We start from the raw sequence: 56,937 nt of genomic DNA, 5'->3' as shown, positions 1-56,937 counted from the left end.
CGCGCGGTTGCGTGCGCCCGCCCCCGCCCCCGGGGGCCCCCCCCCGGGGGGGGCGCCCCGCCGACGGGGCCGTCGTGATCAGCTCTCCAGCAGGGTGCCCATCCACTCCTCGATCCCGTCGGCGGTCCGCGGCAGCGCCGACGACATGAGCCGGGCGCCGTCGTCCGTGATCACGAGGTCGTCCTCGATCCGCACCCCGATGCCGCGCAGCGCCCGGGGCAGCGTCTCGTCGTCGGGCTGCAGGTACAGCCCCGGCTCCACGGTCAGCACCTGACCGGCCTCCAGGCGCCCGTCCAGGTACGTGTGGGCACGCGCCTGCGCGCAGTCGTGCAGGTCCATGCCGAGCATGTGGCCGCTGCTGCAGAGCGTGTACCGGCGGTAGAGGCCGTTGTCCGGGTGCAGCGCCTCCTCGGCGGACACCGGCAGTACGCCCCACTCGTGCAGCCCCTCGGCGATGACCCGCATGGCCGCCAGGTGGAAGTCGCGGAAGCGGGCCCCCGGGCGCAGGGCGGCGATGCCCGCCTCCTGCGCGGCCAGCACCAGTTCGTACACGCTGCGCTGCACGGGGGAGAACCGGCCGGACAGCGGCAGGGTGCGGGTGATGTCGGCGGTGTAGAGGGTGTCGGTCTCCACGCCCGCGTCCAGCAGCAGCAGCCGGTCGCGCTCCAGCGGACCGTCGTTGCGGATCCAGTGCAGGACGCAGGCGTGCGCCCCGGCGGCGGCGATCGTGGAGTAGCCCGGCCCGTTCCCCTCCAGCCGGGCCCGCAGATCGAAGACGCCCTCGATCCAGCGTTCCCCGCGCGGATGCCGCAGCGCCTGCGGCAGGCTCCGCACCACGTCCTCGAACCCCGTCACCGTCGCGTCCACGGCGTGCTGCAACTGCTCGGTCTCCCAGGGGTCCTTGACGAGCCGCAGCTCGCTGAGCACCGCTTCGAGACCGGCGGGCAGCGGGCGCGTCGAGTGCAGGACGCGACGGGAGCGCAGCAGTTCGTCGACGGACGGGTCCACACCGCCCAGCACCCGCACCGGGGGCTGCGGGCCGGTGAGCAGCTTCTCCCAGGCGTCCAGGTCCGCGCAGCGGATGCCGGTGATCCGGGCCGCCTCCTCCAGGTCGGGCCTGCGGCCGACCCAGAACTCCCCGTACCTGCGGTCGCGGTAGAACTCGTGGCCGCTGCGCGGGGACCGGGGGCGCAGGTACAGCACCGCCTCGTGCCGCTCGTCGCCGTCGGGCTCCAGGACGAGGACGTGGCCGGCCTGGTCCTCGCCGGTGAGGCCGGTGAGCCAGGCGTAGCCGGTGTGGGGCCGGAAGCGGTGGTCGGTGTCGTTGGAGCGGACCGCGAGCGCGCCCGCCGGGATGATCAGGCGCTCGCCGGGGAAGCGGGCGGCCAGCCGGGCGCGGCGGGCGGGGGTGGCGTCGATGGAGGGGACGCGGAGGTCCGTCGGCAGCGGGGACTCGGCCCACCCGGTGCCCATGAAGGCGTCCAGGGCGGGGGACACCGGCAGATCGTGGCTGCCGGTGCGGGACGTGGCGGGGGAACGGGACACGGGCGTTGCTCCTCGGGGCTCTGAGGGACCGGGGGCGGAGCCGGGATTCCGGCTCTCCGGGAACGCGGTGGTGCGGTCACGCGATGGTCAAAACCAGTGATGGCGGCCGGTTTTTTCGGGCCGCGTGCCACGCCCCGCGCCGCGACGAGAAGTTGTCGCGCAAATGAATGTGTGCGGGAGGGGTTCCAAAGAACATGTGACATGTGCCATTGTACAGCCCGCAAGGGAACGGAAGCCGTGCTCATGTCACACATGAGTGCAGTTCAGACCCTGTCCGGCGCCGGTCCCTTGCATTCCCCCACAGCCGCGCCTCGGTGCGCGGTCATCACTCCACATGGAGGCGGCACGTGAGGAACCCGAGGGTTCGTTCAAAAATAACCGTATTGCCCACCGCGGTCCTGGCAGCTTGCCTGGGCGTGGGCCTGTTCACGGCACCGAGCCAGGCCGTCGAGCAGCGTTCCGCCGTATCGACCGTGAGTTCCACCTTCTCCTCGGCCATCGCCCAGAAGAAGGCGGAAGCCCCGACCGAGGACTCCGGTGGCCCCACCGCCGAGTCGCTCACGGCCCCCGCCGCCGATGCCGGTCACGTCCAGCGCCAGAAGCTCGAGGCCGGCGACCAGCCTCCGCTGTCCGCGTCCAAGGACGCGCTCAAGCGGGACTACGACGACCAGAAGGCCGCGGCCCCGAGCCACAAGGCGCCTTCCATGAAGGCCCAGAAGCGCGGAGCCAAGAAGCTCGGCACTGCCGCTGCCGAGTGCAACGTCACCGATTTCACCAACAACACCGGCAGTGCCCTGGTCGAGAAGGTCAAGGCGGCCACCACCGACTGCATCAACACGCTCTTCAAGCTCCAGGGCCAGGACGGCTACAACGCCTTCCGCGAGGACCAGATGGTCACCATCGCCAACGCGATGCGTGACGCTTCGGCCGCCTACCCGGGTGACGCCAGCACCGGCATGCCGCAGATGATCCTCTTCCTCCGGGCCGGCTACTACGTCCAGTACTACGACCCCGAAACCGTCGGGGAGTACGGGCCGCGTCTGGTGACGGCCATCCAGGGCGCGCTCGACGGCTTCTTCGGCTCCTCGCACGCCTTCGACGTCACCGACGAGAACGGCGAGAGCCTGTCCGAGGCGATCATCCTGATCGACAGCGCCGAGCAGAACGCCCGGTACCTGAACATCGTCAAGAAGATGCTGGCCGCCTACGACGAGTCGTACAACGACCTGTGGCACATGCGGAACGCCGTGAACAGCGTGTACACGGTGATGTTCCGCGGGCACCAGGTGCCGGAGTTCATCACCGCCATCGAGGCCGACCCGAGCGTCCTGACCTCGCTGCGCGACTTCGCCGCGAACCACATCGACCTGCTGGGCACCGAGAACTCCTTCCTGGCCGCCAACGCGGGTCTCGAGCTCGGCCGGTTCCTCAAGGAGGACTCGCTGCGCGACAAGGCGAGCCCGCTGGTGCTCGACCTGATGAAGAAGAGCTCCATCGACGGCCCCACCGCCGCGCTCTGGATCAACCTGGCGAAGATGGTCGACGCCTACGACAAGGAGAACTGCTCGAAGTACGACGCCTGCAACCTCGCGGAGCGTCTCGAGAAGGCCGTCCTGCCGGTGAAGCACACCTGCAGCGACAGCATCACCATCCGGGCGCAGGACATGAAGGCCGAGGAGCTCGAGGCCAGCTGTACCAGCCTGATCAACCAGGACGCCTACTTCCACGAGGTGGCCCGGGACAACGGCGCGGTCGCCGATGACAACAACAAGACCATCGAGGTCGTCGCCTTCGACTCCAGCGCCGACTACCAGACCTACGCCGGTGTGATCTTCGGTATCGACACCAACAACGGTGGCATGTACCTGGAGGGCGACCCCAAGGTCGAGGGCAACCAGCCCCGCTTCATCGCCTACGAGGCCGAGTGGGCCCGTCCGGACTTCCAGATCTGGAACCTCAACCACGAGTACACGCACTACCTCGACGGCCGCTACAACATGTACGGCGACTTCGCCGCCGGCATGACCACGCCGACCGTCTGGTGGGTCGAGGGCTTCGCGGAGTACGTCTCCTACTCCTACCGCAAGCTCAACTACGACGCCGCCATCGCCCAGGCCGCGAACCGCACCTACCCCCTGAGCACCCTGTTCGACACCACCTACGAGAACGCCGACCAGACCCGCGTCTACAACTGGGGCTACCTGGCCGTCCGTTACATGCTCGAGTCGCACCGCGGTGACGTCGACACCCTGCTCGGCCTCTACCGCAAGGGCGACTGGGACGCCGCCCGCACCCTGCTCAAGTCGACCATCGGCAGCCGCTACGACGCCGAATGGAACACCTGGCTGGAGGCCTGCGCGGCCGGTGCCTGCGGCGGCGGCTCCACCACCCCGCCCGGTGAGATCACCGAGTGCAAGGACGAGCACGTCCAGATGCTTGGCAAGAACTGCTCGCGCAGCAACCTGAAGGCCGTCAAGGACGACTACTCCTACCTGGCCGTCCTCATCCCGAACGGCACCGCCCAGCTGAAGATCACCTCGACCGGTGGCACGGGCGACGCCGACCTCTACTACAGCGACAAGGAGTGGGCGACCACCAAGGTCAACACCGACAAGTCGGTCGGGGCGGGCAACGAGCACACCCTGACCATCAACAACCCGGCCCCCGGCTACCACTACATCAGCCTCTTCGGCACCGAGGCGTTCGACGGAGTGAAGGTCACCACCGAGTTCTGATCCTCAAGACCCCCATGGTATCGGCCGGCCGAGTGGTGTTCCGCTCGGTCGGCCGGTGCCGTCCCCCGGGCCGTGTCCGCTGGACACGGCCCGGGGGTTCACGACAGCCGCAGCGTGCCGGGCGTCGCGTCGTCCGCCAGGATCTCCACGATCAGGTCGAAGAGCGTCGGCCCCCGTCCGGCCAGGGCCTCGTCGAGCCGCTCCCGCATCGCCGGCCGGTTGGTGGGATGCGCCCGCTCCAGGCTCCGTCGCAACTGACGGGCCGTCTCCTCGTGGCCCAGGGCCCGCGCGGAGAGCGCGTGGTCGCGCCACTCGAAGACGAAGTCGCCGTCGTCCGGAGTGCCCATCCCGCCGCCCAGACAGTCCGCGAGGGCGTCGAGGTTGCGGCCGAAGTACCCGCCGGGGCCGTTCACGGCCTCGCCGATCACTTCCCAGAAGCGTTCCAGGCCGGTGACCCGGGAGCCGTCGATCACATAGGTCACGGTCATGGGAGGGAGCGTACAAGCGTGGACCGGGCGGCGGACGCCGGCCGCGGTGCCGGGTCCTCGATCCGCGCCGCAGGTGGGGGACCACGGCGCGGACCGGTCCGAGGGGCCGGGTCTCAGCAGCCCGGGTCGATCAGGTCGAAGGTGGCGTAGTGGTCGCTGGTGTAGTAGTCCTCCTGCGCCCGTTCGCCCGTGACGATGCGTCGTGCACCACGGGTCGGGGAGCCGGGGGTGATGACCGTGTACTCGTGGTAGTAGCCGGTGCTGTGGCTGGGCAGGACGCCTTCACGGTTCTGGAAGACGGTGCCGTCCTGGGAGTAGGGGAACGGGCCGCCCGCATCGATCAGATCGAGGGTGTCGTGGGCCTGGGAGGGCAGATCCGAGTAGCAGATGCTGCCGACCGAGTCGGTGGCGGCGGACGCGGTCGCGGTGACCGGGCCGCCGATCAGGAGAGCGGACAGGACGGCGGCTGCGCCACCGAGCGTGGTGATCCGTGGGGGGATTCGCATGACCACCATGATGACGCGCGTAGATGCGGTCCCGTCAACGCCGACCGATGTGAATTTTTTGGAAGTTAACCCGATGGGCGTACAGGTGACTTCCGTATGTCCTGCGGGCCTCGGGCGTGTTTCCCACCGCTGTTCACTTATTGATGAATCGACAAGAGTGGCGGCCCGTCGGTGGGGCATGCATCCCGTGAACGTCTTCCGCGGGAGTTCGACGACCATCCGGAAACGGGGAAGCGGACGGACGGGACGAGGGACCGGAACGACGACCAGGGGGCGATCCACTGTGTGGGCGGGGGACATGATGAAACATCAGGGAGACACCGATTCCATGGAGGACGAGGCCTTGCGCGGGCCGGGGACGCAGGGGCCGCAGCCGGTCCGGCTGTGTCGCAGGGTGGCCCGCGCCGATCTGGCGGCCGTGGGCGAAGTGCGCGGCGCGTTACGGGAGTTCCTGCGCTACCGGTGGCCGGGCGAGTCGGCCGAGGTGGCGGAACTGCTGCTGAGCGAGCTGGTGACCAACGCACTGATCCACACCGGACACGGGGCGGTCGTCACGGCGAGCGTGGCCCCCGCGAAACTGCGGGTGGAGGTGCGGGACTTCGTGTCCGAACTGCCCCTGTCGTACGTGCCGGACGCCGACGACGACACGCACGGACGGGGACTGATCCTGGTACGGAGCCTGGCGGACTCCTGGGGGGTGAGCACGCGGGCACTGGGCAAGGTGGTCTGGTTCGAACTGGACGGCGAAAGGCCCTGACACACCGTCGGTGACGATGCGTCAGGGCCCGTGACGGCCGGTCCGCCGATCGAGGGGGAGTGCCGCCCGGCCGTCCGGGCGGCACCCCGGAAGAACCGCGGGGCATCAGCCGAACTGCTGCTCCAGGTCCTTCAGTTTTCGTTCCAGCGAGTCGAGCCGGGGCAGGGCCTGGGTGTCGTCCTCGGCGGTGAGGTCGACGGTGGCCGGATCAACCGGGTCCCGGTCCGGAGTACCGGGGCTCGGACCCGTCACGGCTTGCAGGGACGGCCGGGGGCGCAGGGGCAGTTGTCCCGGCTCGGATATGGCGGGCTCCACGACGGCCTGTGCGGTGCCCGTCGCGGGGGCGATGGCCTGGACGTCCACGGGAGCGGCCCGGCCCACCCGGTGCCAGGCCCGGTTCTGCCGGTTCAGCGCCTTGATGTGGGCCCGGTCCAGCTTCTCCTGGTCCTTCCGGCGGAGACGGTTCTGCTCCTTCTCCCGCCGGTCCTCGCGCACCTCGTCGACGGCCTCGTCCAGGGTCCGCACGCCTTCCAGGAGCATCAACGACCAGGCGCAGAAGGTCTCCCGGGGCGCGCGCAGCCACCGCACGATCCGGATCTGCGGCAACGGACGGGGCACCAGGCCCTGCTCGCGCAGCGCGGCCCGGCGGGTCTGCTTCAGCGCCCGGTCGAAGAGCACGGCCGCCGAGAGCGACATGCCGGCGAAGAAGTGCGGCGCGCCCGCGTGGTCGATCCCGCGGGGCGCGTGCACCCAGTTGAACCAGGCGGCGGCGCCGGCGAACGTCCACACGAGCAGGCGCGAGCCGAGAGCCGCGTCACCGTGGCTGGCCTCGCGCACCGCGAGTACGGAACAGAACATGGCGGCCCCGTCCAGTCCGAACGGGACGAGGTACTCCCAGCCCCCGGAGAGGCCGAGGTTCTGCTCGCCGAAGCCGACGAGCCCGTGGAAGGAGAGTGCGGCGGCCACCGCCGCACAGCAGAACAGCAGGACGTACGAGGCGGTGGCGTACAGGGCCTCCTTGCGTCTGCGGCGCTCCTCGCTGCGTTCCCAGCTGTCGTCGGCCGCGGACGTGTCAGCGGCGCGCTTGCCGCGTGCGACCACCGCCACCGCCGCCAGCACTCCCACGAGCAGCACGGCGCCCGGAAGCAGCCAATTCAGCGATATGTCGGTCAGTCTCATGCGCGGTCCCTCGTGTCGCGTAGGGCATTTCGGGCGACATGATTGCCGAAACCCCCTCGCGCACAGGAGGGTTTCGGGACAAGAGAACGCCAATGGGTCGGCGGGACGCGCGGATGACCGGGATCTGCTCGAATGCCCGTATGCAGCAGTTGAGTTGTGTTCGAGTCAGGCGACCCGTACGGGCGGTGTCACTCAGCGGGCGGCCGCGAGCTTGCGGACCCGGTCGGTGTCACAGGTGCGCGGGCAGGTGACGCAGGTGTCCTCGGGGCGCAGGGTGTAGAAGAGGCAGCAGCTCGCCCGGTCGCGGGTGGGCAGCGGCTCGCCGTCCGGCCCGGTCAGCTCGCGGAACCCGGCCGAGCCCACGTACGGCTTCGTGGTGCCCGGCAGCAGCGCCTCCAGCTCGGCCATCGCCCGGCGCTCCTCGCCGAGCAGATGGGCGACGTACCAGAGGCCCTCGACGATCTCATCCGTCGCCATCCCCCACAGCGCCCGCCTGCCGCGCCGCATCCGGGGTCCGAAGCCGTCGAGCACCGGACCGATGTGGTCGGCCACGGCCGTCAGCACCTCGGCGCGCAGCGCGGCCTCGTCGGGCACCACGCGGGCGCCCGGCAGCACGGCGGCCGGATCGTCCGGCAGACAGGCGAACTCCCGCACCCGCACGGTCAGATGACCCAGCGCCCGCTGGAACGCCACGTCCTCGACCGGAATCCGGGGCACCCGCCGGTGCAGGAACCAAGGCACCGTCACCAGCAGGCAGGCGGGCCAGGCGTAGCGGTGCAGCCCGAAGCTGGCGACCACGTCGGGGCGGGGCTGCTGCCCGTAGTCCCGCAGCACCTGCGCGTGGTCCCAGGCGAGGAAGGCGTCGAGCGCCGGGCCCCCCGCCGCGAGCTCCTGCGCACCGACCCAGCCCGCGCCGTCGGGCGCCGTCTCGTCGTCCGTCAGCACCTGTGCGCGCAGCCCGGGGAAGACCTCGGCCAGACGCGCGTACGCACCGGTCACGGCGGACCCGGTGGCGTGGGGGAGCAGGGCGGGGAGTGTCATGCAGGACCACCGAATCACGACCGTTTGCAGGTAAGCCTTACCTTACCCGAACGGATCGATGTTTGAACTGCGACGTCCTGCGCCTATCGTGCACAAGGGGCATGGTGCACGCGACTCGTGCCCGTGGCAGGTCGAGGAGGTCCAGTGGAGCAGGGCGGAGCGCGTGACCGGGTGAGGCCGCCGGGCGGGGCCGTCGTGCCCGCACCCGCGCCGGCGGTCACGCGGGTGCCCGACCAGGTCCGCGGCGAGCACACCCACGGCGAACCGCCCGCCCCGCGGGCCGCGGTGCGCCGGCACTCGGTGCGCGGCCAGGTCCTGGACGCGCTGCGCACCGCCCTGGTCGACGGCCGGCTGGCCCCCGGGCAGGTCTACTCGGCCCCGGCCCTCGGCGCCCGCTTCGGGGTCTCCGCGACCCCGGTGCGCGAGGCGATGCAGCAACTGGTCATCGAGGGCGCCGTCGAGGTCGTGCCCAACCGCGGCTTCCGGGTGTCCGAGCGCGGCCCGCGCGAACTGGCCGAGCTGGCCGAGGTGCGGGCCCTGATCGAGGTGCCCGTGATGCTGCGGCTGGCCCGCACCGTCCCGCCCGGCAGCTGGTGCGCCCTGCGCCCGCTGGCCGACGCCACGGTGGCCGCCGCGGCCGTGGGCGACCGGGCCGGCTACGCCGAGTCCGACCGGGCCTTCCACGGCGCGGTCCTCGGCCTGTGCGGGAACGAGCAGCTGGTGATGGTCGCCGACGACCTGCACCGCCGTTCCCAGTGGCCCCTGGTGAGCAACCCCGTCACCCGCCGCGCCGACCTGCTCGCCGACGCCGCCGAGCACACCGCCCTGCTCGACGCGCTGATCGCCCAGGACCTGGCCGTCGTGCAGTCGCTCGTCCGCGAGCACTTCACCGGCGCGGAGGTCTGAACCGGGGACCCGGCCCGGAGACCCGGACCGGCACGGGGACCCGGCTCCGGCGCCCGGTACCGGGGCGGGCCCGGCACGAGCGCCCCGGTACCGGGCCCGGCCCCGCCGACTCAGTTCGCCTCGGCCGTCCGCGGCGCGGGCGGGTCCAGGTACGGGGCCAGCCAGGTCGGTACGCCGCCGAGCAGCCGGAAGAGCCGGCCCGCCTCGGCGCGCAGCCGGGTCGCGGCCTCCGGCTCCGGCTCCGCGTCCGCCAGCGCGATGAGGGCCGGGGCCGTACCGACCAGGTAGCCCAGCTCCTCCCTTATCCGCAGGCACTCCGTGAAACCGTGCCGGGCCTCCGCCAGCTCGCCCTCGCGCAGGGCGAGCAGGGCGAGCTGACGCCAGGTCGAGGAGAGCAGCAGCGCGTCGCCCCGGGCGGCGGCCCCGGCGTGGGCCCTGCGGTACGCGGCGCGCGCGGCCTGCGGCGAGTCGGCGATGTTCTGCGCGATCAGGCCCCGGCGGTAGTCCAGCACCGGGCGGCCCGGCGCGGACGGGGCGAGCAGGGCCGCGGCGCGGCTCAGGGCGACACTGGCCTCGTCGGCCCGGTCCCGTACCCCCAGCAGTGTCGACGCGTAGGCCAGATGGCCGCGTTCGCAGGCCGCCGCGCCGCGTTCCTCGTCGTCGTGGGCCAGGGCCTCGGCGGTGCGCAGGGCGTCCTCGGCGTCGGTCCAGCCCTGACCGGTGTACAGGCACCGCTCGATCAGCAGGGCGGTCCGCTGGAGCGCCGCGCCGGGGTCGGTGGCGGCGTCGTGCTCGAGCAGGGCTGCGGCGTCCGTCCAGCAGGCGCGCGACCGCAGCCGCCATACCGCTGTCTGGAGCGGCGGATCGTCATCGGCTGTCGTTCCGGAACCAGACATGGCGGTATGCGCCACATTGCCCTCCCCGAGCGCGCCATCGAGCTGTGTTGGGTCTGGGCGGAATCTCAGCACGGATCGGCACGCCCGGCCAAGGGGTCGGGTCAATGTCAGGTGAAAAATTTCACAAACCCTTGCGCCGCCCAGGACCCTTGGCGGGCCCGGGAATTCAGCTCATACGCAGGGCCAGGAAGAAATCGAGCTTGTCCTCCAGGCGCGAAAGGTCACGTCCCGTCAACTGCTCGATTCGCCCGACGCGGTAGCGCAGCGTGTTGACGTGGAGGTGGAGCCGGGCCGCGCAGCGGGTCCACGAACCGTCGCAGTCCAAGAACGCCTCCAGCGTCGGGATCAGCTCCGCGCGGTGCCGGCGGTCGTAGTCGCGCAGTGGATCGAGCAGCCGTGCGGTGAACGCGCGACGCACGTCGTCGGGCACGAACGGCAGCAGCAGCACGTGCGAGGCCAGCTCGTGGTGCCCGGCCGCGCAGACCCGGCCCTCGCGGGCCGCCGCCACCCGGCGGGCGTGCCGGGCCTCCTCCAGCGCGCCGCGCAGCCCCTCGGGGGAGTGCACCGGCGCGCTGACCCCCAGGGTCAGCCGGCCGTCGTCGGCGAGGCCCGCCGAGAGCGGCTCGCGGACGGTGTCGAGCAGCGCGTCGGCGTGCAGCGCCATCAGCTCGTCCGAGGGGGCCCCGGCCTCCGGACCGTCGTCCCGGACGGGCGCGGCCACGGCGGGCAGCGGTACGAGGGCGACGGCCTCCTCGCCCGTGTGGGCGACCGCGATCCGGTCCGTCGAGTCGGGGCCGGTGACCGCCGGATCGACGAGGATCTCCTCCAGCAGCGCCTGGGCGACCGGGCCGCCCGAGACGGTGTCCGCGGCGCCGGGGGCCGTGTCGTCCGCCCCGCCCCACTCGACCCGCGCCACCACGACCTGCCAGTGCGGGGCGGTGCCGAGCCCCGGCAGCAGCACAGGGGCCGCGACCCGCAGCCGGGCGGCGATCTCGGCCGGCGGGGCACCCGTCTGCACCAGCTCCAGGACCTCCTGGGCGAGCCTGCGGCGCACCGTGCGGGCCGCGTCGCGCCGGTCCCGTTCGACGGCGATCAGCTGGGTGACGCCCTGGAGCAGGTCCAGCCGGGCGGCCGGCCAGTCGCCCGCGTCCGCCTCCACCGCGAGCAGCCAGTCCGAGAGCACCGACTCGCGCACGTCCCGGGAGGCGGGCAGGGCGCCCCGGCCGGTGTTCCGGATCGGGAAGAGCGAATACGTGGTGGACCCGACCACGGCCCGGTGCGGGGCGCGGCGGCCGGTGCGGACGGCGGCCAGGTGGTGCCCGGCGAGCGCCGTGCCGACCGGGCCGGGCAGCGGCGTCCCGCCGGCGCCCGCGACCTGCCGGCCGGTGGGGGAGAGCACCCAGGCGCGCAGGTCGAGGTCGGAACCGAGCAGATCGAGGACCACCTCGGGACCGCCGCCCGTCGGGCCCGAGGTCATCAGCCTGCGGTGCCGGTCCACGACCGCGGCCAGGTCGCCCGCCCGCTCGCCGGACACCTGGCGCACCACGTGCTCGGTGATCGTTGCGAACGCGACGGTCTCGTGGACGGCGAACAGCGGCAGCCGGTGCCGCGCGCACGCCTCCACCAGGTCGTCGGGGATGGCGCCCAGCTCCGCCTCGCCCGCCGCGAGCCCGGTGACGCCGGCACCTGTCAGAATCCGTACGAACGGCTCCGAGTCCGAGGCGTCCCGGCGCCAGGCCAGGCCCGTGAGCACCAGCTCGCCGCCCGACAGGTAGCGGCTGGGGTCCCGCAGGTCGGTGGTCATCACGCCGCGGACGGACCGGTCCAGCTCGTCCTCGCCGCCGAGCAGCCGCAGGCCCAGCGCGTCGGTCTCCAGCAGTGCGCGCAGCCGCATCTCGTCGCCGCCGATCTCTTTCGTTGGTGCGGGTGAAAACTGGGTATTGCGGTGAGGTCACCGACCCCCGTCATTCGTTCGAATCTACAAGACGAGGCGTTCGACCGGCCAACTCCTTCATGGTTTCGGTGACTGCACCGGGTGGAGCACGGCTTGTGTACTGGGTCACACATTGCGTCAACAACATGGATGACCAGTCGAGGGCCGGCCGTACCCCAGCCCCAGCGAACGACCCGATTGAGAAGAAGAGAGCCACTCATGGACTTCCTTCGCCCCGCCAGCTGGGAGGAGGCGCTCGCCGCCAAGGCCGAGCACCCCACGGCCGTCCCCATCGCGGGGGGCACCGACGTGATGGTCGAGATCAACTTCGACCACCGCCGGCCCGAGTACCTCCTGGACCTGAACCGCATCGGGGAGCTGTCCGAATGGGAGGTGGGCCAGGAGAACGTGCGGCTCGGCGCCTCCGTCCCGTACAGCGGCATCATGGAGCACCTGCGGACCGAACTGCCCGGACTGGCGCTCGCCTCGCACACCGTCGCCTCGCCGCAGATCCGCAACCGCGGCGGCGTCGGCGGCAACCTGGGCACGGCCTCGCCCGCCGGGGACGCCCACCCGGCCCTGCTCGCCGCGGGCGCCGAGGTCGAGGCGGAATCCGTCCGCGGCACGCGGATGATCCCGATCGACGCCTTCTACACCGGCGTCAAGCGCAACGCCCTCGAACCGGACGAGCTGATCCGGGCCGTGCACATCAAGAAGGCCGACGGGCCGCAGCAGTACTCCAAGGTCGGCACCCGCAACGCGATGGTCATCGCGGTCTGCGCCTTCGGCCTGGCCCTGCACCCCGAGACCCGCACGGTCCGCACCGGCATCGGCTCGGCCGCCCCCACCCCCGTACGGGCGAAGGAAGCCGAGGAATTCCTGAACGCCGCACTGGAGGAGGGCGGCTTCTGGGACAGCCGCACGATCATCACCCCGTCCATCGCCTCGCAGTTCGCCGCGCTCGCCGCCGGGGCCTGCAACCCGATCGACGACGTGCGCGGCACCGCGAGCTACCGCCGGCACGCCGTCGGGATCATGGCCCGCCGCACCCTCGGCTGGACCTGGGAGACGTACCGCGGCAAGGGCCGCAGCACCGAAGGAGCCGCCTGATCATGCGCGTCAATTTCACGGTCAACGGCCGCAGGCACGAGGCGGACGACGTCTGGGAGGGCGAGTCCCTCCTCTACGTGCTGCGCGAACGGCTGGGCCTGCCCGGCTCGAAGAACGCCTGCGAGCAGGGCGAGTGCGGCTCCTGCACGGTCCGCCTGGACGGGGTGCCGGTCTGCTCCTGCCTGGTCGCCGCGGGACAGGTGGAGGGCCGGGAGGTCGTCACGGTGGAGGGCCTCGCCGACTTCGCCGCCCACCGCTCCCGGTCCCACCCGGGCAGCGGCTGCGCCTCCGGAGCCTGCGGCACCGACCCCGACCGGGCCCGGCAGTGGGAGGCCCGGCCGACCGGCGAGGAGGGCCGGACGGCGGACGGGCTCTCCCCGATCCAGCAGGCGTTCATCGACGCCGGTGCCGTCCAGTGCGGCTTCTGCACCCCCGGCCTCCTGGTCGCCGCCGACGAACTGCTCGAACGCAACCCGGAGCCGTCCGACGCGGACATCCGCGAGGCCCTCTCCGGCAACCTCTGCCGCTGCACCGGCTACGAGAAGATCCTCGACGCGGTCCGCCTCGCGGCCGCCCGCGCGGAAGAAACGGTCTGACGATGGGCCTCACCGGAAACCCCACCAGCATCAACCAGGGCACCCGCGCCAAGGGCGGCATCGGCGAGTCCACCCTCCGCCCCGACGGCACCCTGAAGGTCACCGGGGAGTTCGCGTACTCCTCCGACATGTGGCACGAGGACATGCTCTGGGGCCACACGCTGCGCTCCACGCTCGCGCACGCCGAGATCGTCTCCATCGACATCGCGGAGGCGCTCGCCACGCCCGGCGTGTACGCCGTCCTCACCCACGACGACCTGCCGACGTCGGTGAAGAACTACGGCCTGGAGATCCAGGACACCCCCGTCCTGGCCCACGGCAAGGTCCGCCACCACGGCGAACCCGTGGCGCTCGTGGCCGCCGACCACCCGGAGACGGCCCGCCGCGCCGCCGCGAAGATCAGGATCGACTACCGCGAGCTGCCCGTCGTCACCGACGAGGCGTCGGCGACCGCCCCCGGCGCCCCCCTCGTCCACGAGAACCGCACCGACCACCACATCGGGCACGTGCCCCACCCCAACATCGTCCACCGCCAGCCCATCGTCCGCGGCGACGCGGACGCGGCGGCGGCCCGCGCCGATGTCGTGGTGAGCGGCGAGTACGTCTTCGGCATGCAGGACCAGGCGTTCCTCGGCCCCGAGTCCGGACTGGCCGTGCCCGCCGAGGACGGTGGCGTCGACCTGTACATCGCCACCCAGTGGCTGCACTCCGACCGGCGCCAGATCGCCCCCGTCCTCGGCCTGCCCGAGGAGAAGGTCCGCATGACGCTCTCCGGCGTCGGCGGCGCCTTCGGCGGACGCGAGGACCTGTCGATGCAGATCCACGCCTGCCTGCTCGCCCTGCGCACCGGCAAGCCCGTCAAGATGGTCTACAACCGCTTCGAGTCCTTCTTCGGGCACGTCCACCGCCACCCGGCGAAGCTCTGGTACGAGCACGGCGCCACCCGCGACGGCAAGCTGACCCACATGAAGTGCCGCATCGTGCTGGACGGCGGGGCCTACGCCTCCGCGTCCCCGGCCGTGGTCGGCAACGCCTCCTCGCTCGGCGTCGGCCCGTACGTCGTCGACGACGTGGACATCGAGGCCGTCGCGCTCTACACCAACAACCCGCCGTGCGGCGCCATGCGCGGCTTCGGCGCGGTCCAGGCGTGCTTCGCCTACGAGGCCCAGATGGACAAGCTGGCCGCCGAACTGGGCATGGACCCGGTCGAGTTCAGGCAGCTCAACGCCATGGAACAGGGCTCCGTCCTGCCGACCGGACAGGTCGTCGACTCGCCCGCCCCGGTCGCCGAACTGCTGCGCCGGGTCAAGGCCAGGCCGCTGCCGCCCGAGCGCCAGTGGGAGGTGGCCGGCGAGCAGCCCGACGTACGGGCCCTGCCCGGCGGGCTGTCCAACACCACCCACGGCGAGGGCGTCGTGCGCGGCGTCGGCTACGCGGTCGGCCTGAAGAACGTCGGCTTCTCCGAGGGCTTCGACGACTACTCCACCGCCCGGGTGCGGATGGAGGTCATCAACGGGGAACCCGTCGCGACCGTCCACACCGCCATGGCCGAGGTCGGGCAGGGCGGCGTCACCGTGCACGCCCAGATCGCCCGCACCGAACTCGGCGTCGCCCAGGTCACCATCCACCCGGCCGACACGAAGGTCGGCTCCGCCGGCTCCACCTCCGCCTCCCGGCAGACCTACGTCACCGGCGGCGCGGTGAAGCACTCCTGCGAGGCCGTCCGCGAGAAGGTCCTGGAGATGGGCCGCCGCAAGTTCGGCACGTACCACCCCGCGTGGGCCACCGCCGAACTGCTCCTGGAGGGCGGCAAGGTCGTCACCGACGGCGGCGAGGTCCTGGCCGACCTGGTGGACGTGCTGGAGGGCGAGGCGGTCGACATCGAGCTGGAGTGGCGCCACCGGCCCACCGAGGCGTTCGACCTGCGCACCGGACAGGGCAACGGCCACGTCCAGTACTCCTTCGCCGCCCACCGCGCGGTCGTCGAGGTCGACACCGAACTGGGCCTGGTCAAAGTCGTCGAACTGGCCTGTGCCCAGGACGTCGGCAAGGCGCTCAACCCGCTCTCCGTCGAGGGCCAGATCCAGGGCGGCACCACCCAGGGCCTGGGCGTCGCCGTCATGGAGGAGATCCTCGTCGACCCGAAGACCGCGAAGGTGCGCAACCCCTCCTTCACGGACTACCTGATCCCCACCATCCTCGACACCCCGACCATCCCGGTCGACGTGCTCGAACTCGCCGACGACCACGCCCCGTACGGGCTGCGCGGCATCGGCGAGGCCCCCACCCTGTCGTCGACCCCGGCCGTCCTCGCGGCGATCCGGAACGCGACGGGGCTGGAGCTGAACAGGACGCCGGTGCGCCCCGAGCACCTCACCGGCTCCTGACCGGGGGCCGGCGGCCGAGGGCCGCGGCCCCCCTCCCGGACCCTCCGGGCGGTGCGTGCCTCCCGGGAACGTCACACACTTCCGCCGCACGCACCGTCCGGAGCACAGCGGTACCGCCGTTCGCGGTACCGCCCTCCCGCAACACCGCAGCACCGCGACACCGGCGCGTGGTCGACACCGCGCGTCGCGTGCGCAGCACGTCGTACGTCGTATTCCACTCTGCATGAACAGTTCGTCTCGGGCCGTCCCCCGGGTCGTGCCGCCAGCGCAGTCATCCCAAACCCCGCGTGCCGATTCCTTGCCGCGGGTGCCCCTGTGAACCTTGGGAGTCAGGCATCATGACCCAGCAGTCAGTGGAGCCCAGGACCAGTGCGGAGGACGCGGGCACCGGCTCGCGCGTTCCGGCCGGAAGATCCTGGCTCGACCGGTACTTCCACATCTCCGACCGTGGCTCCACCGTCGCGCGCGAAGTGCGCGGCGGCATCACCACCTTCATGGCGATGTGTTACATCCTCCTGCTCAACCCGCTCCTGCTGTCCGGCCCGGACGTGGCCGGCAACCGGCTCGACCACGCCGGACTGATCACGGCGACCGCCCTGGCCGCCGCCGTGTCCACCCTGCTGATGGGCTTCATCGGCAAGGTGCCCCTCGCCCTGGCCGCCGGCCTTTCGGTCTCCGGCGTCCTCGCCACCCAGGTGGCGCCCCACATGACCTGGCCGCAGGCCATGGGCATGTGCGTGCTGTACGGCCTGGTGATCGTGCTGCTGGTCGTCACCGGGCTGCGCGAGATCATCATGAACGCCATACCGCTGCCGCTGAAGCACGGCATCACCATCGGCATCGGCATGTTCATCGCGCTGATCGGCCTGGTCAACGCCGGGTTCGTCGGCAAGGGCGCCCCGGTCGTGCTGGGGGTGGGCGGGCAGCTCGCCGGCTGGCCCGTCCTGCTCTTCTGCGTCACCCTGCTGCTCATCTTCATGCTCCAGGCCCGAGGCGTGCCCGGCGCGATCCTGATCGGCATCGTCGTCGGCACGGTCCTCGCCGTCGTCGTCAACGCGGTCGGCGACATCGACCCGAAGGCGTGGGGCGGCAGCGCGCCCGAACTCCGGGGCGGCGCGGTCTCGATGCCCGACTTCGGACTCTTCGGCCACGTCGAGTTCGGCGGCTGGGGCGGTGTCGGCGCGATGACCGTCGGCATGATCGTCTTCACCCTGGTGCTGGCCGGCTTCTTCGACGCGATGGCGACCATCATCGGCGTCGGCACGGAGGCCGGGCTCGCCGACAGCAAGGGCCGGATGCCGGGCCTGTCCAAGGCCCTGTTCATCGACGGCGCGGGCGGTGCGATCGGCGGCGTCTCCGGCGCCTCCGGGCAGACCGTCTTCATCGAGTCGGCGACCGGCGTGGGCGAGGGCGCCCGCACGGGCCTGTCCTCCGTCGTCACCGGCCTCCTCTTCGCCGCCGGACTGTTCTTCACCCCGCTCGCCCAGATCGTGCCGGGGCCGATCGCCGCCGCCGCACTGGTCGTCATCGGCGCGATGATGATGCAGAACGCCCGGCACGTCGACTGGAGCGACCGCTCCGTGGCCGTGCCGGTCTTCCTGACCGTGGCCCTGATGCCGTTCACGTACTCCATCACCGCGGGCGTCGGCGCCGGGGTGATCTCCTTCGCCGCGATCCGGGCGGCGCAGGGCAGGTTCCGTGAGGTCGGTGCCTTCATGTGGGTCCTGACCGCGGTGTTCGTCGTGTACTTCGCACTCGGCCCGATCGAGAGCTGGCTCGGCGCGGAGTAGCCCCGGGCCCCGCACAGCCGTACGCGGACCTCCGCTCACCCGAGGTCCTCCGCACACCCGTAGAAGGAGCAGCACCATGCTGGACATCGCCGAAGAGCTCGGCCGGTGGGTCGGGCAGGGACGCGACTTCGCCGTGGCCACCGTCGTGGCGGTCGGCGGCAGCGCGCCCCGGCAGCCCGGGGCGGCGCTCGCCGTCGACCGCGACGGGACCGCGATCGGGTCGGTCTCCGGCGGGTGCGTGGAGGGCGCGGTGTACGAGCTGTGCGGGCAGGCGCTGGAGGACGGCGTCGCGGTGCGCGAACGGTTCGGCTACAGCGACGAGGACGCCTTCGCGGTCGGGCTGACCTGCGGCGGCGTCATCGACATCCTGGTGGTGCCGGTCCGGGCGGACGACCCCGCCCGGCCGGTGTTCGCCGCCGCGTTCGCCGCCGCCGCACGGGGGGAGGCGGCGGCGGTCGCCCGGATCACCGACGGGCCCGCGGAACTCCTCGGCCGCCCGCTGCTGGTCCGCCCCGACGGCTCGTACGAGGGCGGGCTCGGCGGCCATCCGGAACTGGACCGCACCGCCGCCGCCGACGCCCGCGCGATGCTGGACGCGGGCCGCACCGGCTCCGTCACCGTCGGCGCGGACGGCTCGCGCTGCGGACAGCCGCTCACCCTGCTCGTCGAGTCGAGCGTCCCGCCGCCCCGGATGATCGTCTTCGGGGCCATCGACTTCGCCTCGGCGCTGGTGCGGGCCGGGAAGTTCCTCGGCTACCACGTCACCCTGTGCGACGCCCGCCCGGTGTTCGCCACGAGGGCCCGCTTCCCCGAGGCCGACGAGGTGGTCGTCGACTGGCCGCACCGCTACCTCGCGACGGCCGACGTCGACGCGCGCACCGTCCTGTGCGTCCTCACCCACGACGCCAAGTTCGACGTCCCCCTGCTGGAACTGGCCCTGCGGCTGCCGGTCGGGTACGTCGGGGCAATGGGGTCGCGCCGCACCCATCTGGAGCGCAACGAGCGGCTGCGCGAGGTCGGCGTCACCGAACTGGAACTGGCCGGGCTGCACTCGCCGATCGGCCTCGACCTGGGCGCCCGCACCCCGGAGGAGACGGCGCTCTCGATCGTCGCGGAGATCGTCGCCGAACGGCGCGGCGGCAGCGGTCTGTCGCTCAAGGGCGCGCACACCCCGATCCACCACGAGACGGGCGAACCGCCGACCGCGGTGATCACGTCCGTGGCCTGAACCCGCACCGGAACCATGATCATCCGGGGGCGGGTTTCTGCCAAGGCGGCTTCACGCCAGGAGCGAACCGGTCAGTAGCCGGGTCTTTGGCTATTTGATCTGCGCATGACTTCCACTTCCTCCTCCGCACCCGGCCGGGCGAGACCCGTCCGCGCGGGGCGCCGGGCCCTCCTGGTGGCGACCTCGGTCGCCCTGGTGAGCGGCGCGCTGCTCCCCGTGACGGGCTCCGCCTCCGCCGCGGACCGGCCCGGGGCGACCGGCCGTCAGGCCGCCGCCCCCGTCAAGGAGTACGACATCACCCTGCTCACGGGCGACGTCGTGCACTACACGGACGGCGTCGGCAAGCAGGACACCGTCACCGTCGACCGCCCCGACGGCGCGGTTGGCGGCGTGCACGTCCAGCAGGCGGGCGACGACCTCTACGTCCTGCCCGACGAGGCCGAGTCGCTGCTCGCGGCGGGCAAATTGGACCGCCGGCTGTTCAACGTCCGGGTCCTCGCCGAGATGGGGTACGACGACCGGAGGTCGGACGGCATCCCGCTCATCGCCACCTACCCGGCGAGCCGGAGCCGTTCGCTGCCCGCTGCCCCGCGCGGCGCCGAGCGGACCCGCACCCTGGCCAGCATCCACGGCGCCGCGCTGAAGGCGGACAAGGACACCGCCCGGTCCTTCTGGGACGACATATCCCGTACGCCGAAGGCCCGTTCGCTCGACAACGGCATCGCCAAGATCTGGCTCGACGGCCGGGCGAAGGCCGTGCTCAAGGACTCCGTCCCGCAGGTGAACGCCCCGCAGGCCTGGGCCGCCGGCTACGACGGCAAGGGCACCAAGGTCGCCGTCCTGGACACCGGCATCGACGCCGGCCACCCGGACGTCAAGGACCGTGTCCTGAAGTCCAGGAGCTTCGTCCCGGGCGAGGAGGTCGTCGACAAGCACGGCCACGGCACGCACGTCGCCTCCACGATCGCGGGCTCCGGCGCCGCCTCCGACGGCGCCAACAAGGGCGTCGCCCCGGGCGCCGACCTGCTCGTCGGCAAGGTGCTGAGCGACGAGGGCTCCGGCGCGGACTCCGGCATCATCGAGGCCATGGAGTGGGCGAAGGCCGAAGGCGCCGACGTGGTCTCCATGAGCCTGGGCTCGCCCGTCCCGGACGACGGCTCCGACCCGATGGCGCAGGCCGTCGACGCACTCTCCGCCGACGGCGGCCCGCTGTTCGTGATCGCCGCGGGCAACGCCTACGGAGCGGGCACGATCGGCGCGCCCGGCTCGGCGGAGAAGGCGCTCACCGTCGCCGCCGTCGACAAGCGGGACAACCGCGCGGACTTCTCCTCGATGGGCCCGCTGGTCGGGTCCGACGGTCTGAAGCCGGACCTCTCCGCGCCGGGCGTGGGCATCAACGCCGCGGCCTCGCAGGCGGTTCCGGGCACCGAGGGCATGTACCGGTCGATGGACGGTACGTCGATGGCCACGCCCCATGTCGCGGGCGCGGCGGCCATCCTGAAGCAGCGTCACCCCGACTGGTCCGGCCGGCGGATCAAGGACGCGCTGATGAGCTCGTCGAAGCGGCTCGACGCGTACAGCCCGTACGAGCAGGGCACCGGACGGCTCGACGTGAAGGCGGCGATCGACACCACGATCGAGGCCACCGGCTCCGTCGCGGTCGCCTCCTACGACTGGCCGCACTCCCCGTCCGACCCGGTCGCCGAACGGACCGTCACCTACCGCAACACCGGTGCGAAGGACGTCGTGCTCGACCTGGCGACGGACACGGACGCCGACGCCTACACCCTGTCCACGAAGAAGCTGACCGTGCCGGCCGGTTCCACCGCCGAGGCGGTGCTCTCGCTGGACCCGTCGAAGGTCGCGAACGACACGCGGTTCTCCGGCCAGGTCGTCGCCAGGGACGAGGCGGGCACCGTCGTCGCGCACACCGGCTTCGCCCTGACCAAGGAGCAGGAACGGTACGACCTGACGCTCAGGCTCCGCGACCGTGCCGGAAAGCCGATGGACGGCACCGTCGTCCTGGGCGCGCTGGGCGACCCGCAGCTCCAGCCCGTCGCGGTGTCCGGCGAGACCACGCTGCGGCTGCCGCCCGGCAACTACACCGCCTGGACAGCCGCGGACGTCGCCGGTGACCGCGCCGACTCGAAGGCGCTGGCCTTCCTCGCGGCCCCCGAGATCGTCCTCGACGGGCCGGCCACCGTCACCCTCGACGCCTCGAAGGCCCGCAAGGTGGGCGTGCGGACGCCGAAGGAGACCGAGACCCGGCAGCTGCGGTACGACATGGCGCGCACCGCACCGGACGGCACCGTCCAGCGCGACGCGTACCAGATCCCGCTGATGTACGACCAGCTGTGGGCGAGCCCCACGAAGAAGGTCACCCAGGGCAGCTTCTCCTTCCTGACCCGCTGGCGGCAGGGCGAGAAGCTGATCGACCTGACGGCCGACGGCCGTGACGTGCCGGTCACCGTGCAGGGCGGTTCGCCCGTCGCGGAGAGCGGCGTGAAGAAGCTGCGGGCGGTCTTCGCCGGCGACGGCGCAGCGGCCGACTACCGGGGCCTGGACGTCAGGGGCAGGGCGGTCGTGGTCCGCCGCAGCGACGCGGTGGCCCCCGCCGACCGGCTCGCGGCCGCCGTGGAGGCGGGCGCCGGTGCGCTGTTCGTCGTCAACGACGGCGACGGCGTCCTGATGGAGAGCTACACCCCCTACGGCACCGAGGCCGCCATCCCGGTCGCCTCGGTCCGGCGGCTGGCCGGCGAGAAGCTGATCGGGTCCGCCCGGCGCGGCGCGAAGCTGACGATCGAGCAGCGGAAGTTCGCCCGCTACGTGTACGACCTGGTCGACCGGCACGACGGCGTCGTCCCGGACCGCTCGCTGGAGTTCGCCCCGCCCGCTCGCCGACTGGCGAAGGTGGAGAACACCTTCCACGGCCACAAGGGCGTGCTCGGCGCCGGTTACCGCTACGACATCCCGGACTACGGCCCGGGGATCGGCTTCGAGGAGTACGAGAGGTTCCCCGGCACCCGCGAGGAGTGGGTTACCCCGCTGCCCGGCGCCTCCTTCTGGTACGAGAACCACTCGGTGTTCAACGCCGACGAGACGGGCTTCGCACAGGAGATGCGCAGCGGCGACCTGGACTACACGGCGGGCCGCACCTACCCCGCCCGGTGGTTCTCCCCGGTCACCCGCCCACGGCTGGGCACCGGCTACTGGGGTCCGTTCCGGTCCGTGTACAACGACATCCAGTTCAATTTCACGCCGTGGACGGACTCGGGCGCCGGTCACTCGGGCGCCATGCCGGAGGACGAGTACGACACCACCTCCACCGCCTTCTACCAGGGCGACACCCTGATCAAGAAGGTCGCGGGCCGGGCCGGGTTCGCCTGGGACGTCTCGCCGCAGAAGCTGCCGTACCGGTTCGTGCTCGACTCCGCCCGGGACGCCGAGACGTGGCGGACGTCCACCCGCACGCACACCGAGTGGAGCTTCGTCTCGGGCGCCCTGGACGAGAACGGCCCCTACCAGGCCGACATCCCGCTGCTCCAGCTGGACTACGCCGTCGACACCGACCTCGCCGGTGACGTGCGGGCCGGCCGGTGGACCGAGGTCGGGCTCTCCTCCGGCACGCAGGAGTGGCTGGACGGCGCGGTGAAGGCGACGAAGGCGTCGCTGTCGGTCAGCTACGACGACGGGAAGACCTGGGAGGCGGCGCAGCTGCGCAAGGACGCGGCCGGTTCCTGGACCGCCCGGTTCAAGGCCCCGGAGGAGGCCGGTGCGTTCGTCTCGCTGAGGGCGCACGCCGAGGCGGCCGACGGGCTGGCCGTCGACCAGGAGATCATCCGGGCGTTCGGCCTGAAGTGACCCGCTGAGACCCGCACCCGAAGCGGCCGCGCACCCCTCGTCCAGGGGCGCGCGGCCGCACTTTTTACATTCCCTTGATGATCAAAATTTGTCTACTTTGCCCGTATATGGCGGTCGATAAGGATAGAAAGGGACTTATCGCGGTGCGGTGCGAGTTGCCACGGCGCTGCCGGGAGGCTTATAAGAGGAGCGTGGCTCAGGCGATTCCGGGAATTCCGGGGACTGCCGCCATGGAGGTTTCCCATGTTTCTCACTCCGTCCGACACGGAGAAATTGCTGCTGAGTGTTGCCGGAATGGTCGCCCGTGACCGACGGGAGCGGGGCGTACGGCTCAATTACCCCGAGGCGGTCGCCCTGCTCTCCTGCTGGGCGATGGAACGCGCCCGCGAGGGAGCCCGCGTCAGCGATCTGATGACCGCGGGAAGAAACGTTCTCACCCGCGCTGACGTGCTCGAAGGTGTTCCCGAGATGCTGCATGACGTCCAGGTCGAAGCGACCTTCCCGGACGGGCGCAAGCTCGTCACGATCACCTCGCCGATACCGTGATCCCCGGCGAGATCCGGACCGGTCCCGGTGAACTGAAAATAAATGACACGCGAACCCAGATTTCCCTGACCGTGGTGAACGACGGCGACCGGCCCATTCAGATCGGCTCGCATCTGCATTTTCCCGACGCGAATCCCGCGCTTTCCTTCGACCGTTCCCTGGCCCAGGGATTCCGGCTCGACATTCCTTCCGGGACTTCGCTGCGTTTCGAGCCCGGAGTCGGTGCCGAGGTCTCCCTCGTCGAACTGGGCGGACTCCGGAAGGTGCCCGGCATCCTCGTGCCCGGCGACCGGGCCGCACGGACGGACGACCCGCGGACCGTACGTACGGACGACCCGTCGGCCGCAAGGACGGAGGAGCGGTGACATGGCACGCATGACCCGCGCCGCCTACGCGGCGCTGTACGGCCCCACCACCGGCGACCGCGTCCGCCTCGCCGACACCGACCTCTGGATCGAGGTCGAGGAGGACCGCTGCTTCGGCGGCGACGAGGCCGTGTTCGGCGGCGGCAAGTCCATCCGCGAATCCATGGCCCAGTCCACCGCCTCGCGCGCCGAGGGCGCCCTCGACCTCGTCATCACCAACGTCGTCGTCCTCGACCACTGGGGCATCGTCAAGACCGACGTCGGCGTACGGGACGGGCGGATCGTCGCCCTCGGCCGCTCCGGCAACCCCGACATCGGCGACGGCGTCCACCCCGACCTGGTGATCGGCCCCGGCACCGACGTGATCTCCGGCGAGGGCCGCATCCTCACCGCCGGGGCCGTCGACACCCACGTCCACTTCCTCATGCCGGAGACCCTGCACGAGGCCCTCGCCACCGGCACCACCACCGTCATCGGCGGCGGCACCGGCGCCACCGAGGGCTCCAAGGCCACCACCGTGACCCCCGGCGCCCGGCACCTGGCGATGATGTACCGGTCGCTGGACCGCGTCCCGCTCAACGTCATGCTCTTCGCCAAGGGCTCCACCGTCGGCGAGGAGGCCCTGCGCGAGGCGGCGCTCGCCGGGGCCGGCGGCTACAAGGTCCACGAGGACTGGGGCGCCACCCCCGCCGCCATCGACGCCGCGCTGAGGGCCGCCGACACCTACGGCCTCCAGGTGGCCCTGCACGCCGACAGCCTCAACGAGACCGGCTACGTCGAAGGAACCCTCGACGCCATCGCCGGACGCTCCATCCACGTCTTCCACGCCGAGGGCGCGGGCGGCGGCCACGCGCCCGACATCATCACCGTCGCCTCCCACCCCCACATCCTCCCCGCCTCCACCAACCCGACGCTCCCGCACACCGTCAACACCGTCGCCGAACACCTCGACATGCTGATGGTCTGCCACCACCTCAACCCGCGCGTCCCCGAGGACCTCGCCTTCGCGGAGTCCCGCATCCGCGCCACCACCATCGCCGCCGAGGACGTCCTGCACGACATCGGCGCCCTCTCCATCACCTCCTCCGACGCCCAGGCCATGGGCCGCATCGGCGAGGTCGTCTGCCGCACCTGGCAGGTCGCCCACACCATGAAGCAGCGCTTCGGCGACCGCGGCAGCGAACTGCCCGCCGACAACGAACGTGCCCGCCGCTACGTCGCCAAATACACGATCTGCCCCGCCGTCGCCCACGGCATCGACCACGTCGTCGGCTCCGTCGAACCGGGCAAACTGGCCGACCTGGTGCTGTGGGACCCCGCCTTCTTCGGCATCCGCCCCGCCGCCGTCGTCAAGGGCGGCATGGTGGTGTACGCCCCGCTCGGCGACGCCAACGCCGCGATCCCCACCACCCAGCCCGTCCTGCTGCGCCCCACCGCGGCCGCCGACGCCGCCCCGCACCTCTCGGTCGGCTTCGTCGCCCCGGCCGCCCTGGCCGACGGACTGGCCGAACGGCTCGGGATCGTACGGGAACTGGTGGCCGTGAAACCCACCCGCCACCTCACCAAGGCGGACCTGCCGAACAACACGGCGCTCCCGGACATCGACGTCGACCCGGAGACCTTCGCCATCCGGATCGACGGAGAGCTCGTCGAGCCCGCCCCCGCCACCGAACTGCCGCTGGCCCAGCGGTACTCCATGTTCTGATGGCGAACCCGGCGCTCCTCCTGCTCGGCGACGGACGGCTCCCGGTCGGCGCGTACACCTACAGCGCGGGACTCGAACCGGCCGTCGCGGCCGGACTCACCCGCGACGACATCCCCGCCCTGCTGCGGGCCCGGCTGCACACCGCGGCCGTCACCGAGGCCGCCGCCGCCGTGCTCGCCCTGCGGGCCGCGGGGCGGGACCCGGTGGACTACTGCCCCGTCCAGCACGCCCTCGCGGCCCGCACCCCCGCCGCACCCCTGCGCGAGGCGTCGGCGACGCTCGGCCGCGGGGTGCACCGGCTGGCCCGGCGGCTGGCCCCGGACCACCCCGCGGTCACCGCCCTGGCCGGGCTCCGGCCCCGCCCGCTGCGGCCGGTCGCGCTCGGCGCCCTCGGGGCGGTCATGAAGGTGACCCCGGAGGAACTGGCGCACGCCGTCGTCCACGACGAACTCCAGACCATCGCCTCCGCGGCGCTCAAGCTCCTGCCCGGCGACCCGCTCGACACGGTCGCCTGGATCCTCGACGCCGAACCGCACACCACCGCCGCGGTCGCCGAGGCCCTCGCGGTACGGACCCCGGCCGGACTGCCGGCCCGTACGCCCCCGCTCACCGAACAGTGGGCGCTCGAACACGCACGACGAGAACGGAGACTCTTCCTTGCCTGACCAGCACCACCACCAGCACACCCACACCCCGGCCCACCCGCACGGACCCCGGCCGCGCGCACTGCGCCTCGGTGTCGCGGGCCCGGTCGGCACCGGCAAGAGCTCGATCCTCGCCACCCTGTGCCGCGAACTGGCCGGCGAACTCGCCATGGCCGTCGTCACCAACGACATCTACACCGACGAGGACGCCCGCTTCCTCCGCTCGGCGGGCGTCCTGCCCACCGAACGCATCCGCGCCGTCGAGACCGGCGCCTGCCCGCACACCGCGATCCGCGACGACATCACCGCCAACCTCGACGCCGTCGAGGACCTGGAGGAGGCGTACGGGCCGCTCGACCTGGTGCTCGTCGAGAGCGGCGGCGACAACCTCACCGCCACCTTCAGCCCGGCCCTCGCCGACGCCCAGCTCTTCTGCATCGACGTCGCGGGCGGCGGCGACGTCGCCCGCAAGGGCGGCCCCGGCATCACCGGGGCCGACCTCCTGATCATCAACAAGACCGACCTCGCACCCCATGTGGAGGTCGACGTGGCCGCGATGGTCGCCGACGCGTCGGACGCGCGCGACGGCCTGCCCGTCCTCGCGCTGTCCAAGCACGACCCGGCCTCGGTCGCCGAACTCGCCGCCTGGGTACGGTCGGTGCTCGCACGCCACCGCGACGGCACCCTGGTCCCCACCGACCCGGGCCCGATGGCACCGCACGGCCACGGCGACGGGGACACCCGCGGCCACGGCCACTCATGACCACGGAGTCCGCCGACCCCACCGTCGTCCGCGTCGAACGCGACGGCACGGGCCGCCATTTCGCCCGCGAACTGCGCCCCGGGGCGTTCCTCGCGCCCCGCCCCCTGCTGCCGTCCCCCGACCGGCTGCGGATCGCCCTGGTCGGGACCCGGGCGGGCCTGCTCGCCGGTGACGACCTGCTGCTGCACGTCTCGGTCGGCTCCGGCGCCCGGCTCGAACTGGTCGAACCGTCCGGCCTGGTCGCGTACGACCACCGCGGCGGCACGTCCAGGTGGCGGGCCCGCGTCGACGTCGCGGAGGGCGGCGAACTGCACTGGGACGCCCGGCCGTTCGTGATCTCGGCCGGAGCGGCGGTCGAGCGCTCGATGGAGGCCGAGCTGGCGGCCGGGGCCCGGATGCTGTGGCGCGAGACCCTGGTCCTGGGCCGCTCCGGCGAACGCGGCGGCGCCGTGCGGGCGACCACCCGGGCCACGTACGACGGTCACGAGCTGCTGGTCGAGGAGCTGGACCTCACCGACCCGGAACTGCGCGAACTCCCCGGAATCCTGGGCCCCCACCGGATCATCGGCTCGGTCACCGCCCTCGGCACGGTGCCGGGCTCCCGGCCCCACCCGTACCGCACGGTACTGGCGGGGCCGGGAGCACAGGTGCGGCTGCTGGACACGGTGGCCCCGGCCGTCGAGGCGGAACTCGCCGCGGTCTGGGAGGACTGGTGCGCGCCGGACCTCCCGGTCACGGACGGCTGACCGCGTCCCGGGCCGCTCCGGCACGGTCCACCGCACCCCGCGCCGCCGGGGCACGGAACACCACCGCCGCGCACAGCAGCGCGGGAACCGCCGCGACCGCGAAGCAGACGACCGGCGACAACCGGTCCACCAGCAGCCCCACGGCCGCGGTGCCCACCGAGGACCCGGCGTTGACCGCCGTGTTGACCCACGCACCCGCCCGGGTGCGGACGCCCTCCGCCACGGACTCGTCCGCGACGAGATAGGCGGTCGTCAGCGCCGGGGCGACGAACACCCCGGCGGCCGCGACCACCCCGGCCAGCACGTACACATCGGGCGACAGCCCGGCCACGGCCAGCGCCGCCCCCAGACCGACGGCCGGCCACGGCAGCCGCGCCCGGTTCGACGCACGCCACGGGACGGCGCCGTGGGCCAGCCCGCCGACCGCGCTGCCCGCCGAGAGCGCGGCCAGCACCCAGGCCGCGGCCGAGCCCCGGCCGTGCTGCTCGGCGAAGGCCACCACCAGCAGGTCCAGACCGCCCAGGCACAGCCCCACGGCCGCCGCCACGAGCGCGGCGTGCCGCACCCCGACGACACCGAGCAGCCGCTGCCGGCCAGGAGCGTCCGGCCCGGCCCCGGCCTCCTTCGCCGCCGGGGCCGCGCCCCCGCCGCGCAGCGCGGGCGAGGACACCAGGGCCAGGGTGCCCACCAGCACGAGCACCGAGCCGATCGCGACGCCCGCCGCGGGAACGGTGAGGCCGATGACCACACCCACCAGCAACGGGCCGGTGACGAACAGCAGTTCCTCGGCGACACCGTCCAGGCTGTACGCCCGCCGCAGCAGCTCCCGTTCCGGGACGAGGCGGCTCCACAGGGTCCGCATCACCGGCCCCAGCGGCGGCGTGCAGACCCCCGCCGTCATGGCGAGCACCCCCAGCAGGACCGGCGGGACCCCCGGCCGCCAGGTGACGTACGCCAGGGCGGCGAGCAGCACCGCGTAGCTCCCGGCCATCGGCGGCAGGGCCCGGCGCGGCCCGTACCGGTCGATCAGCGCGGCACGGGCGGGGGAGAGGAAGACACTGGTGGCCCCGAACAGGGCCATGACGCTGCCGGCGACGGAGTACGAGCCGGTGGCGTCGTTCACCGCCAGCATCAGGGAGAGCGGGACCATCCCGTACGAGAGCCGCCCCAGCAGGGCGGAACCGAAGGCGCGGGCGGCGTGCGGGGTGCGCAGGACGGCGGCGTACGAGGGCGCGCGCGACGGCGCGGGTGAAGACGGAGACATGAGGACGTTCCTCGTGAAGGGCAGCGCGACGCACGGCGCTGCGGGCATGCGGGGACACCGGAGTGCCGCACCCGGTGGGAAGACGGGGTGCGGACGGTCACGGGGTCCTACGCACGGGGGAGGAACATGCCGACAAGGTAGCAGCGCGACGGGCCCGGCAGGAGGGGAAGCCGGACCTCACCCGGGCCGGGGGACACCGCCGGGACCGGCCGCCAGGATCCGCTCGGCGGTCCGCCGGAGCCGGGGGAGGAAGGCGATGACCTCCTCGCCCCGGCGGAGCAGGTCCTCGGTGGAGACGATGCCGAGGTCGGCGACCGCCTCCCGGAAGGCGGGGAGACGCGCACGGTGCAGCTCGGGGGCGTCCGCGGCCAGCACGGCGTGGCAACGCGCGAAGGTCGCGACGATCCAGAACACGGCTTCGCGGTGGTCGCCCCGCTCGACGAGGTGCCGACTGCCGTCGATGGCGACCGGCCGCGCCCCGGCGGTGATGTCGCCGCTGAAGAAGAACGGGGTGCGGGCGACCGGGGCGGCGGCGTCGAAGGTGCGGGCCAGCTCGTCCAGATGGTGACCCGTCCGGCGGGCCGACAGCCGCGCACATCCCAGGAGTTCCAGCAGCTCCGGGTACAGGTGCGCCTGCCCGTACGCGTCGAGGACCTCCCTGGCCGCCGGGTACCGCAGCCGGACCGTGGGGTTGCGCAGCGCGGCGACCAGCAGGACGTGGGTGGTCACCCCGGTGGGGAACAGCCAGGACGTCACCTGTTCGTGGAACGGCGCGGAGGCGTCGAAGGCGGCGAGCCGGCTCTCGATCCGGCGCTCGGCGTCCAGACACCGGCGGCGCACCCACGACGGCTCGGCGAACCGGCGCGACACGTCCGCCCGCAGCTCGCGCAGCCGGCCCGTCGGGTCGTCGATGACCGTGTCCCGGCGAAAGCTCCCCGCCAGGTGGTACGAGGAGAGCACCGCGTCCGCCGAGGCGAGTTCGTCCCACGGCAGGTGGCTGACCTCCAGCAGCGCGTCCCGGAACCGGAACTTTCCGGGCCCGGCGGGCGGGCCCGGTGCGGCGGTGACGACCATGACGTCCACGTCCGAGAACGGGGACAGCTCGGCGTCGTCCGGCAGGCCCACCGTGGAGCCGCTGAAACAGGCACCCCGGAAGCCGGGGGCGGGTCGGGCGTGCTCGGCGACCCACTGGACCGCGGCCGATCGGGCCGTACCGACTCTCATGCCGAACCTCTTTCCGAACCGCGGGGACGCACCGGCCGAAGCCCCCGGGCCGCCCGGTGACCGGACCGGCGCGGCACCGCTCCGGGGAGCCACCGTACGCGGGCCCGCGCCGTTCCGGGCCCGGGAGGCGTGTCACTCGTTGCCAGGGCATGCCGCCGGGGCGTCAACTGTTGTGTCGCGGCGGCACGGCGCGACGTCTCCGGAGAAAGAGGATCGGTATGAGGAAGATCGTCCTGATGGCCTCGATGTCCCTCGACGGCTTCATGGAGGGGCCGGACCGCGAGATCGACTGGCACGTGGTCGACGACGAACTGCACCGTCACTTCAACGAGCTGCTCGCGACCATGGGCGGCTTCCTCGAGGGCCGGGTGACCTATCAGCTCATGGAGGACTTCTGGCCGACCGCCGACTCCGACCCCTCCGCCACCGAAACCACGGTGGAGTTCGCCGGTATCTGGCGGGAGACGCCCAAGATCGTGTTCTCCCGGACCCTGGAACACGTCGGCCGGAACGCCACGATCAGGCGGGAGGTCGACGCGGAGGAGATGAGGGCGCTGAAGGCGCAGCCCGGCGGGGACCTGTGCCTCGGGGGTGCCGACCTCGGCGCGGCCTTCATGCGGCTCGGCCTGGTCGACGAGTACCGCGTCTACGTCCATCCGGTCCTCATCGGCCGGGGCAAGCCCCTGTTTCCCGAATCGGCGGCCCGGACCGGCCTCCGTCTGGTCGAGACCAGGGCATTCGGCAACGGGGTCGTGCTGCTTCGTTACGATCGCCGCGCGGTTGCTCCGCCGGAATGAACTCCGCTGAGCGCGGCGGTGCGTGCCCGGTGCCGTGCCGGGTCCCACGGGGAGCTCGCCCCGTACAACTGCCGCACCTTCATGGGATCTCACGAAAGGAACAGCGATGACACTCAAAGTCGAGGACCGTCTGGACATCTCCGAACTGCTCGCCCTGCACGGGCACTTGGTCGACAACGACGAACTGGAACGGCTGGACGAGATGTTCACCGACGACGTCGTCTACGACGCCTCCAGCCTCGGGCACGGGGAGCTGCACGGGCTGGCCGCCTTCCGGGACATGGCGCTGGCGCGTGCGAGGGCGGGGAACGGGGCAGCCGGTCACCATGTCACCAACATCGTCCTCACCGAGGCCGGGACGGACCGGGTGCACGCGCGGTCCAAGGGGATCAGCGTCGGTTCGGACGGCGCGTGCGCGAGCGTGACCTACGAGGATGTGATCGTGCGCGGCGCTCGGGGATGGCGCATCAGTCGCCGCACGGTCTTCCTGCACCTCACGTCCTCCGGCGCGCCGGGCACGGAGGCCGACGGCTGACGGCCGTTGCGGCGGTCGACGACTGGTGCCTTGCGGCCGGCGGCGCCCCCTCGGACCGGCAAGGGGGCGTCGCCGGCCGGTCACGGCTTCGGCGTCAGCCGTCCAGCAGGCCCGAGGTGTCGATGACCTGACGGATCGCCCGGCCCGAGGCCAGCTCCTCCATCGCCGTGTTGATGTCGGCCAGCGGCAGCGTGCCCGTGTGCATCAGCTCCACCGGCATCAGGCCCGCCCGCCACAGGTCCAGGAACCTCGGTATGTCACGGCGCGGCACCGCGTCGCCCATGTACGAACCCAGCAGGGACTTGCCCTCGCCCGCGAACGCCAGTGCCGGGACCTCCAGCACCCGGTCGGGGGCGGGCAGACCCACCGAGACGACCTTGCCGCCCCGGGCCACGGCCGTCAGGCACTCGGCCATCACCTTCGGACTGCCCACCGCCTCGACCGCCACCTCGGCGCCGCCGGAGGTGAGTTCGCGGATCCGCCGCACGGCGTCGTCGGGGGCGAACGCGTGGGTCGCGCCCAGGCGGAGGGCCAGTTCGCGCTTCTCCGGGACCGGGTCGACCGCGACGACCGGGTACGCGCCGGCCGCGCGGGCGCCCAGCACCGCGGACAGTCCCACCCCGCCCAGGCCGTAGACCACCGCCGACTGTCCCGGGCGCAGCGCCGCCGTGTTGATCACGGCCCCGGCACCGGTCAGCACCGCGCAGCCGAACAGCGACGCCACGGCGAACGGGACGTCCTTCGGGATCGGCACCACCGACTCCTGGGCCAGCACCGCGTGCTCGGCGAACGCGGAGACGCCCAGCTGGTGGTGGACCGTTTCGCCGGACGCGTCGGTCAGCAGCGACGGGCCGTGCAGCAGCGCGCCCGAACCGTTCGCCGCGGCGGCCCGCGCGCACAGCGCCGGCCGGCCCGCCGCGCAGTCGGCGCAGAAGCCGCAGCTCGGCACGAAGACCAGGGCCACGTGGTCACCGGGGGAGACCCGGCCGACGCCCGGCCCGGTGTCCTCGACGATCCCCACCGCCTCGTGGCCCAGGGCCATCGGCAACGGACGGACCCGGTCGCCGTTGACCACCGAGAGGTCGGAGTGGCAGAGCGAGGCGGCCGCGACGCGGACCAGCACCTCGCCCTCGCGCGGGGCGCCCAGCTCCAGCTCCTCCACCCCGACCGGGCGGGTTTCGGAGTAGGGGCGGTCGGTCGACACGCCGCGCAGCACCACCGCGCGGGTCCTCACGCCGTCACCTCCGCACGCGGGGCGCAACGCAGCACGTCACGGCTCTCCAGCAGCGGGACGACCCGGCCGAGCACGATCTCCCGGAAGTGCTCGGTGGCGCAGTGCGCGGTGAAGTCGGCCTCGGAGGCGTACTCCTCGTACAGCACGACCGCCCGCGGGTCCTCGGTGCCCTGGTGGACCCGGTAGGCGAGGTTGCCCGGCTCCTGCCGGGAGGCGGCGGCCATCGCGTCGAGCAGGGGCAGGACGGTGTTCTCCTCGCCCTCCTTGGTGCGGTAGCGGGCGACGACGACGTAGGACATGGGGACTTACTCCTGGGGTGGTGCGGGCCTCTTCAGGGCGGCGGGCGGGACCGGCGGCAGCTGGTCCCGGCGCAGGTGCCAGAGGCGGGGATCGGACGTGGCGGCGGCGGCCGAACCGAGGGCCAGGGCCAGCGCGACGTCCGCGGGGGACTCCACGAAGCCCGCGGCGATCGAGGGGGACATCGCGCGCTGTGCCTGCGCGCTCATCCGGCCGATGATCGGGGCGGGCATGATCTCGACCAGGTCCGGCGCCCCGCGCGAGATCGCGTCCGTGGAACGGCGCAGGTTGGACCGGTCGGTGACGAACACCTTCATCATCGTGAGCAGGCCGAGCGGGCGGCCCTTCTCTATGAGGGACAGCCGGGTGCTGACCACGCCGTGCGCGCCCATGTTCTTGATGAACTCCAGCGCGCCCCGGTCCTGTGCCAGACCGGGGCTGCTGTCCACGTTCACGAACACGGTCTTCCCCGCCCGGCCCAGCGCCGGCACGACCTGGGGCAGCTGCCCCACCGCGAGCGAGGCGACGATGCACACCCTGGCCGGTGCGGTCAGGAACTGCCGCAGCGGCTGGGTGCCGACGACCGACGCGACGACCGGCACCTCGGCGAACGCCGAGACGAGCCGGGGGTCGAGTCCGGCACCGGACCGGGAGGGGGAAGGGGTCATGACGAGGGCCTGCCTGGAGGAGGAGGGTTCGTGGCCGCCGGGATCAGTGCAGCGGGGACGTACCGAATCGGCTGGGAAGGCCCAGTTTGCCAGGGTTGAGGATGCCGGCCGGGTCCAGGGCCTGCTTCACCGCGACGAAGGTCGCGAAGCCCGCCCCGAGGGATTCCTCCAGGTAGGGGCCGCGCAGCAGACCGCAGCCGTGGTGGTGGCTGAGCGCCGCCGCGTGCTTGATCAGCACGGCGTTGGCGGCGTCCCACACCGAGCGGTACCAGTCGCGGCGCGACTCGGGAGCCACGTCGCCGCGCAGCGAGAAGTAGACGCAGGCGCCGTCGGTGTACGCGTGGGACTGGTGGGCCGAGGCGGCCAGGGTGCCGTCCACCGACTGGATCGCGGCGACCACCTCGTCGTAGATCACCGGGAGGTCGGTCCAGGACGCGGCCATCTCCAGGGTGTCGGCGACGAAGCCGGGACCGGGCTTGAAGCCGTCGGCGGACTTGCCGACCAGCATCCGCTCGTCCAGCCAGCGCTCGAAGACCGCCTTGCTGTCCAGCTCGGGGCCGTACTCCGCGCAGACCTCCTTCGCCACCCGGATCGAGGCGTCCACGATCGCCGGGTCGCCCTCGTCCGCGACGAGCAGGAGGTTGGTCTCCGGGTGGCCGAAGTGGGTGCCCGACTCCAGGGCGTCGTACAGCCGCAGGACGGCCGGGGTGGCGCCGCGCTGCATGATCCGGCGGCAGGCGTCCAGGCCCTGGGCGAAGGTCTCGAAGCCGTACGCGACGGCGTTCGCGTACTCGGGCAGCGGGTGGACCCGCAGCCGGGCCGACACGATCACGCCGAGGGTGCCCTCGGAGCCGACGAACAGCTGGCGCAGGTCCGGACCGACCGCGGCGCGGGCGTAGTCGCCGTACGTGGCCCGGGTGCCGTCGGCGTGCACCACGTCCACGCCGACGACCATGTCCTCGATCTTGCCGTACCGGGTGGAGAGCTGACCGGCGCCGCGGCAGGCGATCCAGCCGCCGACCGTGGAGACGGCGAAGGCGGACGGCCAGTGGCCGGTGGTGACGCCGTACTCCTCCTGGAGCTGCTTCTCGAAGAGGTCGCCGAACATGCCGGCCTGGACGTCCACGATGTTCGACTCGGCGTCGAAGCCGGTGATCGCGTTCAGCCCGCAGACGTCCAGGACGACGCCGCCGAACACCGGCAGCGCCGCGCCCGTGACGTTGGAGCGGCCCGCGGACGGGGTGACCGGGACGCCCGCCTCGTGGCAGATCCGCAGCACGGCCGCGACCTGGTCGGCGTCGGCCGCCTCGACGACCACGGCGTCCGGCGTCGCGGGACGGCCCTCGGTCTCGCCGATCATCGACCCGGCCCACCAGTCACGGGTCCGGGTGACGACCTCCTCGCGGGCGGTGTGCACCGCGTGCGCGGCCCCGCGCAGCGCCTCGACCACGGCCTCGGGAACCTCGACCGGGTCCACCTGGAGGGCGGCAGCGCCGTCCCCGACCGGGGTGTTGCGCGCCCACTTCGCGAAGCTGGGGGCGCCGACGGTGTAGTCGCCCCGGTTGAACGGATGGGTGATGGTCTGACGGCTGATCATGCTGCTGCCCCTTCGAGGAGTACGGACTTTTCGTGACGGACGGCTGCGAGGTACTCGGCGACCGAGCGCTCGACCTCCGCCTCCGTGAGGTTCAGTTCCCGGCCGAGGATCGCGCCGACGGCACCTGCGGCGTCCACGGACGCGTCCCGGGCGAACAGCCGGGCGCGCAGCCGGCGCGAGAGCACGTCGTCGACCGAGCGGGCCAGTTCGGCGCGGGCCGCGTACACGACCTCCGCCTTCGTGTACGGGAGTCCCGCGACGACCGGCTCGGCCAGTGCCGGGTCGTCCTGGATCAGGTCGCCGACGAACCGGGCCTCGGTGCCGAAGCGTTCGCCCAGGTGCGCGGCGATGCCGCCGGACGCGGCGACGGCCTCGGAGTCGTAACCGGCGCCGCCGAGCAGCGGGAGGTCGGTGGTGCGGCTGCGGCCCTTGCGGCCGAGGACCGTCATCACCTTGTCGATGACGAGTTCGCCCATGTGCCGGCTGGTGGTGAGCTTGCCGCCGGTCACCGTCACCATGCCGGTGCGGCCGATGGTGATGTGGTGGTCGCGGCGCATGTCCAGGGTCGCGCCCTCCTTGCCGCCGACCAGCGGGCGCAGACCGCCGATCGAGCCGACCACGTCGTCCGGGGTGAGCTTCCCCTCGAAGGCGGTGTTGGCGCCCTCCAGCAGGAAGTCCATCTCCTCCCGGGTGCAGTGCACGTCGTCGGGGGAGCCCTGGTAGTCCTCGTCGGTGGTGCCCAGCACGACGCTGTTGCCCCAGCGGGTGCAGGTCGCGCGGCGGGCCCGGCCGGGGATCGGCACGGTGACCGTGCAGTTGATCCGCACCTTGTCCCACGGCACCACGATGTGGACGCCCTTGGCGGGCCGCACCTGCGGCCGGTGCCCGTCGTCCGCCTTCGCGTCCAGCTCGTCGGTCCACACCCCGGTGGCGTTGACGACGGCGCGGGCGCGGATGTCGACGCTGTCGCCGTCCGCCGAGACCCGGGCCCCGGACACCTTGCCCGCCTGCATCAGCAGACCCTCGGCCCTCGCCCCGTTGAGGACCGTCGCGCCGAGCGCGGCGGCGGTGCGGACGATGGTGAGGACGAGCCGGGCGTCGTCGGTGCGGGCGTCGAAGTACATCAGCCCGCCCTTGAGGTTCTCCGAGCGCAGCGTCGGCGCCTGCGCGAGGACCTCGGGCACGCTGAGCCGCTGGTGGAGCTTGCCGATCCGCCACCCCCCGACCAGGTCGTACGTCCACAGCAGACCCTCGAAGCCCTTGGCCAGCCGGGCGTCGAACACCCCCTCCTTCTCCAGGATCGGGAAGAGGAACGGCAGCCGGTGCACCAGGTGCGGGGCGTTCTTCCGGAAGCGGTGGCGCTCCAGGAGCGAGTGACGGACCAGGTTGACGTTGCCCTGCTCGATGTAGCGCAGGCCGCCGTGCACCATCTTCGAGGACTTCGACGAGGTGCCGGAGGCGAAGTCGTCCTTCTCGACCAGGGCCGCGCGCAGACCGCGCGAGACCGCGTCGAGCACGGCGTACGCCCCGGTGATGCCGCCGCCGATGACGAGCACGTCGTACGTGTCGTCGGCCAGCCGGCGCTTGAGGGCCGCCCGGTCGAGCAGCAGGGGCGTACGGCGGGTCGCCGCGGCGGAGCGCCGCGGTTTCCGGGCGGGCATGGTGATCACAACATCAACTCCTGGTGTTTCGGTGCGGCGGCCGCGTGGTCGGGTGCGGACGCCGGGGCGACGGCCGGGGCCGTCAGCGAGGGGTGTGGGGTTCGGGGGCCTTCAGCGGGAGCAGCGCGGGATCGTCCAGGTGGGCGATCAGCACGTCGCGCCAGGCGCTCCGCTGTGCGGCGCGTTCGGCCGCGGTGATCGAGGGTTCGAAGATCCGGCCCTGCGGCTGCGCCTCGACGACCTCTTCGAGCGAGGACCACAGGCCCTGGGCGACCCCGGCCAGATAGGCGGTGCCGCGCAGGCTCGCGGTCGCGGAGTCGGAGACCCGCTCCAGCGGCAGGCCGGTCAGGTCGGCCTGGATCCGCATGAGCGGGTCGCTGCCGGAGACGCCGCCGCCGACCCGGAGCCGGGTGAACGGGGTGCCCATGGTGTCGGCGACGCCGTCGATCAGGTCGCACACCGAGTGCGCGATCCCGTCGAGGACGGCGCGCGCGAGGTCGGCGCGGGTGGTGGCGAGGGTGAGCCCGGTGAGGGAGGCGGTGGCCTCCGGGTGCCAGACCGGCGTACGGACCCCGGCGAGCGCCGGGACGAAGCGCGGGGTGCGGCCCGGCCGGGTGGGGACCCGGCCGGCTTCCTCACCGAGCTCCTTCGGCGAGGCGAACAGCCCCAGGTCGTCGCAGAGCCAGCGCAGCGCCGAACCCGCCGTGGAGGTGTAGGCCTCCAGGCTGTAGTGGCTGGTGCCGCCCTGCCGCCGACCGGGCTGGGCGAGCACCCCGGAGATGTCCGGCCGGGGCAGGGCGGGCGTGGTGCCGGTCGCCGCGTCGACGAAGGCGCCGGTCCCGTACACGCACATGCCCTGCCCGGCGGCGAGACCGCCGAGCGCGACGAGTGCGGCGTGCTGGTCGCCCATGGAGGCGGCCAGCGGGACGGCGATGCCGAGGGCGGCCGGGTCGGTGGTGCCGAATCCGGCGTCGTCGGAGCGGAGCTCCGGCAGCAGGTCGAGGGGGAAGCCGAGGTGGCCGATCCACTCCTCGTCCCAGGCGTGCCGCTCCAGCAGGTAACCACCGGTGGAGGCGGCGTTCGTCGGCGTGGTGGCGTGCACGGCGCCGCCGGTGAGGCGCCAGATCAGCCAGGTGTCGACGGTGCCGAAGAGCAGGCGGCCCTCGCGGTGCGCGGCGGCCGTCTCCGGGTGCGAGGCGATCTGCCGGGCGGCCCACAGGAAGGGGGAACGGGCGCCGACCGGCCGGCCCTGGCGGGCCAGCAGGGCGGCGTCCCACTCGGATTCGTACGCGGTCAGCTCGGCCGCGTGGCGCCGGTCCTGCCACACCACCGCGGGCAGCAGCGGCCGGCCGGTGACCCGGTCCCACAGCATCGCGGTGGCCCGCTGGGTGGAGAGGGCCACCGAGGTGATCCCGATGCCCTCCGCACGGGCCCGGCCGACGGCCCGGCGCGCCACCTCGACGGTGGCGGTCCAGATCTCCATCGGGTCCTGCTCGACGGAGAGGTCGTCGGGATGACCGACCTTGATCGACCGGTAGAACACCTCGTGGGCGGCCCCGGAGTCGAGGACGACTCCGGCCCTGGTGCCCGTGGTGCCCTCGTCGATGGACAGCACACCGCGCCGTGGGGCGGCGGGGAACGTCTGCGTCATGGCAGCCCTTTCGTTGCGGGCATCGCGAGCGAGCCGTGCGGAGGGATACGGAGGGGAGGGGACCATCGTGGGGTGCGACGGGTCCGGCGGCCGGTCAGCGCGCGGTGGCGGGCGCCGCGGATTCCGGCGATCCGGCCCGTGCGGCGACCTCGTCGGGGGAGGCGGCCTTCGTGGGGTCCCACTTGATCGCCAGGCAGGTGATCAGACCGAGCAGCGGCACGACGGAGAGCACCAGGAAGGTGTCGGCCAGCCCGAGGGAGTCCTTGATCTGCGGGAAGACGTACAGCCCGACGACGCTGCCGAAACTGCCGACCATCCCGGTGACCCCGGTGCCGAGCGCGCGGACGTCACTGCTGTACGAGAGCGCGGCGATGGACTTGCCGTTGGCGCCGGGGCCCGCGGAGTGGCAGAGGATGAACAGCACCGGCAGCAGGAACGCCACGGCCGTGGGCACCTTCTCGAAGGTCAGCCCCATCGCGAGCAGTGCCACGAAGACCCCGGCGAACCCGGCGGCGGAGCTGAGCCGCAGCCCGAGCCGGCGGCCGAAGTACGCGGAGAGGAGGCCGCCCGCGATGCCGAAGGCGTTGAAGACCATCGAGCCGATCGTGGCCTTCTCGAAGCTCTCGCCGAAGATCGTCAGGCTGATCAGCGGGAGGTACCAGCCGACCGCGAAGTACTGCATCGACTGGCCGAGCGAGATGACCGAGGAGAGGACCGTCCGGGGCAGGTAGTCGCCCTTGAAGAGCAGCCCGGCCTGGCGGAAGCCGATGGCGGGCGCCTCGGTCGCGGCCCGGGTGACCTCGTCCGGCCGGCCGGCGACGGCCTCGATGCCGTAGATCCGGTCCAGGTTGGCGACGGCCTCGTCCAGCCGGCCCTTGCTCGCCAGCCAGGTGGGGCTCTCCTTGAGCATCAGCCACTGGCCCACCAGCAGGACCCCGGCGACGACCGCGGCCGAGCCGACCGACCAGCGCCAGATGTCCGCACCGACGTCCAGGTTGAAGAAGACCAGGGCGAGCGCGAGGTTGCTGGTGGTGGCGACGTACCAGACGGCCTGCCACAGGTTCAGCCGACCGCCCAGCTTCGCGGGGGTGTACTCGGCGAGCAGCGCCATGGCGACGGCGAAGTCGATGCCGTACGCGACACCCACCAGGACCCGGCCGAGCCAGACGACGGTGAAGTCACCGGCGAAGGCGGCCAGCAGGGCCCCCGCGATGGCGAACACCTTGGCGATGAGCAGCGGGGGGACGCGGCCGATCCGGGTGGCGAGCCAGCCGCCCACCGGGTTGAAGATGATCGCCAGGGCCGGAGCGGTGGCCGTGAGGATCGACACCTGGGTGCTGGTCAGCTCCATCTGGGTCGTCATCGGCCCCAGACCGGCGCTCAGCGCGGCGTTCGAATAGGCGTCGAGGAACAGCCCGCCGAACACGAGGAACCAGATGACCTGCGCCCGGCCGGTGATCTTTCCCAGCCCATCGATGAGCGCAACGACGTCGCCGACGCCCTTGACGCTCGGACGTTGTGCCATGAATCCGCCTTCGAGGAAGACCCATCGGCGGCACGGGGAGCACGAAAAAACAGGCATGACGAAACCACCGACAGGTGGTCTATGTCTGTGCCTGTCAAAACACTGCGGAAAGCGCCGCAGCACGTGAACTGCAAGAAGTACGAACTACGCAGTGAGGTTAGGAACGAGTCGGGAGAAACGTCAAGGGTTTCCGGAAGGTTGCCCGGACATTGCGCGCGTTTGACGCCCCGCGGGCGGTGTCCCGCCGGCCCGCCGTCCGAGTGACGGGCCGACGGGCGGAAGGGGACGGGCGGGGCGCCGCGGGTCCGTGCCGCGTCGCCCCGCCCGTGGGATGCCCGGAGGCGTCCGTCAGCGCCCGGCCTGCAGCGCCGCCCAGGTCTTGGCCCCCACGAGACCGTCGGCCACCAGGCCCCGGCTCGTCTGGTAGCTGCGCACCGCGGTCGTCGTCGCCGGCCCGAAGCTGCCGTCGACGGCGACCGTCGAGCCGAGCGCCGCGGTCAGCGAACGCTGGAGCCGCTTGACCGCGTCGCCCGACGAGCCCTCCTGGAGGGACGTCGCCGGACCCGCCGACAGCAGCGCGGTCCAGGTCTTGGCCCCCACGATGCCGTCGGCCACCAGGCCGCGCGCCTTCTGGTAGGCGATCGCCGCACTCTTGGTGGTCGGCCCGAAGCTGCCGTCCACCGCGCCCGCGTTCTGCCCCTGCTCGTTCAGCAGCTGCTGGACGGCCTTGACCTGGGCGCCCGTCGAGCCGCTCTGCTGGGTCGCGTACGAGGTGAAGCTCAGCCCGTCGCTGGTTTCGCCGCCGCCGTTGTCCCCGCCGACCAGCTGCATGTAGCGGTTCCAGTCCCAGTACGGGCCCGGGTCGGTGTGGTCGTTGCCCGGCACGTCCTTGTGGCCGAGGATGTGCGCCCGGTCCTTCGGGATGCCGTACCGGTCGCACAGGTACTTGGTCAGGGCCGCCGACGAGCGGTACATCGTGTCCGTGAACCAGGACGGGTCGTCGACGAAGCCCTCGTGCTCGATGCCGAGCGACGAGGCGTTGGCGCTCCGGGCGTGGTACGCGGTGTCGCTGTCGCGCACGGTCTGGGTGATCTGGCCGTCGGAGGACCGCACCACGTAGTGGGCGCTCACCTCCGCCGTCGGGTTCTGGAACCAGCTGATCGAGCCCGCGTACGAGCCCTGCGTGACGTGGACGACGACCTTGTCGATCTTCGCCGTGCGGCCCTTGGTGTAGTTGTTCGTGTGGGCCGCGGCCCACAGCGCCGACGGGTAGTCGGTGCTCCGGGTGCTCACGTCGGCCGCGGAGACCGAGCCCTTCTGCGGGGCGACCGGACGGCCCGTCACCGAGATCCGCTCGCCCCCGGGCACGACGGCGTCGAGCCCGTCGGCCAGGAAGGTGTAGACGGTGTCGGCGTACAGGGCGGCGAGGGCCCCCTGCGAGCCGCTGTACCGGGCGACGACCGGGTACCAGGCGTCGATGTCGTCGCGGTCCCGGGCGTCGAGACCGAGCTTGTCCGCGTGGGCGCGCAGCACCGCCGCGCCGCCCATGATGTTGGCCCCGGTGTCGGTGCGCAGCTCGGAGAGGGGTTCGCCGGTGAGGTCGGCGGCCCGTTCCAGGGACCGGTTGGTGGGGTTGCTCACCAGGTGCATCACGCCGTAGCCGTTGGCCTGGCTGGGACGTCCCGAGTGGCCGTCGAGGCGGGTCTCGCCGTAGCCGACGGCCGCGAGCAGATCACGGGGCACGTCGAACTCCGCGGCGGCCCGTGCGAACGCCCGGTCCATCGGATGGTCGTCGCCCGGGGCGGCGAGGGCCGGGGTACCGGTCGCGGTCAGGACGGTGGCGGTGAGGGCCGCGAGGACGGAGGCGCGGCCCGGGGTGAGGGCGGCGGGACGTCTGGGCATACCTGCTCCTGCTCGGTGGGTGGGGGGAGAAGAATGGCCCCCGGGCCCGAGTGGGGTGGGCCGAGGGGCCGCGAAGCCCGCTCAGACTATCCATCTGTTAAGGGCATGACAATCTTCTGACGGTGTGTCGAACTCCCTTTCACTCCAACGGAGTTGAGCAGTGTTCATGGATGCCCGATGACCTGCCCGGCAACCGGACCGGCGGCGTGGACCCGCGCCTCCCCGGGGTGCCGGCCACTCGGGTCCGGGGCCGCGGACGCCGGGACGCGGGGTGGCCCGGGCGCCGACACGCCGGTCGGCGCGGGCCGCCGGATTCGTACACCCGGACGCCCCAACGTCGTACGGGGGAACGCGGACCGGTTTCTTCTTCGCGAAGGCGTATAAAGGGTTCCTCCGGACCGGCCGGCGTCCCTCGATGGCACTCACCCCTCACGCGGCAGGGCGTCACCGCGTACGAGAGCGCAGGAGCGCCGCATGAGCACGGCAGAAGAGATCAACGACTTGCTGGTGGCGAACTTCGGGACCGACCCCCTCGCCATCCACCCCGAGGTGTCGCTGCGTCACCTCAAGCTCGACTCCCTCGCGCTGGAGGAGCTCCGGCTGCTCATCGAGGACCGGCTGGACGTCGACCTGGACGATGTGCACCTGACCTCCCGGGACACCGTCGGACGGCTCGTCGACGCGGTGCACCGCAGGATTGCCGCGTGACGGGCCGCCCGTACAGCCCCGAGCCGTTCGCCGCCGCCGTCACCGGGATCGGCCTGGTCACCGCGGCGGGCACCGGCGCCGGGGCCACCTGGAGCGCCGTCACCGGGGCGTCGGACCCGCCCTCGGTCCTGCACCGGCCCGAACTCCACGGCCTGCCCTGCGACTTCATGTACACCATCACCGGCCTCGACCCCCGGACCGTGCTCGGGGTGGCCACCGCGCGGCTGATGGACCGCTTCTCGCAACTGGCCGTCATCGCGGCCCGCGAGGCCGTCGCCGACGCCGGACTCGACCCCCTGCTCTGGGACGGCGGACGGGTCGCCGTCGTCATCGGCTCCGCCCACGGCGGACTGCCCTTCTACGACGAGCAGCACACGATCCTCGCCGAACGCGGCGCCCGCCGGGTCTCCCCGAAACTCGCCCCGCTCACCGTCGTCAACGGCGCGGCCAGCAGCGTCGCCACCGACCTGGGCGCCCTCGGCCCGAGCCAGGCCGTCTCCACCGCGTGCTCCTCCGGCACCGTCGCCGTCGGCACCGCCCACCAGATGCTCCGCACCGGCGCCTGCGACGTCGTCGTCGCGGGCGGCGCCGAATCGGTCTGCTCCCGGCTGCTGATCGCCAGCGCCTGCCAGCTGAAGGCCGTCTCCACCCGGCGCGAGGACCCCGGGGCCGCCTGCCGCCCCTTCGACGTCCACCGCGACGGCTTCGTCGTCGGCGAGGGCGCCGGACTCCTCGTGATGGAGCGGCCGGAGCACGCCCGGGCCCGCGGCGCCACCGTCCGCGCCCACGTCGCCGGTTACGGGGCCGCCTGCGACGCCTACTCCGCCGTCGCCCCCGACCCCGGGGGCCGGGGCATCGAACGGGCGCTGCGCACCGCGCTCGCGGACGCCGGGATCGACGCCCGGGACGTCGGACACGTCAACGCCCACGGCACCTCGACCGTCTCCAACGACCTCATCGAGGCGACGATGCTGCGCCGGGTCGTCGGCGAACACCCCCTGGTCACCTCGACGAAGGCGATGACCGGGCACACGCTCGGGGCGGCCGGCGGCATCGAGACCGCGCTGACCGTGCTGGCGCTCCAGCACCAACTCGTCCCGCCCACCGTGAACCTCGACGCCCCCGACCCCGGCATCCCCGTCGACGTGGTGAGCAAGGAGGCCCGGCGGGGAACGTTCGACGCGGCCGTCAAGACCTCGCTCGGCTTCGGCGGACACAATGCCGCACTCGTCCTCACCAGGCCCTGACCGGAAACCCCAGAGACACGGAGCCATCATGGCCGACGAGATCATCCGGACCCTGTCGGTGGACGGACTGCGCTACGGCTACCGGGTCCTGCGACAGCCCGCCCCGCGCACCGAGCCGGTCATCGTGCTCGGCGGCGCGCTCCAGGGGATGCACGGCTGGCCGCAGATGGACGACCACCTGGGGCCGCTCGCCTCCGTCGTCACCGCCGACCTGCCCGGCATGGGGGACGCCGACCCCATGCCGGCCGGCACCGGCAACGAGGTCCTGTGCGCCGCCGTCGCCGGGATCATCGACGACCTCGGCGTGCCGAAGGTCAACCTCTTCGGGTTCTCCTACGGCACGGCGATCGCCTTCGGCTGCGCCCGGCGCGACCCCGGCCGCGTCGCCCGGCTGGTCCTCGGCGGGGTGCCGTCCCACATCACTGACGACCAGCGCGACCGGTGGAGCCGCGCCGTCGGCCGACTGGAGACGGGCGACCTGGAGGGGCTCGCCGCCCTGGCCGCCGGGGTGCTGATGTGCCAGGACCCGGAGCGCCGGGTCCACCGGGGCGAACTGGCGCAGCGCTACGTGCGGCGCTCGTTCCTGCACGCCCTGAACCATTCCCCGCACGCCGCGCGGTCCCTGCACCGGGCGCTGGAGCACCGGCCGGACTTCTCCGGCGGACTGACGGGCGTACCAGCCCTCGTCTTCGCCGGTGAGCACGACACGGTGACCTCGCCCGAACGGCAGCGCGCCTTCGCGGCCACGATCGAGGGCAGCCGGTTCGTCACGATCGGGGAGTCCGACCACTGGGTCGTCCTGGAGCGGCCGGACGACGTCGCGGACCTCGCGGCCCGCTTCTTCACCGACCGCCCGCTGGAGCAGGCCCCCGGCCTCGCCGCGCTCCCCGCCCAGGCCCGCGCGGCGTCGCCGCGGGTGGCCGGGTCGCCCGCGACCAAGCGGTGACCGGGCTGCGGGGAGGCGCGGCGGCCCGCCGGTTCTTCAGGCCCCGGGGACGCGGTCGAGGAAGCCGCTGACCGAGGCGATGCGTCCGTCGTCGGCGAGGGTGATCACGTCCGACCCGGCGACGGGCGCCGAGCCGTCGGTGGTGGAGACCAGTTCCCAGCCGAAGCGCACGATGTCGTGGTGCCCGTCGTGGGCGCCGGCCGGCCGGAACTCGAAGCCGGGGAACTGCTGGTGGGCACCGCTGATCGTGGCCGCGAGCCCGTCGTGGCCGCGCACGTCGGCCAACGGGTCGGTGTAGGTGGCCTCCTCGGTGAAAGCGGCCGCGACAGCCTTCTCCAGGTCCTCGGGCGTGGTGGCGTTCCAGGCGGTGAAGTAGCGCCGGACGGCGTCCTCGTGCACGGTCATCGGGTGTGTCCTCTCCTCGCGGTCCGGCCCGGGGCCGGCTTCCGTGTGCTGGTGAGGACCACGATGGCCCGGCGCGCGCGGGGCGTCGATTACTTCCGGGGTCATGGCCGGGGCCGGGAGGGGAAGGGCGGGGCGGTGCGGGGGCGGTCCTACCCGTCCGACACCACGTGCATGGCCGCTTCCTCGGCGGAGGCCCCGGCCCCGTCGATGCCGACGTCCTCGGCCGCCAGGGTGTCCGGCTCGTCGATGTCCAGCTGCCGGGTGAGCCGGCCGGCGCGCACCGTGCCGACCTCGCCGTCCCACGGCTCGCCGTCGCCGTCGGAGAGGTCCCCCATGCCGTCCCCGTCGCCGTCGGCCCCGGCGGTGTCGGGCAGTTCCCTGGCCAGCCGGCTCTCCAGCGACTCACCGGTGTGCTGCTCGGCGGCGGTGGTGCCCAGGTCCTCCACCGCCCATGGGCGCTCGGGCGGGGAGTAGCCCTCGTCGAGCGCGTCGGCCAGCCCCCGGTCGTCCAGGGTGTCCTCGACGTCGAGCTGTTCCATGGGGTCCGAGGCCTCCGGCTGCTGGGGCTGGTAGACGTCATCTCCCCTGTCGGCATCATTCATGGTGTGTCCCTTCCCGATCCTCGGGGATCCCGGTCGCACATGCCGTGCATGCCGTGCACGCGACGCATACGACTCGGGACAAAGGGGGCCTTCGTGCGGTGTGTGCCCGAATGTCGTCGAACCGCCCGTACGGGTTCAGGATAAGTGGCCGGGGCGCGAGGCCGCTGCTCGGGCGTGACGGGCCGGACGGAGGGACCATGGGAGGTACAAGGCGGAAGATGCCCTGCCCCATCCGTCACGGGAGACCCCCATGGATTACCCGGAGAGCTATCAGCTGGTGTTTCAGGCGTCCGCGGTGGAGGACGACACGGTGACCGTCTGGCGCACCGCGCAGTCGGGGGCGGGCGGGTACCCGGTCTACGAGGACGAGACCGGCATCGTGCGTGCGGAGATCAGCGACCGGGGCGAGGTCCGCATGCTGGCCAGTGGCGGACACCAGGTGCTCGGCACCCCGCTCGTGGTGCGGGAGGCGGAGGGCGGACAACTGGGCGCGCCCCGCGGTGGCGGACGGGTGTAAGGGTTGTCCCGCGGGCGGGCCGGCGCGGAGGGAACCGGCCCGGACGGCGCGACGCCCCGCGGACCGGTACGACCCGAGGGGTCCGGTCGCGGGGCGTCGGCCCTGCTGTGTGCGTGCCGTCCGGGATCAGCCCTCGGTCCACCCGCGGTTCTTCGCGAACTGCAGCAACCCGCGCCGGATCTGCAGGATCTGGGACCCCGTCAGCGTCGGTGCCGACTCCAGCAGGACGTCGGTGACGTCCCGCGTGAACTCGGACGGGCTGAGCACGTCGCACAGTGCGTCGTCGTCCGCGGCGCCGGAGACCACTGCGGGCCTCGGCGGGGTCACGGGCTTCCCGTCGGCCCCCTCGGCGAGCCGGACCGACGAGGCCTTCAGCCCGCGGTCGCCGTCCTCGATCTCGAACTCGACAGCCGTGCCCGTATGCACATAGGACTCGGGGATCAACATGTCGTTCACATGGAGAAAGACATCCTCACCACCGTGATCGGGTGCGATGAACCCGTATCCCCGAGCTCCGTCGAACCGCACGACGCGACCAGAAACCACACCAACCCCCAAGAAAGAACCGGGCCCCTTGCCCGTTCGCCACACATGGCTCGACCGGAGAATAGCCCTGGTCGATCGGGTCGCGCGACCCGATCGCAACAATCGGCTCCGGCCCGCCCGGGCGGGCGACGGGGCGGGCGAATCGCCACGCGTTCCCCGATGAGGACCGAAGCTGTCCGCAAGGGTGCGTACCGTGCCGTTCATGGCCGCCACGAAGAAGTCCACCGCCACGAAGAGCCCCGCCGCCAAAGAGAGCTCCGCCGCCACGAGGGCGGTCGCCGCGAAGGGGCCCGCCGCGCCCGCGGTGCTGTCCACCCGTGCGCTGAACCGCGCCACGCTGGAGCGCCAGCTGCTGCTGCGCCGCACCGCGATGCCGGCGAAGGACGCCGTGGAGCATCTGGTCGGCCTCCAGGCGCAGAACGTCAAGCCGCCCTACTACCAGCTCCTCGCCCGCCTCGACGGCTTCGATCCGGCCGAGCTCGCCGCGCTGCTGGAGTCCCGCGAAGCGGTCCGCATGGTCACCCTGCGGTCCACCATCCATCTGCACACCGCCGCCGACGCGCTCACCCTGCGCCCGTTCGTCCAGCCGGCGCGCGACCGGGAGGTCAAGCTGTTCCGCAAGGGGCTCGTCGGGGTGGACCCGGACCGGCTCAAGGAGGCCGCCCGGGAACTCGTCGAGGAGCGGCCCCGTACGCCCAAGGAGATCCGCGAGGCGCTGGCGGCGCGGTGGCCCGACGCCGACCCGCAGTCCCTGGGGACGGCCGCCCGCTGTCTGCTGCCGCTGGTCCAGGTCACCCCGCGCGGGGTGTGGGGCAGGAGCGGCCAGGTCGCGCTGACCACCGTCGGGCACTGGCTCGACGGCGCCCGGGAACGGGTCCCCTCCCCGGACGACCTGGTCCTGCGCTACCTGGGGGCCTTCGGGCCCGCCTCCGTCCGGGACATGCAGAGCTGGGCAGGGCTGACCCGGCTGCGCGAGGTCTTCGAACGGCTGCGCCCGCGGCTGATCACCTTCCGGGACGCGAACGGGACCGAACTCTTCGACCTGCCGGACGCCCCGCGCCCGGACGAGGACACCCCCGCCCCGCCCCGCTTCCTGCCCGAGTTCGACAACGTGCTGCTCGGCCACGCGGACCGCACGCGCGTGATCCCGCCGCGGTACCGGGGACGCAACGGGAACGGCAACCAGGCGTACGGCGCGGTGCTGGTCGACGGCTTCCTCGCGGCGATCTGGCGACTGGGCGCCGACACCGGTCCGGAGACCGGTTCGGGACCGGGCTCCGGGGCCGTGACCCTCACCGTGCAGCCGCTCGGCGACCTCGGCCGTACCGACCGCGACGCCGTCACCGTGGAGGCCATGCGGATGCTCACCACCATGACGGCGCCGGACGCCGCCGCGTACGACATCAGGTTCGCGACGTTCGTCGACTTCGACTGAGGACTGAGAACTGAGAACTGAGAACTGAGGACGGCGGGCGGCGGGGCCACCACCGGGAAAAGGGCCCGCGGCGGCCGGGCTGCGGCGGGTCTACGGCAGCAGCCCCGCGCGCCGGGCCGCCACCACGGCCTCCAGCCGGGTGTGCGCCCCCAGCTTGCGCATCGCCGAACGCAGATACCCCTTGACCGTCTCCGGCCGCAGCCCGAGCCGCTCCGCCGCCGTCGCGTTCGTCGCCCCCGACGCCACACAGGCCAGCACGTCCACCTCGCGCGGCGCCAGCCGCACCCCGCAGGGCTCCGGCGTGCGGGCACCCGCCGCCGACGCGAGCCGCCCGCACACCGACAGCAGCTCCTCGCGCAGGGCCGGGTCGACCACCTTCGGGACCAGGGAACGCAGCTCGCGGTGCGCCTCGCGGACGTCCTCCCACGCCTCCGGGGCCGCCCTCGGGTCCGTCACCTGCTCCCGGGTCGTGGCCAGCAGCTGCTGCACCTCGTCCCGCACGACCAGGGCCTGCTCCACGTCCCGGGCGGCGGACACCGCCGCGTCGAACGTGCGGTCCCCGAGCGTGATCGGCTCGCGCAGCGCCCCGTACAGCACCCCGCGCACCCTGCGCCGTACGACGACGGGCACCGCGACCACCGAGCGCAGGCCCTCCGCCGCGACGGCCAGGTCGTACTCGTGGCTGATATGGCGCGAGGAGTGGTAGTCGGTCACCGCGCACGGGCGGGACAGGGCGATCGCCTTGCCGCCGAGCCCGCTGCCCGCCGAGATGACGAGACCGCGCAGGGCGGCGGTCTGCGCCCCGTTCAGCTCGGCGATGCGGGCATGACGGGCATCGGCGAGCAGTCCGCCGAAGGCCACGGGCAGTCCGCTGGTCCGGCGCAGCCGCAGCAGCGCGGCTTGCATCTCGACCGCATCGACGGATTCCGGCACGCTGACGCCTCCCTGCCCGGTCCGGGGGATCGGCCACCCCTCACTGCACCCCCGTTCGGGGGTGGTGAGACCTGGGTCACTGTTTACATGATGTTAAGTGACCGGTCCGGTCCGCAATGAGGAGGGCACATGTCGGCAACCAGTGCGACGGAGACGTTCCGGGCCGCCCGGGACTTTCTGCTGCGGCATCGCGAGGACTACCTCGCGGCCTACGAGGGCTTCCGCTGGCCCCGCAGCGATCACTTCAACTGGGCGCTCGACTGGTTCGACGTCATCGCCGAGAACAACGACCGCACCGCCCTGCACATCGTGGAGGAGGACGGCGGCCGCACCGAGGTGTCCTTCGCACAGATGTCGGCCCGCTCCAACCGGGCCGCGAACTGGCTGCGCGCCCGGGGCGTACGGGCCGGGGACCGCATCCTCGTCATGCTCGGCAACCAGGTCGAGCTGTGGGAGACCGCCCTCGCCGCGATGAAGCTGCGCGCCGTCGTCATCCCCGCCACCCCGCTGCTGGGCCCGGTCGACCTGCGCGACCGGGTGGAGCGCGGCCGGGTCCGGCACGTCCTGGTGCGGGACACCGACACCGCCAAGTTCGACGAGGTGCCCGGCGACTACACCCGGATCTCCGTCGGCGCGGAGGTGCCCGGCTGGCTGTCGTACACCGGCGCCGACGAGCAGCCGGAGACCTTCGAGGCGGACCGGGAGACCGACGCCGACGAGCCGCTGATGCTCTACTTCACCTCCGGCACGACCGCCAGCCCCAAGCTCGTCGAGCACACCCACGTCTCCTACCCCGTGGGCCACCTGGCGACGATGTACTGGATCGGCCTCAAGCCCGGGGACGTCCACCTCAACATCTCCTCGCCCGGCTGGGCCAAGCACGCCTGGTCCAACCTCTTCGCGCCCTGGAGCGCCGAGGCGACCGTCTTCATCTTCAACTACACCCGCTTCGACGCCGGCCGGCTGATGGCCGAGATGGACCGCTCGGGCGTCACCAGCTTCTGCGCCCCGCCCACCGTCTGGCGGATGCTGATCCAGGCCGACCTCTCCCAGCTGAAGACTCCGCCGCGGGAGGTCGTCGCGGCCGGTGAACCGCTGAACCCGGAGGTCATCGAGACGGTGCGGCGGATCTGGGGCGTCACCATCCGGGACGGCTTCGGCCAGACCGAGACCGCCGTGCAGGTCGCCAACAGCCCCGGTCAGCTCCTCAAGGCCGGTTCGATGGGACGGCCCAGCCCCGGCTTCCGGGTCGAGCTCCTGGACCCGGTCACCGGTGAGCCCGGCGCGCTGGAGGGCGAGATCTCCCTCGACCTGTCGGACCGCCCGGTGGGCCTGATGACCGGCTACCACGGCGACCCGGACCGGACCGCCGAGGCCATGGCCGGCGGCTACTACCGCACCGGCGACATCGGCTCCCGCGACGAGGACGGCTACATCACCTACGTCGGCCGCGCCGACGACGTCTTCAAGGCGTCCGACTACAAGATCTCGCCGTTCGAGCTGGAGAGCGCGCTGCTGGAGCACGAGGCGGTCGCCGAGGCCGCGGTCGTCCCCGCCCCCGACCCGGTCCGGCTCGCCGTCCCGAAGGCGTACGTCGTCCTGGCGGAGGGCTGGGAGCCCGGCCCCGACACCGCGAAGCTGCTGTTCGAGCACTCCCGGTCGGTCCTCGCCCCGTACAAGCGGATCCGCAGGCTGGAGTTCGCCGAGCTGCCCAAGACCGTCTCCGGCAAGATCCGCCGCATCGAACTGCGCGAGCGCACGGCTCAGGGCACCGGCACCGAGTACGACGAGGGGGACCTGCGATGAGTGAGCTCTCCTACGCGCACGGCGCCGCCACCACACCACTGCTCGGCGACACCATAGGACGCAACCTCGACCGGGCGGTCGAGGCGTTCGGCGAGCGCGAGGCGCTGGTGGACGTCCCGTCGGGACGGCGCTGGACGTACGCCGAGTTCGGTGCCGCGGTCGACGAACTGGCCCGCGCGCTCATGGCGTCGGGCGTGGCCAAGGGGGACCGGGTCGGGATCTGGGCGATCAACTGCCCGGAGTGGGTGCTCGTGCAGTACGCCACCGCCCGCATCGGCGCCGTCATGGTCAACATCAACCCCGCGTACCGGGCGCACGAGCTGGAGTACGTACTGAACCAGGCCGGGATCTCGCTCCTGGTCGCCTCGCTCTCGCACCGCACCAGCGACTACCGCGCCCTGGTCGACCAGGTCCGTGCCGGCTGCCCCGCGCTGCGCGCCGTGCACTACATCGGCGACCCGAGCTGGGACGAACTGCTGGCCGGCGCCGGGTCCGTGACGCCGGAGCAGCTCGCCGCGCGCGAGGCCGAGCTGTCCTGCGACGACCCGATCAACATCCAGTACACCTCGGGCACGACCGGCTTCCCCAAGGGGGCCACGCTCTCCCACCACAACATCCTCAACAACGGTTACTTCGTCGGGGAGCTGATCGCCTACACCGAGCAGGACCGGGTCTGTCTGCCGGTGCCCTTCTACCACTGCTTCGGCATGGTCATGGGCAACCTCGGCGCCACCTCGCACGGCGCCTGCATCGTGATCCCGGCCCCCGCCTTCGAGGCCGCCGCCGTCCTCGCCGCCGTGCAGCAGGAACGCTGCACCTCGCTCTACGGCGTCCCCACCATGTTCATCGCGGAGCTGAACCTCCCCGACTTCGGCTCGTACGACCTCTCCTCGCTGCGCACCGGCATCATGGCCGGATCGACCTGCCCGGTCGAGGTGATGAGGCGGGTCGTCGCCGAGATGCACATGGCGGAGGTGTCCATCTGCTACGGCATGACGGAGACCTCGCCGGTCTCCACCCAGACCCGCCGCGACGACGACCTGGAACGCCGCACCGGGACCACCGGCCGCGTCATGCCGCACATCGAGGTCAAGGTCGTCGACCCGGTGACCGGGGTGACGCTGGAGCGCGGTGAGGCGGGCGAACTCTGCACCCGCGGCTACAGCGTGATGCTCGGTTACTGGGAACAGCCCGAACGCACCGCGGAGGCGATCGACGCGGGCCGCTGGATGCACACCGGCGACCTCGCGGTGATGCGGGAGGACGGCTACGTACAGATCGTCGGCCGGATCAAGGACATGATCATCCGGGGCGGCGAGAACATCTATCCGCGGGAGATCGAGGAGTTCCTGCACCGCCACCCGAAGATCGCGGACGTGCAGGTGGTGGGCATTCCCGACGACACCTACGGCGAGGAGGTCCTGGCCTGCGTCATCCCGAAGGACCCGGCGGACCCGCCGACGCCGGACGAGGTGACGGAGTACTGCCGCGAGCAGCTGGCCCACTACAAGATCCCGCGGCGGCTGCAGATCCTGGAGACCTTCCCGATGACGGTCAGCGGGAAGGTCCGGAAGATCGAACTGCGGGAGGGCTACGGCCGGTAGGGCCGACCCGGCCCGGGTGCGGTCAGGCGGCCTCGATGATGTCGCCGGTACCGCCCCGGGTCGCGGCCGCCCATTCGATCAGCAGTACCTCGTAGGCGGCGGACTCCACGGAGGACCAGTCCTGGCCCGCCCGGGCGTCCACGAAGGCCCGTATCGCCTCGTTCGCCTGGGCGGCGGAGCGGGGCCTGGAACGGGTCGCGCGCGGTCTGTCGGTGGATGGGGTGTGCCGTGCAGTTAAAACCATGGGCACCACTTTAGGGCCCGCCACTGACACAGGCCGAACATTTGTGGCGCCCTGGCCCGAACGTGACCGATCGCACTCTCTGTCGTCGTTTGATTCCGGTGGGGTGCTACGGCCGTGCGGTGCGCGGGATTTCGCGCCGCATGCAGACCCGTGGCCAGCGGTCCAGGCCGTGTTCGGCCTCCTCCGCCCTGATCTTCCGCAGCCCGTCGGTGAGTTCCGCTTCGCCGAGCGTGCGGAAGCCGAGCCGGGCGTAGTACGGCGCGTTCCACGGGACGTGCGAGAAGGTCGTCAGGGTGAGCGCGTCCAGCCCCCGGCCGGCCGCCCACCCGTCGAGGTGGGCGATGAGCGCGGCGCCCAGGCCGCGCCGCGCGACGGACGGATGCACGGAGACCTGCTCGATGTGGGCCGCCCCGTCGACCGGATCGGCGATCAGGTAGCCGACCGGGTGGTCGTCGGGGTCCGCCGCGACCCAGGCCCGGCCGGCCCGGCGGTATTCGTCCAGCAGGTCGAGGGGCGGCGGGTCGTCGTCCGCGACGGAGGTCATGCCGAGCGTGCGGAACGGCTCGCCGGCGGCGCGCTCGATGTCCTGGAGCAGCGGGAGATCGGAGCGGCGGGCGGTACGGATGCGCATGCGCACAGTATGTCGCCCCGGGTCGTCCGGCCCGGACGGGAATGCCCGGACCCCGGTGCCGAGCAGCTCGTCGGCCGGGCCGTTGACCGGCCGGGGCGTACCCGCGTCCATCGTGAACAGCGGCACGCCCAGCCCGTCCGCGCGCGCCTCCGCGTCCGGCGCGTAGCCCGCGACCGAGAAGAACACACCGGTGGCCGACGCGCCGAGGGCGTGCAGCCAGAGGCACTCGACGTCGCGCAGGGCGGTCGTGCGGGCCGACGCGTCGACCCGGGCCAGCAGCCCGGGGGCCCGCAGGTCGATCCACGCGGGGGAGGGCCGTGACGGCCGCACGACGTCCCAGCAGCCCAGCCACCGCAGGTACCGGGCCGCGGTGGCGACCGCGTCGTCCGCGCCGTGGACGGCCGCGGCCCGGAACGCCGGCCGGGGCGTCGGCGCGGTGCGCGGCAGCGGGATGTGGGACGGCGGGGCCGCGTCGCAGGGAGGTTCCGCCGGCCGGACCGGTATGCGCAGCACCGCCCCGCAGAGGCAGTACAGCTCCGGCCGCGGCCACTGGTCGTGGCGTCCGCAGCCGGGGCAGCGCACCGTCACCCAGTCGTCGTTCCAGGTGCGGTGGGTGATCGGTACGGCCGGGGCGCCGGGCAGCAGGGACGGGGCGGTCGGGGTGCCGCACGGGCAGGGGTAGGCCGGGGCGCTGTACGCGTGGTCGCGGCCGCAGGCCGGGCAGCGTACCGGCACCGACTCCACGATGGTCTCCCTCCGGGCCCGGGGCCCGCCCCGCGACGGGCGCCGGGTCGGCGCACCGGAACACACCGGTGCCGGCCGGCGGGCCCACTCCGTTCCCACCCATGGTTCACCAGGAGCGGGGCGCCGGGGAGGTACTTGGCGCATTTCGCGGGCCGGTCCCGGCGCACGGGCCGCGGTGTGCGCCGTCCCTTGACGGCCGTCGGACCACACTTTAAATTTACTTCCGTATAACAGAATCAATTTTCCGCAATACGGAATTGGTGCTCTCAGGTGGCGCGACAGGGCCCGAATCCGCCAGATCCCGGCAGGAGCACTCAATGCCTCGAATGACCGCCGCCCGAGCGGCAGTTGAGATCCTCAAGCGTGAAGGCGTCAGCAACGCGTTCGGCGTGCCGGGCGCGGCGATCAACCCCTTCTACGCGGCCCTCAAGGCCTCCGGCGGGGTTCACCACACGCTCGCCCGGCACGTCGAGGGCGCCTCCCACATGGCGGAGGGGTACACCCGGGCACGCCCGGGCAACATCGGCGTCTGCATCGGCACGTCGGGGCCGGCCGGCACCGACATGATCACCGGCCTCTACTCGGCCATCGCCGACTCGATCCCGATCCTCTGCATCACCGGCCAGGCCCCCACCGCCGTGCTCCACAAGGAGGACTTCCAGGCGGTCGACATCGCCTCGATCGCGGCGCCCGTCACCAAGGCCGCGACCACCGTCCTGGAGGCCGCCCAGGTCCCCGGCGTCTTCCAGCAGGCGTTCCACCTGATGCGTACGGGCCGCCCCGGCCCGGTCCTCATCGACCTGCCGATCGACGTGCAGCTCACCGAGATCGAGTTCGACCCCGACCTGTACGAGCCGCTGCCGGTGCACAAGCCCGCCGCGACCCGCAAGCAGATCGAGCGCGCGATCGGGATGCTGAACGCCTCCGAGCGCCCGCTGCTCGTCGCGGGCGGCGGCGTCATCAACGCCGATGCATCCGAACTCCTGGTGGAATTCGCCGAGTTGACGGGCATTCCGGTCGTCCCGACGCTGATGGGCTGGGGCATCATCCCCGACGACCACGACCTGAACGCGGGCATGGTCGGCCTGCAGACCTCGCACCGCTACGGCAACGCGAACTTCCTGGAGTCCGATTTCGTCCTCGGCATCGGCAACCGCTGGGCCAACCGGCACACGGGCAGGCTCGACGTCTACACGGCGGGCCGTACGTTCGTGCACGTGGACATCGCGCCCACCCAGATCGGCAAGATCTTCGCCCCGGACCTCGGCATCGTCTCCGACGCGAAGGCGGCGCTGGAACTGTTCGTGGAGGTCGCCCGCGAGCTGAAGGCGGCCGGCGAGCTCCCGGACCGCTCGGCCTGGGCCGCCTCCACCCAGGAGCGCCGGGCCACGCTGCAGCGCCGCACGCACTTCGACGACGTGCCGCTGAAGCCGCAACGGGTGTACGAGGAGATGAACCGGGCGTTCGGACCCGAGACCCGGTACGTCACCACGATCGGCCTCTCCCAGATCGCCGGCGCCCAGATGCTGCACGTCCACCGGCCGCGCCACTGGATCAACTGCGGCCAGGCCGGGCCGCTCGGCTGGACCATCCCGGCCGCGCTCGGCGTCGCCACGGCCGACCCGGAGGGCTCGGTCGTCGCGCTCTCGGGCGACTACGACTTCCAGTTCATGCTGGAGGAGCTGGCCGTCGGCGCGCAGCACCGCATCCCGTACGTCCACGTCCTGGTGAACAACTCCTACCTGGGGCTGATCCGCCAGGCGCAGCGCAACTTCGACATCGACTTCCAGGTCAACCTGGAGTTCGAGAACCTCAACTCCCCGGAGTTGGGCGTCTACGGCGTCGACCACGTCAAGGTCGTCGAGGGGCTGGGCTGCAAGGCGATCCGGGTCACCGAGCCGGACCGGCTGCTGCCCGCCTTCGAGGAGGCGAAGAAGCTGGCCGCCGAGTTCCGGGTCCCGGTGGTGGTCGAGGCGATCCTGGAGCGCGTGACGAACATCGCGATGAGCGGTACGGACATCGCGTCCGTCAACGAGTTCGAGGATCTCGCCACGGAGCCGTCCCACGCGCCGACCGCGATCCGCCCGCTCGCGGTGTCCTGAGCGCCCTCCGGCCGGCCGCGGCCCCCGCCCCGAATCCCGGGGCGGGGGCCGCGGCGTATCCGTTCCATGGGGGGGCGAGGGCTCCGCGCCGGGACGGCCACGGCACCGTGCGGGCCGGGCCCCGGGCCGTCGTGCGCGGCCCCGGTCCGTACGCGGCTCGGTAACGGGTCGCCGCACGGGAAAGGGGAGGACGCGTGGGAAGGGGAGGACACGCGGGAAAGGGCCGGTGCGGGGAAAGGGAAGGGCGCGCGGAAAGGGGAGGGCACGCGAAAGCGGCCGGGGGGGGGGGGGGGGGGGGCGCGGGGGGCGGGGGGCCCCGCCCCCCCCCCCCACCCCCGAGCGGGGGCGGGGGGCGGCGCCCCCCGCGGGGCGCCCCCCCCCCCCG

48 protein-coding genes and 1 pseudogene are annotated in these 56,937 nt (G+C 72.6%); 25 read left to right on the top strand and 24 right to left on the bottom strand.

Annotation, left to right across the window (positions count from 1 at the left end; genetic code table 11):
- Positions 1–78: 78 nt before the first annotated feature.
- Positions 79–1,545, bottom strand: coding sequence for an aminopeptidase P family protein (locus ABZZ04_RS32985; RefSeq protein WP_356935905.1), 1,467 nt, complete (start codon positions 1,543–1,545; stop codon positions 79–81).
- 383 nt (positions 1,546–1,928) lie between these two features.
- Here ABZZ04_RS32985 and ABZZ04_RS32980 point away from each other — a divergent pair, with 383 nt between their 5' ends.
- Positions 1,929–4,280, top strand: a complete 2,352-nt coding sequence (locus ABZZ04_RS32980) for a M9 family metallopeptidase (RefSeq protein WP_356935904.1) — start codon at positions 1,929–1,931, stop codon at positions 4,278–4,280.
- A gap of 98 nt (positions 4,281–4,378) precedes the next feature.
- Here the strand turns inward: ABZZ04_RS32980 and ABZZ04_RS32975 are convergent, their stop codons facing one another.
- Together ABZZ04_RS32975 and ABZZ04_RS32970 are read right to left on the bottom strand one after the other, a co-directional pair.
- Positions 4,379–4,768 carry a barstar family protein gene (locus ABZZ04_RS32975; RefSeq protein WP_356935903.1) on the bottom strand — a complete coding sequence of 130 codons (390 nt, stop codon included), beginning with the start codon at positions 4,766–4,768 and terminating at the stop codon, positions 4,379–4,381.
- A gap of 113 nt (positions 4,769–4,881) precedes the next feature.
- Positions 4,882–5,274 carry a ribonuclease gene (locus ABZZ04_RS32970; protein ID WP_356935902.1) on the bottom strand — a complete coding sequence of 131 codons (393 nt, stop codon included), beginning with the start codon at positions 5,272–5,274 and terminating at the stop codon, positions 4,882–4,884.
- 394 nt (positions 5,275–5,668) lie between these two features.
- Between ABZZ04_RS32970 and ABZZ04_RS32965 the strand changes: the two genes are divergently transcribed.
- On the top strand, positions 5,669–6,031 hold the full coding sequence (locus ABZZ04_RS32965; RefSeq protein WP_356935908.1) for an ATP-binding protein: 363 nt from the start codon (positions 5,669–5,671) through the stop codon (positions 6,029–6,031).
- Between the two features lie 105 nt (positions 6,032–6,136).
- On the opposite strand, the gene ABZZ04_RS32960 is transcribed toward ABZZ04_RS32965, so the two are convergent.
- Positions 6,137–7,210: a DUF2637 domain-containing protein gene (locus ABZZ04_RS32960; protein WP_356935901.1), complete on the bottom strand. Its 1,074-nt coding sequence runs from the start codon at positions 7,208–7,210 to the stop codon at positions 6,137–6,139.
- 192 nt (positions 7,211–7,402) lie between these two features.
- Complete coding sequence (locus ABZZ04_RS32955; protein WP_356935900.1) at positions 7,403–8,251, bottom strand: (2Fe-2S)-binding protein; 849 nt, start codon at positions 8,249–8,251, stop codon at positions 7,403–7,405.
- A gap of 144 nt (positions 8,252–8,395) precedes the next feature.
- Between ABZZ04_RS32955 and ABZZ04_RS32950 the strand changes: the two genes are divergently transcribed.
- A complete protein-coding gene (locus ABZZ04_RS32950; protein ID WP_356935899.1) occupies positions 8,396–9,157 on the top strand; it encodes a GntR family transcriptional regulator in 762 nt (253 codons plus the stop codon).
- 110 nt (positions 9,158–9,267) lie between these two features.
- Here the strand turns inward: ABZZ04_RS32950 and ABZZ04_RS32945 are convergent, their stop codons facing one another.
- Both ABZZ04_RS32945 and ABZZ04_RS32940 read right to left on the bottom strand, forming a co-directional pair.
- Positions 9,268–10,053, bottom strand: a complete 786-nt coding sequence (locus tag ABZZ04_RS32945; RefSeq protein ID WP_356935898.1) for a hypothetical protein — start codon at positions 10,051–10,053, stop codon at positions 9,268–9,270.
- Between the two features lie 166 nt (positions 10,054–10,219).
- Entirely contained in the window at positions 10,220–11,947 is a 1,728-nt protein-coding gene (locus ABZZ04_RS32940) for a PucR family transcriptional regulator ligand-binding domain-containing protein (RefSeq protein WP_356935897.1), read from the bottom strand.
- Positions 11,948–12,205: 258 nt separating this feature from the next.
- Between ABZZ04_RS32940 and ABZZ04_RS32935 the strand changes: the two genes are divergently transcribed.
- The 12 genes from ABZZ04_RS32935 to ABZZ04_RS32880 all read left to right on the top strand — a co-directional run bounded on the left by ABZZ04_RS32935 (position 12,206) and on the right by ABZZ04_RS32880 (position 27,727).
- Entirely contained in the window at positions 12,206–13,096 is an 891-nt protein-coding gene (locus ABZZ04_RS32935) for a xanthine dehydrogenase family protein subunit M (RefSeq protein ID WP_356935896.1), read from the top strand.
- Between the two features lie 2 nt (positions 13,097–13,098).
- On the top strand, positions 13,099–13,692 hold the full coding sequence (locus tag ABZZ04_RS32930) for a (2Fe-2S)-binding protein (RefSeq protein ID WP_148840109.1): 594 nt from the start codon (positions 13,099–13,101) through the stop codon (positions 13,690–13,692).
- 2 nt (positions 13,693–13,694) lie between these two features.
- A complete protein-coding gene (gene pucD / locus ABZZ04_RS32925) occupies positions 13,695–16,079 on the top strand; it encodes a xanthine dehydrogenase subunit D (protein WP_356935895.1) in 2,385 nt (794 codons plus the stop codon).
- Positions 16,080–16,417: 338 nt separating this feature from the next.
- Positions 16,418–17,869 (top strand): NCS2 family permease, encoded by a 1,452-nt coding sequence (locus ABZZ04_RS32920; RefSeq protein ID WP_356935894.1) that lies wholly within the window; start codon positions 16,418–16,420, stop codon positions 17,867–17,869.
- Between the two features lie 76 nt (positions 17,870–17,945).
- Positions 17,946–19,097 (top strand): XdhC/CoxI family protein, encoded by a 1,152-nt coding sequence (locus tag ABZZ04_RS32915; RefSeq protein ID WP_356935893.1) that lies wholly within the window; start codon positions 17,946–17,948, stop codon positions 19,095–19,097.
- A gap of 105 nt (positions 19,098–19,202) precedes the next feature.
- Positions 19,203–22,958, top strand: coding sequence for a S8 family serine peptidase (locus ABZZ04_RS32910; protein WP_356935892.1), 3,756 nt, complete (start codon positions 19,203–19,205; stop codon positions 22,956–22,958).
- 243 nt (positions 22,959–23,201) lie between these two features.
- The gene (locus tag ABZZ04_RS32905; protein WP_351833551.1) at positions 23,202–23,504 is read left to right on the top strand and encodes an urease subunit gamma; all 303 of its coding nucleotides are present in this window, start codon (positions 23,202–23,204) and stop codon (positions 23,502–23,504) included.
- Complete coding sequence (gene ureB, locus ABZZ04_RS32900; RefSeq protein ID WP_356935891.1) at positions 23,501–23,869, top strand: urease subunit beta; 369 nt, start codon at positions 23,501–23,503, stop codon at positions 23,867–23,869. Before ABZZ04_RS32905 ends, ureB begins: the two co-directional genes overlap by 4 nt.
- 1 nt (position 23,870) lies before the next feature.
- The gene (locus ABZZ04_RS32895; protein WP_356935890.1) at positions 23,871–25,574 is read left to right on the top strand and encodes an urease subunit alpha; all 1,704 of its coding nucleotides are present in this window, start codon (positions 23,871–23,873) and stop codon (positions 25,572–25,574) included.
- Positions 25,574–26,239, top strand: a complete 666-nt coding sequence (locus tag ABZZ04_RS32890) for an urease accessory UreF family protein (RefSeq protein ID WP_356935889.1) — start codon at positions 25,574–25,576, stop codon at positions 26,237–26,239. Before ABZZ04_RS32895 ends, ABZZ04_RS32890 begins: the two co-directional genes overlap by 1 nt.
- Complete coding sequence (ureG, locus tag ABZZ04_RS32885) at positions 26,232–26,981, top strand: urease accessory protein UreG (protein WP_356935888.1); 750 nt, start codon at positions 26,232–26,234, stop codon at positions 26,979–26,981. The genes ABZZ04_RS32890 and ureG overlap by 8 nt, the downstream gene beginning before the upstream one ends.
- Positions 26,978–27,727, top strand: coding sequence for an urease accessory protein UreD (locus ABZZ04_RS32880; RefSeq protein ID WP_356935887.1), 750 nt, complete (start codon positions 26,978–26,980; stop codon positions 27,725–27,727). Before ureG ends, ABZZ04_RS32880 begins: the two co-directional genes overlap by 4 nt.
- Here the strand turns inward: ABZZ04_RS32880 and ABZZ04_RS32875 are convergent.
- Entirely contained in the window at positions 27,714–28,991 is a 1,278-nt protein-coding gene (locus ABZZ04_RS32875) for an MFS transporter (protein WP_356935886.1), read from the bottom strand. The two genes, ABZZ04_RS32880 and ABZZ04_RS32875, sit on opposite strands and share 14 nt — an antisense overlap.
- A 177-nt stretch (positions 28,992–29,168) precedes the next feature.
- Positions 29,169–30,215, bottom strand: a complete 1,047-nt coding sequence (locus tag ABZZ04_RS32870; protein ID WP_356935885.1) for a hypothetical protein — start codon at positions 30,213–30,215, stop codon at positions 29,169–29,171.
- Between the two features lie 218 nt (positions 30,216–30,433).
- Here ABZZ04_RS32870 and ABZZ04_RS32865 point away from each other — a divergent pair, with 218 nt between their 5' ends.
- Both ABZZ04_RS32865 and ABZZ04_RS32860 read left to right on the top strand, forming a co-directional pair.
- Positions 30,434–31,012, top strand: coding sequence for a dihydrofolate reductase family protein (locus ABZZ04_RS32865; RefSeq protein ID WP_356935884.1), 579 nt, complete (start codon positions 30,434–30,436; stop codon positions 31,010–31,012).
- 106 nt (positions 31,013–31,118) lie between these two features.
- Positions 31,119–31,547: a nuclear transport factor 2 family protein gene (locus ABZZ04_RS32860; protein ID WP_356935883.1), complete on the top strand. Its 429-nt coding sequence runs from the start codon at positions 31,119–31,121 to the stop codon at positions 31,545–31,547.
- 94 nt (positions 31,548–31,641) lie between these two features.
- Here ABZZ04_RS32860 and ABZZ04_RS32855 read toward each other — a convergent pair whose 3' ends face one another.
- From ABZZ04_RS32855 to ABZZ04_RS32820, 8 genes are all read right to left on the bottom strand, one after another.
- On the bottom strand, positions 31,642–32,781 hold the full coding sequence (locus ABZZ04_RS32855) for a zinc-binding dehydrogenase (protein ID WP_356935882.1): 1,140 nt from the start codon (positions 32,779–32,781) through the stop codon (positions 31,642–31,644).
- A complete protein-coding gene (locus tag ABZZ04_RS32850) occupies positions 32,778–33,080 on the bottom strand; it encodes a putative quinol monooxygenase (RefSeq protein ID WP_148840122.1) in 303 nt (100 codons plus the stop codon). The genes ABZZ04_RS32855 and ABZZ04_RS32850 overlap by 4 nt, the downstream gene beginning before the upstream one ends.
- Positions 33,081–33,086: 6 nt before the next feature.
- Positions 33,087–33,746: a glycerol-3-phosphate responsive antiterminator gene (locus ABZZ04_RS32845; RefSeq protein WP_356935881.1), complete on the bottom strand. Its 660-nt coding sequence runs from the start codon at positions 33,744–33,746 to the stop codon at positions 33,087–33,089.
- A 43-nt stretch (positions 33,747–33,789) separates the two neighbouring features.
- Complete coding sequence (locus ABZZ04_RS32840; protein ID WP_356935880.1) at positions 33,790–35,343, bottom strand: FAD-binding oxidoreductase; 1,554 nt, start codon at positions 35,341–35,343, stop codon at positions 33,790–33,792.
- Positions 35,340–37,013 carry a glycerol-3-phosphate dehydrogenase/oxidase gene (locus tag ABZZ04_RS32835; RefSeq protein WP_356935879.1) on the bottom strand — a complete coding sequence of 558 codons (1,674 nt, stop codon included), beginning with the start codon at positions 37,011–37,013 and terminating at the stop codon, positions 35,340–35,342. The genes ABZZ04_RS32840 and ABZZ04_RS32835 overlap by 4 nt, the downstream gene beginning before the upstream one ends.
- A gap of 73 nt (positions 37,014–37,086) precedes the next feature.
- On the bottom strand, positions 37,087–38,655 hold the full coding sequence (locus ABZZ04_RS32830) for an FGGY family carbohydrate kinase (protein ID WP_356935878.1): 1,569 nt from the start codon (positions 38,653–38,655) through the stop codon (positions 37,087–37,089).
- A 94-nt stretch (positions 38,656–38,749) separates the two neighbouring features.
- Entirely contained in the window at positions 38,750–40,180 is a 1,431-nt protein-coding gene (locus tag ABZZ04_RS32825) for an MFS transporter (RefSeq protein WP_356935877.1), read from the bottom strand.
- Positions 40,181–40,528: 348 nt separating this feature from the next.
- Entirely contained in the window at positions 40,529–42,082 is a 1,554-nt protein-coding gene (locus ABZZ04_RS32820) for an N-acetylmuramoyl-L-alanine amidase (protein ID WP_356935876.1), read from the bottom strand.
- A gap of 474 nt (positions 42,083–42,556) precedes the next feature.
- Here ABZZ04_RS32820 and ABZZ04_RS32815 point away from each other — a divergent pair, with 474 nt between their 5' ends.
- Genes ABZZ04_RS32815 through ABZZ04_RS32805 form a run of 3 tightly spaced genes read left to right on the top strand, consistent with a single transcriptional unit; the run spans position 42,557 to position 44,983 of the window.
- The gene (locus ABZZ04_RS32815; RefSeq protein ID WP_356935875.1) at positions 42,557–42,790 is read left to right on the top strand and encodes a phosphopantetheine-binding protein; all 234 of its coding nucleotides are present in this window, start codon (positions 42,557–42,559) and stop codon (positions 42,788–42,790) included.
- Complete coding sequence (locus ABZZ04_RS32810) at positions 42,787–44,037, top strand: beta-ketoacyl-[acyl-carrier-protein] synthase family protein (RefSeq protein WP_356935874.1); 1,251 nt, start codon at positions 42,787–42,789, stop codon at positions 44,035–44,037. Before ABZZ04_RS32815 ends, ABZZ04_RS32810 begins: the two co-directional genes overlap by 4 nt.
- A 28-nt stretch (positions 44,038–44,065) precedes the next feature.
- On the top strand, positions 44,066–44,983 hold the full coding sequence (locus ABZZ04_RS32805; protein ID WP_356935873.1) for an alpha/beta hydrolase: 918 nt from the start codon (positions 44,066–44,068) through the stop codon (positions 44,981–44,983).
- A gap of 36 nt (positions 44,984–45,019) precedes the next feature.
- Here ABZZ04_RS32805 and ABZZ04_RS32800 read toward each other — a convergent pair whose 3' ends face one another.
- Both ABZZ04_RS32800 and ABZZ04_RS32795 read right to left on the bottom strand, forming a co-directional pair.
- Positions 45,020–45,388 carry a nuclear transport factor 2 family protein gene (locus ABZZ04_RS32800; protein WP_356935872.1) on the bottom strand — a complete coding sequence of 123 codons (369 nt, stop codon included), beginning with the start codon at positions 45,386–45,388 and terminating at the stop codon, positions 45,020–45,022.
- A gap of 149 nt (positions 45,389–45,537) precedes the next feature.
- Entirely contained in the window at positions 45,538–45,990 is a 453-nt protein-coding gene (locus ABZZ04_RS32795; RefSeq protein ID WP_356935871.1) for a DUF5709 domain-containing protein, read from the bottom strand.
- 250 nt (positions 45,991–46,240) lie between these two features.
- Here ABZZ04_RS32795 and ABZZ04_RS32790 point away from each other — a divergent pair, with 250 nt between their 5' ends.
- Positions 46,241–46,507 carry a DUF6296 family protein gene (locus ABZZ04_RS32790; protein WP_356935870.1) on the top strand — a complete coding sequence of 89 codons (267 nt, stop codon included), beginning with the start codon at positions 46,241–46,243 and terminating at the stop codon, positions 46,505–46,507.
- A 126-nt stretch (positions 46,508–46,633) separates the two neighbouring features.
- Here ABZZ04_RS32790 and ABZZ04_RS32785 read toward each other — a convergent pair whose 3' ends face one another.
- Positions 46,634–47,053, bottom strand: a complete 420-nt coding sequence (locus tag ABZZ04_RS32785) for a cold shock domain-containing protein (protein WP_356935907.1) — start codon at positions 47,051–47,053, stop codon at positions 46,634–46,636.
- Positions 47,054–47,255: 202 nt separating this feature from the next.
- Between ABZZ04_RS32785 and ABZZ04_RS32780 the strand changes: the two genes are divergently transcribed.
- On the top strand, positions 47,256–48,488 hold the full coding sequence (locus tag ABZZ04_RS32780; protein ID WP_356935869.1) for a winged helix DNA-binding domain-containing protein: 1,233 nt from the start codon (positions 47,256–47,258) through the stop codon (positions 48,486–48,488).
- 90 nt (positions 48,489–48,578) lie between these two features.
- Here the strand turns inward: ABZZ04_RS32780 and ABZZ04_RS32775 are convergent, their stop codons facing one another.
- Complete coding sequence (locus ABZZ04_RS32775) at positions 48,579–49,421, bottom strand: LuxR C-terminal-related transcriptional regulator (RefSeq protein WP_356935868.1); 843 nt, start codon at positions 49,419–49,421, stop codon at positions 48,579–48,581.
- A gap of 129 nt (positions 49,422–49,550) precedes the next feature.
- Between ABZZ04_RS32775 and ABZZ04_RS32770 the strand changes: the two genes are divergently transcribed.
- On the top strand, positions 49,551–51,227 hold the full coding sequence (locus ABZZ04_RS32770; RefSeq protein ID WP_356935867.1) for an AMP-binding protein: 1,677 nt from the start codon (positions 49,551–49,553) through the stop codon (positions 51,225–51,227).
- Positions 51,224–52,831: an AMP-binding protein gene (locus ABZZ04_RS32765; RefSeq protein ID WP_356935866.1), complete on the top strand. Its 1,608-nt coding sequence runs from the start codon at positions 51,224–51,226 to the stop codon at positions 52,829–52,831. Before ABZZ04_RS32770 ends, ABZZ04_RS32765 begins: the two co-directional genes overlap by 4 nt.
- Before the next feature lie 22 nt (positions 52,832–52,853).
- Here the strand turns inward: ABZZ04_RS32765 and ABZZ04_RS32760 are convergent, their stop codons facing one another.
- The 3 genes and pseudogenes from ABZZ04_RS32760 to ABZZ04_RS32750 form a co-directional block, all read right to left on the bottom strand.
- Complete coding sequence (locus ABZZ04_RS32760) at positions 52,854–53,075, bottom strand: hypothetical protein (RefSeq protein ID WP_283854742.1); 222 nt, start codon at positions 53,073–53,075, stop codon at positions 52,854–52,856.
- Between the two features lie 106 nt (positions 53,076–53,181).
- A complete protein-coding gene (locus ABZZ04_RS32755) occupies positions 53,182–53,706 on the bottom strand; it encodes a GNAT family N-acetyltransferase (RefSeq protein ID WP_356935906.1) in 525 nt (174 codons plus the stop codon).
- Between the two features lie 51 nt (positions 53,707–53,757).
- Positions 53,758–54,450, bottom strand: a pseudogene (locus tag ABZZ04_RS32750) (hypothetical protein); the annotation flags it as partial.
- Between the two features lie 326 nt (positions 54,451–54,776).
- Here ABZZ04_RS32750 and gcl point away from each other — a divergent pair.
- Positions 54,777–56,552, top strand: coding sequence for a glyoxylate carboligase (gene gcl, locus ABZZ04_RS32745; protein WP_356935865.1), 1,776 nt, complete (start codon positions 54,777–54,779; stop codon positions 56,550–56,552).
- The last annotated feature ends 385 nt before the right edge of the window (positions 56,553–56,937 follow it).

Source organism: Streptomyces sp. NPDC006435, assembly GCF_040612315.1.
Lineage (GTDB): Bacteria > Actinomycetota > Actinomycetes > Streptomycetales > Streptomycetaceae > Streptomyces.
Note: the sequence above shows the minus strand (reverse complement) of the source record. Positions and strands in the feature narration are given on the sequence as shown.

Coding starts and splice junctions, on each gene's coding strand:
- ABZZ04_RS32975 (WP_356935903.1), bottom strand. CDS start 4,768: ATGACCGTGACCTATGTGATCGACGGCTCCCGGGTCACCGGCCTGGAA.
- ABZZ04_RS32970 (WP_356935902.1), bottom strand. CDS start 5,274: ATGCGAATCCCCCCACGGATCACCACGCTCGGTGGCGCAGCCGCCGTC.
- ABZZ04_RS32960 (WP_356935901.1), bottom strand. CDS start 7,210: ATGAGACTGACCGACATATCGCTGAATTGGCTGCTTCCGGGCGCCGTG.
- ABZZ04_RS32955 (WP_356935900.1), bottom strand. CDS start 8,251: ATGACACTCCCCGCCCTGCTCCCCCACGCCACCGGGTCCGCCGTGACC.
- ABZZ04_RS32945 (WP_356935898.1), bottom strand. CDS start 10,053: ATGTCTGGTTCCGGAACGACAGCCGATGACGATCCGCCGCTCCAGACA.
- ABZZ04_RS32940 (WP_356935897.1), bottom strand. CDS start 11,947: ATGCGGCTGCGCGCACTGCTGGAGACCGACGCGCTGGGCCTGCGGCTG.
- ABZZ04_RS32935 (WP_356935896.1), top strand. CDS start 12,206: ATGGACTTCCTTCGCCCCGCCAGCTGGGAGGAGGCGCTCGCCGCCAAG.
- ABZZ04_RS32930 (WP_148840109.1), top strand. CDS start 13,099: ATGCGCGTCAATTTCACGGTCAACGGCCGCAGGCACGAGGCGGACGAC.
- pucD (WP_356935895.1), top strand. CDS start 13,695: ATGGGCCTCACCGGAAACCCCACCAGCATCAACCAGGGCACCCGCGCC.
- ABZZ04_RS32920 (WP_356935894.1), top strand. CDS start 16,418: ATGACCCAGCAGTCAGTGGAGCCCAGGACCAGTGCGGAGGACGCGGGC.
- ABZZ04_RS32915 (WP_356935893.1), top strand. CDS start 17,946: ATGCTGGACATCGCCGAAGAGCTCGGCCGGTGGGTCGGGCAGGGACGC.
- ABZZ04_RS32910 (WP_356935892.1), top strand. CDS start 19,203: ATGACTTCCACTTCCTCCTCCGCACCCGGCCGGGCGAGACCCGTCCGC.
- ABZZ04_RS32905 (WP_351833551.1), top strand. CDS start 23,202: ATGTTTCTCACTCCGTCCGACACGGAGAAATTGCTGCTGAGTGTTGCC.
- ABZZ04_RS32895 (WP_356935890.1), top strand. CDS start 23,871: ATGGCACGCATGACCCGCGCCGCCTACGCGGCGCTGTACGGCCCCACC.
- ABZZ04_RS32890 (WP_356935889.1), top strand. CDS start 25,574: ATGGCGAACCCGGCGCTCCTCCTGCTCGGCGACGGACGGCTCCCGGTC.
- ABZZ04_RS32880 (WP_356935887.1), top strand. CDS start 26,978: ATGACCACGGAGTCCGCCGACCCCACCGTCGTCCGCGTCGAACGCGAC.
- ABZZ04_RS32875 (WP_356935886.1), bottom strand. CDS start 28,991: ATGTCTCCGTCTTCACCCGCGCCGTCGCGCGCGCCCTCGTACGCCGCC.
- ABZZ04_RS32870 (WP_356935885.1), bottom strand. CDS start 30,215: ATGAGAGTCGGTACGGCCCGATCGGCCGCGGTCCAGTGGGTCGCCGAG.
- ABZZ04_RS32865 (WP_356935884.1), top strand. CDS start 30,434: ATGAGGAAGATCGTCCTGATGGCCTCGATGTCCCTCGACGGCTTCATG.
- ABZZ04_RS32860 (WP_356935883.1), top strand. CDS start 31,119: ATGACACTCAAAGTCGAGGACCGTCTGGACATCTCCGAACTGCTCGCC.
- ABZZ04_RS32850 (WP_148840122.1), bottom strand. CDS start 33,080: ATGTCCTACGTCGTCGTCGCCCGCTACCGCACCAAGGAGGGCGAGGAG.
- ABZZ04_RS32845 (WP_356935881.1), bottom strand. CDS start 33,746: ATGACCCCTTCCCCCTCCCGGTCCGGTGCCGGACTCGACCCCCGGCTC.
- ABZZ04_RS32840 (WP_356935880.1), bottom strand. CDS start 35,343: ATGATCAGCCGTCAGACCATCACCCATCCGTTCAACCGGGGCGACTAC.
- ABZZ04_RS32830 (WP_356935878.1), bottom strand. CDS start 38,655: ATGACGCAGACGTTCCCCGCCGCCCCACGGCGCGGTGTGCTGTCCATC.
- ABZZ04_RS32825 (WP_356935877.1), bottom strand. CDS start 40,180: ATGGCACAACGTCCGAGCGTCAAGGGCGTCGGCGACGTCGTTGCGCTC.
- ABZZ04_RS32820 (WP_356935876.1), bottom strand. CDS start 42,082: ATGCCCAGACGTCCCGCCGCCCTCACCCCGGGCCGCGCCTCCGTCCTC.
- ABZZ04_RS32815 (WP_356935875.1), top strand. CDS start 42,557: ATGAGCACGGCAGAAGAGATCAACGACTTGCTGGTGGCGAACTTCGGG.
- ABZZ04_RS32805 (WP_356935873.1), top strand. CDS start 44,066: ATGGCCGACGAGATCATCCGGACCCTGTCGGTGGACGGACTGCGCTAC.
- ABZZ04_RS32800 (WP_356935872.1), bottom strand. CDS start 45,388: ATGACCGTGCACGAGGACGCCGTCCGGCGCTACTTCACCGCCTGGAAC.
- ABZZ04_RS32795 (WP_356935871.1), bottom strand. CDS start 45,990: ATGAATGATGCCGACAGGGGAGATGACGTCTACCAGCCCCAGCAGCCG.
- ABZZ04_RS32790 (WP_356935870.1), top strand. CDS start 46,241: ATGGATTACCCGGAGAGCTATCAGCTGGTGTTTCAGGCGTCCGCGGTG.
- ABZZ04_RS32780 (WP_356935869.1), top strand. CDS start 47,256: ATGGCCGCCACGAAGAAGTCCACCGCCACGAAGAGCCCCGCCGCCAAA.
- ABZZ04_RS32770 (WP_356935867.1), top strand. CDS start 49,551: ATGTCGGCAACCAGTGCGACGGAGACGTTCCGGGCCGCCCGGGACTTT.
- ABZZ04_RS32765 (WP_356935866.1), top strand. CDS start 51,224: ATGAGTGAGCTCTCCTACGCGCACGGCGCCGCCACCACACCACTGCTC.
- ABZZ04_RS32760 (WP_283854742.1), bottom strand. CDS start 53,075: ATGGTTTTAACTGCACGGCACACCCCATCCACCGACAGACCGCGCGCG.
- ABZZ04_RS32755 (WP_356935906.1), bottom strand. CDS start 53,706: ATGCGCATCCGTACCGCCCGCCGCTCCGATCTCCCGCTGCTCCAGGAC.
- gcl (WP_356935865.1), top strand. CDS start 54,777: ATGACCGCCGCCCGAGCGGCAGTTGAGATCCTCAAGCGTGAAGGCGTC.